Source organism: Micromonospora reichwaldensis, assembly GCF_031845925.1.
Taxonomy (GTDB): Bacteria; Actinomycetota; Actinomycetes; order Mycobacteriales; family Micromonosporaceae; genus Micromonospora; species Micromonospora reichwaldensis.
The window spans coordinates 1-46,287 of record NZ_JAVRFL010000048.1 but is presented as its reverse complement, the minus strand read 5'-3'; the positions used below and the strand labels follow the sequence as shown (position 1 = coordinate 46,287).

The window sequence follows — 46,287 nt, the reverse complement described above, 5'->3', positions numbered from 1 at the left end:
GAGTTGTGGTGGTGGGCGAATGCCGCGAAAGGTCACGGTTCGGTCGCCACAACTGCATGATCGGCCCACGGGTGGGGCGGGCGCGGGAGGGGAAGGAGGGTCAGCGGGGGGTGCGGAGGGCGGCGGCGCGGCGGGCGCGCTCGACGGCGGCCGGGAGGGCGGCGATGAGGGCGTCGACGTCGGCGGGGGTGCTGGTGTGGCCGAGGGTGAAGCGCAGCGAGGAGCGGGCGCGGTCGTCGTCGGCGCCCATGGCGAGCAGCACGTGTGAGGGCTGGGCCACCCCGGCGGAGCAGGCGGAACCGGTCGAACAGGCGATGCCCTGGGCGTCCAGCAGGAGCAGCAGGGCGTCGCCCTCGCAACCGGGGAAGGAGAAGTGCGCGTTGCCCGGCAGCCGGCCGGTCGGGTCGCCGTTGAAGACGACCTCGGGCACCGCGTGCCGGACCCGCTCGACCAGGTCGTCGCGGAGCGCGGCGACCCGGGCCGCGTACTCCTGCTGGCCCTTGACCGCCGCCTCCACGGCGACCGCGAAGGCGACGATGCCGGCCGTGTCGAGGGTGCCGGAGCGCACGTCGCGCTCCTGGCCGCCGCCGTGCAGCAGCGGGGTGGCCGACACGTCGCGGGCGAGCAGCAGGGCGCCCACCCCGGTCGGCCCGCCGAGCTTGTGCCCGGTCACGGTCAGCGCGGCGACCCCGCCGACGGAGAAGTCGACCGGCACCTGCCCGACCGCCTGGATCGCGTCGGTGTGGAAGGGCACCCCGTGCTCGGCAGCGACCGCGGCCAGCTCGGCGACCGGCTGCACGGTGCCGACCTCGTTGTTGGCCCACATCGCGGTCACCACGGCGACCCGGTCGCCGTGGGCGGCCAGCTCGGCACGCAGCTCGTCGGGGCTGAACCGGCCGGCGGCGTCGACGGAGAGCCAGCCCACGCCGGCACCCTCGTGGTCGGCCAGCCAGTCCACCACGTCGAGCACCGCGTGGTGCTCGACGGCGCTGCAGACCACCCGGTCCCGCCGGGGGTCGGCGGACCGGCGGGCCCAGAAGATGCCCTTCACGGCGAGGTTGTCGCTCTCGGTCCCGCCGCCGGTGAAGACGACCTCGGAGGGCCGGGCGCCCAGCGCGGCGGCCACCCGCTCCCGCGACTCCTCCACCCGCCGCCGGGCACGGCGGCCCGCCGCGTGCAGTGAGGACGCGTTGCCGACCTCGCGGGCGGTGGCGACGTACGCCTCCAGTGCCTCGTCGAGCATCGGAGTGGTCGCCGCGTGATCCAGGTAAGCCATCACGGTTCAGCCTACGACCGGCGCCGGACCCGGTGGTGGCCGGAGTACGCCGTGCGGGGCCGGGGCGGAAGGCGTGCGCTCCCGCCCCGGCGCCGCGCCCGCAACCGGAGCGGGGATCCGGTCAGGCCGGCACGGCGGTGACCACGATGTTGTCGCGGTACCGGCGTGCCTCGGCGTCGAACGGCCCGCCGCAGGTGATCAGGGTCAGCCGGGGCTTGCCGTCCCGGGCGAAGTAGCGGTCCAGGGGGATCTTCGTCTTCCGGTACTCCTCGCGGGCGACGACCCGGTACTCCCTGCGGACGCCGTCGCCGCCGGTGGCGGTGAGGGTGTCGCCGCGGTCCAGCTCCCGGAGCCGGAAGAAGGCCCCCTCGCCCTGGGTGGCGCTGTCCACGTGCCCGGCGACGACCACCGATCCCGCCCGCGCCTCCAGCCCCGGGCCGTGGCGGTACCAGCCGATCCGGTCCACGCTGGGCGGCACCTCGAACTCGCCGGTCGCGCCGTTGATGCCCACGGCGTCGACCGTGGCGGTGACGCCGATGGCCGGGACGACCAGCCGTACGGGCGGGACGGTCCGCGTACCGCCGGGCAGCTCGCCCCGGGTGACCGGCACCGACGGGCCGGCGGCCGGCGGGCTCGGGGCGGCGCCGGCCAGGTCGGCGGCCTCGGTCGCGCCGACGTTCCCGGCCGGCCGGGAGCCGCAGGCGACCACGGTCGCGACGGTGAGCGCGGCGACGCCGGCGGCCACGGCCGCCAGCGCCCCGCGGTGGCGCACCGTCACCTGCGACCGGTCCGGGCGGTGGCCACCCGCGCCCCGCCGCCGACCAGGAGCAGCACGCCGGCGCCGGTCAGCACGTACCACCAGGTGTCCACGCCGGTGCCGGCCCGACCGCCGTCGCCGCTGGGCACCCCGGCCGGGGCCGAGTGCAGACCGGTGATGGTCTGCGCCACGACGCCCAGGTTCTTCGCCTCGGCCGAACCGATGGCGTACACGATCGTCGCGGTGCCCTCCTTGAGGTCGAGGTCCGCCGGCCCGATCGCCACGGTGTCGGTGCCGGCGAGCACCACGTCCGCCTTGACGGTGCCCGCGTCGACGTCGCCCTTGGCCTCGTTCGGGTTGGTGAGTCCCTCGAAGACCGGGGTGCCGCCGGCGCGCACGTCCACCGCCGGGGCGGCGGCGGTGTGCCGGACGATCAGCCGGGCCTTGCCGGCGGCGACCTTGCCGGTGTCGTTGACGAACGGCGTGATCTTCGGCTTGCCGGCGGCGTCGAGGTGGGCGGCGAGGCTGATGTTCGCCGCGCCCGGCACCGCGGCGTCGTCGACGCTGAGGATGGCCCGGGCGATCGGCTCGCCGGGCTTGGTGAGCGCGATGTCGTACGCGCCCTCCTCGAGGTTCAGCGGGCCGGCCACGTCGCCGGGCTTGAAGTTGTCCAGCGTCTTCTCGCCGTTGACGTAGACGTCGACCGGGGTGTCCGGGATGCCGTGCACGACGGAGACCTTCGACGAGGCGGCGTACGCGGGGGTGGCGGTGAGGGCGCCGGCTCCGGCGAACGTCAGCGCGGCGACCGCCCCGCCCGCGGCGACCCGACGGAAGTACGAGAGCTGCATGTCTGCCTCCTGGTGGTTGGTACTGGTTCGTCAGGCCTGGTGTGCAAAACGAGTTACGCCCGGTCCACGGCCGCCGGATGCGGCCGGCGGCAACTTCTTTTCGTCCGTCACAGCCGCATCCGTTCGCCGCCCGCGGAGCGAAGAGCTGCTGAGACCAGACCGACCGGAGAGGTGGGGCGATGGCTGTGGGAGCTACAGTCGGGCATGCCCCCTGGAAGGCGAGCCGCCCTGTGACAGCGGCACGGCAGGAGCCGGACCCACCCGTGGACGACCTGGCCGCCCGCTTCCGTGCGGGCGACGAGCTGGCGCTGCGGGAGGCGTACGACCGGTACGGCCGGGCGGTCCTGCACCTGGCCACCAGCACGTTGGCCAACCGCAGCGACGCGGAGGACGTGACCCAGACCACCTTCGTCGCCGCCTGGCTGGGACGGGACACCTTCGACCCGGCCAAGGGCTCGCTGGTCGGCTGGCTGCTCGGCATCGGCCGCCGCAAGGTGATCGACCGGCTGCGGGCCTCCGCGCGGGAGACCCGGGTGGTCGAGACGGTCCGGCAGTTGCCGGAGTCGGCGCCGACCGGCCCGGATCCGGACACGGTGGTCGACCGGCTGGTGGTCGCCGACGAGCTGGCCCGGCTGCCCGACGATCAGCGGCGGATGCTGGAGTTGGCGTTCTTCGACGACCTGACCCACCAGCAGATCGCGACGGTGACCGGGGTGCCGCTCGGCACGGTCAAGAGTCACATCCGGCGCGGCATGGCGAGCTTGAAACGCAGATGGGAGGTGGACGGTGCCGCACCTGGACCACGACCGGCTGGTCTTCCTGGCGCTCGGTGAGACCGAGGCGGACGCCGGAGAGAACACCCACCTCGACACCTGCGCGCACTGCCGGGCCGAGATGGAGACCCTCCAGCACGTGGCCGGCCTCGGCGCCGACGCCCAGGGCCTGCACGACCTGCCCGATCCGCCGGAGCACGTCTGGCAGGGCATCGTCACGGAGATCCGCGCGGCGCAGACCCTCCCGGCGCTGCCCGGGCCGCGCGCCGAGCGGTCGCCCGACGAGCGCCCCTCGGGCGAACGGCCGTCCGAGCGGTCGGGCGGGGTGCTCCTCGCGCCGAGGCGTGGGCGCTGGTCGCGCTGGGCCGTGACCGCCGCGACGGCGGTGGCCGCCGCCGCGATCGGGGTCGTCGGCACCGTCGCCGTGCTCGACGCGACCGGGTCGACGCCGGAGCCCGCCCCGCGGCGGGTGGTGCTGGCCAGCGCGCCGCTGAAGGCGTACGGGGAGACGCCGCCGGACGCCAACGGCGAGGCCCGGGTCTTCGACGACGGCCGGCTGCACCTGCACGTGGCGAATCTCCCGGACGTCCCGGGGTACTACGAGGTGTGGCTGATCGACCCGCGGACCATGAAGATGTTCTCGGTCGGCGTGCTCGGCGACGCGACGGACGAGTTGCTGCCGTTGCCGCCGAACGTGGACCTTGAGGCATACTCGGTTGTCGACGTCTCCGCCGAGACGTACGACAACAACACCGCCCACTCTGGCAAGAGCCTGGTGAGGGGCACCCTGACGGGCTGATCGGCGGGCCGGCTCAGCTCCCCGGCCCGCCGATCAGCTCCCATCGCCGCCCCGGCGGCCGGCGCCGCGATGCTGTCCGCCAAGCGACCGGCGGCCCCAGCGAGCCGGCCGGCGGCTCAGCCGAGCCGGCGGCCGAAGCGGCCGAAGCGCTTGTCGAGCGCGGCGATGGCGGAGACCACGACGGCGATGCCCAGGATCCGCAGCCACGCCTGCCCGTCGATGGGCGCCGTGCGGAACAGGTCGTTCATCACCGGCAGGTAGGTCAGGGCGAGCTGGCCGAGGGCCTGCACCAGCACCCCGACGATCAGCCAGCGGTTGCTGAACAGGCCCAGGCGCCAGGGCGAGCGGGTCAGGGAGCGGCAGCTGAACAGGTAGAACGCCATCACGGTGACGAAGAGGTTCACCGCGGCGGTGCGCGCCTGCGCCAGGTCGGCCCCGCCGGAACGCTCCCACTCGAACAGCCACCAGGCGCCCACCACCAGCAGCGCGGAGACCAGCAGCACCCGGACCACCAGCGCGACGGTCAGCAGGGGCTGACCCGGGTCGCGGGGCGGGCGGTCCATGATCCCGGGCTCCCTCGGCTCGAAGGCGAGCGTCAGGCCGAGGAACACCGCCGTGGTCATGTTGATCCAGAGGATCTGGCTCGGCAGGATCGGCAGCGCCGAGCCGAGCACGATCGCGACGAGGATGACCAGCCCCTCCGCCGCGTTGGTGGGCAGCGTCCAGGTGATGAACTTGGTCAGGTTGGCGAAGACGCCGCGCCCCTCCGCGACGGCCGTCTCGATGGTGGCGAAGTCGTCGTCGGTCAGCACGACGTCGGCGGCCTCCTTGGCCACCTCCGTGCCGCTGCGGCCCATGGCCACCCCGATGTTGGCCTGCCGCAACGCGGGGGCGTCGTTGACCCCGTCACCGGTCATCGCGACCACCTGGCCGTCGGCCTGCAACGCCTCCACCAGCCGCAGCTTCTGCTCGGGCGAGACGCGGGCGAACACCGACGCCTGCCGTACCGCCGCGGGCAGTTCCCCGGCGGGCAGCGCCGACAGGTCGGCGCCGGTCAGCACGTCGCCCGGGCCGGGCTCGGTACGCAGCAGCCCGAGCCGGCGCGCGATGGCGCTGGCGGTGGCCAGGTGGTCCCCGGTGATCATCTTCACGTCGATCCCCGCGCGGTGGCAGGACCGGACGGCCGCCGCGGCGGCGGCCCGGGGCGGGTCGAGCATCGCGTGCAGCCCGGTGAAGACCAGGGTGCCGGCCAGTTCCTCCTCCGCGAGCCCGTCCGCCGGGCCGACCGGCCGCATCGCGGTGGCGAGCACCCGCAGCCCCTCGGTGGCCAGTTCGTGGGCGGCGGCCAGCACGGCCGGGGCGTCGAGCGGTCCCGTCGAGCCGTCGGGACGCGCCGCCGAGCCGGACCACTCGACCACCCGCTCCACGGCCCCCTTGACCAGCACGATCCGCCCGCCGTCGGGACGCTCGTGCAGGGTCGCCATGAACTGCCGCTCCGAGGTGAACGGGACGGCGGCCACCCGGGGCAGCTCCGCGGCGACCTCGTGCGCGTGCAGCCCCACCTTGGCGCCCGCCACGAGCATCGCCCCCTCGGTGGGGTCGCCCAGCACGACCCACCGCCCGTCCTGCTCGTCCAGCCGGGCGTCGTTGCAGCCCACGCCGGCCAGCAGCGACCAGCGCAGCGCGCCCTCCCCGGTCGGGGCCGGGCCGCCCCCGGGGTCCCGGATCTCGCCGGTCGGGGCGTAGCCGGTCCCGCCGACCTCGTAGCGGCCCTGCGGCGTCCAGAGCACCTGGACCGTCATCTGGTTCTCGGTGAGGGTGCCGGTCTTGTCGGTGCAGATCACCGTGGTGCTGCCCAGCGTCTCCACCGCCGGCAGCCGCCGGATCACCGCCCGGCGGCGGGCCATCCGGGACACGCCGATCGCCAGGGTGATCGTCACGGCGGCGGGCAGCCCCTCCGGGATCGCGCCGACGGCCAGCGCCACAGCGGCGGTGAACGTCTCGCCGGCGTCCTGCCCCCGTACCACGCCGATGCCGAAGGTCACTGCGGCGAGGAGCAGGATCGCCACGGTGAGCAGGCGGCTGAACCGGGCGAGCTTGACCGTCAGCGGCGTGTCCAGCACCTCCGCGCCGCCGACCAGGCGGTGGATCCGCCCCAGTTCCGTCTCCGCCCCGGTGGCGACCGCGACGCCGACGGCCGTGCCGCCGGTGAGCAGGGTGCCGGAGTAGAGCAGGTTGCGGCGGTCGGCCACCGGCGTCTCGGCCGGTACGACCAGCTCGTCCTTGCGTACGGGCAGCGACTCGCCGGTCAGCGCCGACTCGTCGGCCCGCAGTTCGGCGGCGCGGACCAGCCGCAGATCGGCGGGCACCTTCTCCCCCGCCTCCATCAGCACCAGGTCCCCGGGGACCACGTCGTCCGACGGCACGTGGCGCTGCCGGCCGCCGCGCAGCACCCGGGCCTGCGTACGCACCATCGCCCGCAGCGCGTCGAGGGCCGCCTCCGCACGGGACTCCTGGAGGAAGCCGACGACGGCGTTGACGAGCACCACCCCGAAGATCACCGCCGAGTCGACGTACTCGGCGAGCAGCAGGGTGACCACGCCGGCGGCGACCAGCACGTAGATCAGCGGGTTGTGGAACTGCCGCAGCAGCCGGCGCAGGGCTCCGCCCCCGGTGGCGCTGGGCAGCACGTTGGGCCCGTACCGCTGGAGCCGGGCCGCCGCCTCCTCGTCGGTCAGCCCGTGCTCGGTGTCGGTCCCGAGCAGCAGTACGACCTCGTGCACGGCGAGCGCGTGGTGGTCACCCTCGGACGTCCTGGCCGGCATCGGCACACTCCTGTTCCGCACGGGGACGGCCGCACCGGGCACCCGGGGAGAGCGTCTCCATCGTCGCAGGCCGGCGCGGGGCCCGTGGGTCGTTCCGGGCGCGACCGGAGAAAACGGCGAGGGCCGGGAACCGTGTCGCGGTTCCCGGCCCTCGCGCGGACGGACGTCAGCTCACTTACGCTTGCGGATCTCCTCCGCGGCCTGCGGGACGATCTTGAACAGGTCGCCCACCACACCGAAGTCGGCCAACTCGAAGATCGGCGCCTCGCCGTCCTTGTTCACCGCGACGATCGTCTTCGAGGTCTGCATGCCGGCCCGGTGCTGGATCGCACCCGAGATACCAAGCGCGACGTAGAGCTGCGGAGACACCGTCTTACCGGTCTGACCCACCTGGAACTGGTGCGGGTAGTAACCGGAGTCGACCGCCGCCCGGGACGCGCCCACAGCACCACCGAGCAGGTCGGCCAGCTCCTCGACCAGCTTGAAGTTGTCGGCGTTGCCGACGCCACGACCACCCGAGACCACGATGCCGGCCTCGGTGAGCTCCGGACGCGAGCCCTTCTGCTCGGCGACCCGGTCGACGACCCTGGCCAGCTTGTCGGTGTCCGTGACCGCGACGGTCAGCTGCTCCACGGCCGGGCTGGCCGCCGCCGGGGTCGGGTTGACCGAGTTCGGCCGGACGGTCACCAACGGCAGGCCCCGGGTGACCTTGGACTTGACGATCGTGGAACCGGCGAACGCCACCTGGGTGGCGGTGCCGTCGGCGGCCAGGCCGACCACGTCGGTCAGGATGCCGTTGTCCAGCTTCACGGCCAGCCGGGCGGCGATCTCCTTGCCCTCCTGCGACGACGCCAGCAGCACGGCGGCCGGCTGCACCCGCGACACCAGTTCGGCCACGACGGTCGCCTTCGGGGCCACCAGGTAGCCGTCGATCTCCTCGCTCTCGGCCGCGTAGATCTTCTCCGCGCCGTACTCGCCCAGCCTGGCGCTCAGCGCCTCGGCGGCGCCGGGACCACCGAGCACGACCGCGCTCGGGGTGCCCAGCTCGCGGGCGAGGGTGAGCATCTCCAGGGTGACCTTCTTGACGCCGAACTCCCGGGTGGCTTCGACGACGACGAGAACCTCAGACATGTCCAGACCCCTCACACGAACTTCTCGGTGGCGAGGAACTCGACCAGCTTGACGCCGCCGTCGCCCTCGTCGGTGATCTTCGCGCCGCCGGAACGCGGCGGGCGCTTGGTGTGCTCCAGCACGGCGCTGGTCGCGCCCTCGAAGCCCACCTCGGCCGCAGCCACCCCAAGGTCACCCAGGGACAGCGTCTGCACCGGCTTCTTCTTGGCGGCCATGATGCCCTTGAACGACGGGTAGCGCGGCTCGTTGATGGTGTCCCAGACGGAGACCACGGCGGGCGTGGTGGCGGTGACCACCTCGTAGCCCTCCTCCGTCTGCCGCTCCACCGTCAGGGTCGCACCGTCGACGGTGAGCTTGCGGGCGCCGGTCAGCGCCGCGATGCCCAGCCGCTCGGCGAGCATGTGCGGCATCACCTGCACCCGACCGTCGGTCGACTCGCTGCCGCACAGCACCAGGTCGGCGTTCAGCTGGCCGAGCGCGGCGGCGAGGACCTTCGACGTGGCGACGGCGCAGGAGCCGTGCAGGGCGTCGTCCAGCACGTGCACGGCCTTGTCCGGGCCCATGGAGAGCGCCTTACGGATCGACTCGGTCGCCCGGTCCGGACCCATCGTCAGAACCGTCACCTCACCCCCGTGCGCCTCCTTGATCTTCAACGCCTCCTCGATGGCGTACTCGTCCATCTCGTTGATGACGTTGTTCGCCGAACCGCGGTCGACGGTGTTGTCGTCAGCACGCAGGCTGCGGTCCGCGCCCGAATCAGGCACCTGCTTGACGAGTACGACGATGTTCATCGCGCTTCGACGACCCTCCTGTTGGTGTTGCGATCGCTCGCCCGGTCTGGGGCGCAGCCTCGCGCGTCCGTTGACGCCGGTCAACCGCGCGGTGCTGTGCAGTTGCCCACGGCGCAATGTTACCTGCCAGTAGCATCCGCCTCCGGCGACCTCAGGGTGACACAGCTCACGAACGACCCTGCGGGCGGGTAATCTGACGAATCGGGAGGTGTCACGAAATGTCAGAAAACGCCAGCGAAGGTCGTCCCGACGTTCCGCGGCACCGCTGCCGCCGGACGCGGCCCGAGGCGTACCGGTGCGCCTGCGGTCGGCTCCGCGACCGCTGCGTCCGGGCCGCCGTCCGGGCGCTCTGGTCGTCGACCCGGCTCACGCCGGCTGATCGAGCGCGTCCCGGATCCGCTCGATGACCGCCGCCTCGGCCGGGGCCACCCCCCGGTGCGCGGCGGCCACCCGCTCGGCGGCGGACAGCACGACCTCGCGGTAGCCCGCCACGTCCCCCGGCGCCTTGTCCCGCAGGATCCGCACGGAACTGCCCAGCGCCGGCAGCACCACCGCCTCGATCTCCAGCGCCGAGTCCCGGGGCAGCTTCGGCAGCGGACCACTGGTCAGCGCCTCCTTCACCAGCCCGCTGCTGTCGGCCATCGCACCGGAGGCGGCGAAGCTCTCCCGGAACAGGGCGAGCATCCCCGGGTCCGCGTTGGCCACCAGGAACACCGCCCCGAACGCGCCCGTCTTGAGGGTCAGCCGTTCCTCGGCCGTCAACCGCTTCTCCATGATCACGGAGTGTAGACGTACGGGGTGGTGGTCGTGACCGGGACGAGACCGAGCCGCTCCAGGATCGGCCGGCTGTCGTCGGACGCGTCCACCTGCAGCAACGTCCGGCCGCGCTGGGCCGCCAGCCGGGCCCGATGGCCGACCAGCGCGCGGTAGATGCCTTGGCAGCGCCACGGCGCCAGCGTCGAGCCGCCCCACAGCGTGGCGAACCCCGTCCCCGGCACGTACCGCACCCAGCCCGCGCTCACCACCTCGTCGCCCGCCTCGGCCACCACCACGGTGATCGACTGCGGGTCGGCGGCGATCTCCTTCTCCAGGCCGGTCGCCAGGTGACTGCGGTCGGAGTTCCAGACCGCCTCCTCCATCGCCACGATCCGGTCCAGGTCCGCCCGGGCGGTCACCTCGCGCAGGCGTACGCCCTCGGGGACGACCGGGAGCGCGGCGGCGAGCGGCGCGACCGGCCCGATCACCACGGTCTCCCGCTCCTCCGGCACGAATCCCGCCGCGCGCAGCCGGTCCGGCAGGTCCGCCGGCTCGTCGTGGCCGTGCAGCTTCCACTCGACCGACTCGCCGCGCGCCCGGAAGAACTCCACCTGCCGGGCGATCAGCTCGTCCAGCGCCGCGCCGCCGAGCCCGCCGAGGTCGCGGTAGGTGAGGAAGCCGCCATGGTCGAGGCCGAGGATACGAATCAGCGGGCCGTCCCGTTCCACCGCCGCCCCGGCCGGCAGCGGGTCGGGCACCAGCGCCCGCAACTGGTCGTCGTAGGTCTTCCGCAGCGTCGTCACGTCAAGATCCGTCACCGCACCAGGCTACGACCGGACGGAAACGGATAATAGCCACGTGTGGCAGGCGATCAGACGATGGTTCGACCCGCGCGAACTGCGCGCGGTCGGCAGCACCCCCGACTACCGGTTCTCGCTGGCCAACGAGCGGACCTTCCTGGCCTGGCTGCGCACCGGGCTGGCGCTGGTCGCGGGTGGACTGGCCGCCGCGCAGTTCCTGCCGCCGCTGCCGCTGGCGTACCTGCGCGAGGCGATCGCCGTCGCACTGCTGCTGCTCGGCGGCACGGTCGCCGTACGGGCGGTCGACCACTGGGCGCGTACGGAGCGGGCCATCCGGCTCGGCGAGGAGCTGCCCGCCTCACGATTCCCGGCGGTGCTCGCCCTCGCCGTCGGCCTCGGCGCGCTGCTGCTGGTCGCGGCGGTGCTGGCCCGGGCGGTCGGCGGCCCGTGAACCACCGGACGGAGCCGCCACGGCGGGACCGGCCGGCGCGCGACCCCGGGCTGCAACCCGAGCGGACCCGGCTGGCCTGGCGGCGTACGGCGCTGGCGCTCACCGTGATCATGGTGCTGACCGTGCGGCTCGCGCTCACCGGCCCGGCCGCCGGCGGGACGCTCGGCGCGCTGGTCGCCGGGGCCGCCGTGCTGGGCTGGGGTGCGGCGCTGGCGGTCTGCTGGCGGCGGGCCACCGGCACCGGTCCGCTCCCCGGCTACGGGCGGTCGCTGCCCCTGGTCGCCCTCGCCACGGCCGGCTTCGCGCTGCTCGGCACCCTCCTGGCGGCGAGCGGCCTGGGTTGACGGGCCCCGGTGCGCCATGATTGACGCATGGCCCGGCTCTACGTCCTCCTCTTCGTCGCGCAGATCGTCCTCGCCGTCTGCGCGCTGATCAGCTGCCTCTCCGCCGAGGAGGGCGAGATCAAAGCCCTGCCCCGGATCGCCTGGGTGCTGATCATCCTGTTCTTCCCGCTGCTCGGCTCCCTCGCCTGGTTCGCCGCCGGGCGTGAGCGCGTCCCCGGGCGGCCCGCCGGCGGAACGCCGAAGGGCCGGCTCCTGCCGCCCCGGGAGCGGCCCCGCCCGGTCGCCCCCGACGACGACCCCGAGTTCCTCCGTTCGCTCGGCGAGCGTTCCCGGCGCGAGGACGGCGAGCTGTTCCGCCGCTGGGAGGAGGACCTGCGCCGCCGTGAGGACGAGATGCGCCGGCGCGACGGCGAGCCGCCGCGCGAGGAGGACCGGCCCGAGGGGTCCACGCCCGCGTCCTGAGCCCGCCGCCGTCGCCGACCTCCCGGCGACGGCAGCGGGCCCGGCTCAGGCCAGGTTCGACGAGCGGGGGTACGCGTCGGCCGGGTCGGTGAGCACGTTGACCAGGTACGGCACGCCGGCGTCGAACGCCCGCCGCAGCGCCGGGCCGAGGTCGCCCGCCTTCGCCACCGTCTCGCCGGCCCCGCCGAGGGCGCTCACGACGTGGTCGTAGCGCAGCTCCGGCTGGAGGTCGGCGGCGACGTCGTAGCCGTACATGGCGCGCATGGGGTGCTTCTCCAGGCCCCAGATGCCGTTGTTGCCGACCACGATCACCACGGGCAGCTTCTGCCGGGCGAGGGACTCCACGTCCATCAGCGAGAAGCCGGCCGCGCCGTCGCCCATGAGGACGCAGATCTGCCGGTCGGGGTGGCTGACCCGGGCGCCCATCGCGTAGCCCATGCCAGTGCCCAGGCAGCCGTACGGGCCGGGGTCGAGCCAGGTGCCGGGCTGCGCGGGCTCCAGGTAGCGGCCGGCGTACGAGACGAAGTCGCCGCCGTCGCCGATGGTGATGGCGTCGCGGGCCAGCACCTTGCGCAGCTCGCCGTAGACCCGGGCGGGCCGGATCGGGTCCGTCTCGGCGGCCATCTCCTCGGCGTCGCGGGCCTTCGCGGCGTCCTCGGCGGTCCGCAGCTCGGCGATCCAGTCGGCGTGGTCGGCCCGGTCGCCCGGGTGGTCGGCCAGGGCGGTGAGGATCAGCCGGAGGTCGCCGGCGGGGGCGGCGGCCGGCTGCACGTGCGCGGCCCGCTGGCTGGGCGCGTCGACGATGTGCACCACCTGGGCGTCGCCGAAGTCGCCGAAGCTGAGCCGGAAGTCGAGCGGGGTACCGATCACCACGACCACGTCGGCGCCCCGCAGCGCCACGCGACGGGCCTTGGCGAAGGCGAGCGGGTGCTCCGGCGGCAGCGCGCCCCGGCCCATCCCGTTGGTGAAGACCGGCACCTGGAGCGACTCGGCGGCGGCCCGCAGGGCGTCGACCGCGTCCCCGGCGTAGACGTCGGAGCCGGCGATGATCACCGGGCGGCTCGCGGCGGCGACCAGGCCGGCCGCCTTCGCCACCTCGTCGGTGTCGGGCTCGACCGGCGCGATGCCCGGCAGCGCCGGCAGCTCGGCGTCGGAGACCGAGAAGACCGCCTCGAGGGGGAAGTCGAGGAAGACCGGGCCCCGGTGCGGGGTGAGCGCCGCGGTCAGCGCCGCGGTCACCGCGCGCGGGATGTCGTCGGGGCTGAACACCGTCTCGGCGTGCTTGGTGACGGGGGCGACCAGCGGCAGGTGGTCCATCTCCTGGAGGCTGCCCGAGCCCCAGCGGAACTGCGGGGCCCGGCCGCCCAGCACCAGCACCGGTGAGGCGTTGAAGTACGCGCTCGTCAGCCCGGAGATGCCGTTGGTGACGCCGGGGCCGGCGGTGAGCACGGCGAGGCCGGGCCGGCGCTGGAGCTTCGCCACCGCCTCGGCGGCGAAGACCGCCGACTGCTCGTGCCGTACGTCGTAGAGGGGGAAGCCGGTCTTGTGCGCGGCGTCGTAGAGCGGAAAGACGTGCCCGCCGGAGAGGGTGAACATCTCCCGCACCCCGTACGCACGCAGCGCCGCGAGTGCGAGCTCCCCGCCGTGACCTTCGATCCGCTCCGTCATCGCCGCTCTCCCCTTCGTCCGCATGGCCGGAGTCACACGCTACTCACCGGTAGGCGGAATGTGAACAGTTCTCGACTCGATGCCTGGGCCGGCGGGCCACCCCGCCGGCCCGGGCCGGTCAGCGACCGGTGAAGTCCGGCTTGCGCTTCGCCACGAACGCCGCCATGCCCTCGCGCCGGTCGTCGGTGGCGAACAGCGCCGCGAAGAGCTGGCTCTCCCAGGCCAGGCCGGAGTTCAGGTCCATGTCCAGACCGGCGTCGACGGCGAGCTTGGCGGCGCGCAGGGCCTGCACCGGACCGGTGAGGTACGGGCGGACCAGCTCGACCGCGGTGTCGTAGACCTCGGCCGCCGGAGCGACCCGGTCGGCCAGGCCGATCCGCAGGGCCTCCTGGGCGTCGACCATCCGGCCGGACATGATCAGGTCCTTGGCACGGGCGGGGCCGACCAGACGGGCCAGCCGCTGGGTGCCACCCGCGCCGGGGATGATGCCGAGCTTGATCTCCGGCTGGCCGAGCTTGGCGTCCTCGGCCACCACCCGCCAGTCGCACGCCAGCGCCAGCTCGCAGCCGCCGCCGAGGGCATAGCCGGTGATCGCGGCGACGACCGGCTTGGGGATTCGGGAGATCGCGCCGAGCGCGCTGGACAGGTCGGCCGCCCGGTCCGCCATGTCCACGTAGGACATGTCGGCCATCTCCTTGATGTCCGCGCCGGCCGCGAAGACCTTCTCCCCGCCGTACACGATGACGGCGCGGACGCCCGGGTCGGTGGTCGCCGCCGCGGCGGCGGCACGCAACTCCTCCTGCACCTGGGTGTTCAGGGCGTTCATCGGCGGCCGCTCCAGCCGGATGGTGCCGATGCCGTCCCTGGTCTCCAACCGCACGAACTCGCCCACGCTGGCCCTCACTTCCTCGTCGAAGTCGCGTGCCAACCTTACGGCCCGGATCGTTGGGGTAAGTAGTGTGGTCTCAGGCCCGCCACCGGGAGTACCGCCATGATCACGTACTACGACGACAGATCCGTGCAGGTCACCTCGACCGCCGTCCGGGTGGACGGCCGGACCTTCCGGCTGGCCGACATCAGCATGGTCTGGCACCAGCGCGGCACCCGGTCCTGGCGGGTGCTCGTCGGGCGCGGCGCGATCGGCGCGGCGCTCGCCGGCCCCCTGGTCGCCGCCGCCCTCGGCATCGCGTTCGCACTCTGGCTGGACCGCTCCCTCACCGTCACCATCGCCATCGTCGGTGCCTCGGTGCTGATCGGGCTCGCGGTCGGCCCGGTCGCCGACTTCCTCTTCGAGCACCTCGACCGCTCGTACGCCCGGGGCAGCCGGCAGCTGGAGATCTGGGCCCGCTGGCGCGGCCAGCCGGTGCGCCTGCTGTGCACCGGCGACGCGCTGCGCTTCGGCCAGATCTACCGGGCGGTGCAGCGGGCCGTCGAGGCGGGCCAGCCCGTGTCGCCCCGCCGCCGCTAGAACCTGATCGGCCCGTCCGGCAGCATGCCCAGGCCGCGCAGCAGTCCGAACAGGTCCTGCTCGCCCCAGAACTGCACGATCCGGCCACCGGCCAGCCGGTACATCTTGCAGGCGCTCTGCACCGCCGTCGCGCCGGTCGCGTCCCGCCGGTAGGTCTGCGCCAGCGACACCACCACGCGGTCGCCGGCCGCGAAGATCTCGACGATCTCCTGATCGAGCACGGTCAGCCCCGGCGAGGTGACGGCCCCCTCGACGTGGTGCCGCCCCCGGACCGGCGTGCCGGAACCGTAGATCAGCACGTCCTCGTCGACCACCGCGCGCAACTCCGCCAGGTCCTTGGTGACGAAGGTCCGCAGGTAGCGGCGGACCACCTCGACGTTGCGCTCCTGCTCCGTCATGACCGGTCACGGTACCGCCCAGGACCGCTCAGGACCGCCCTGGCCGACGCGCTGGCAAGGCGGGCCTCAAGGCCCCTCGTCGGGCGCGGTGGCCTGCCGCCCGCGCTGTCGAGCTGCCCCGCCCGACGGGGCAGGCGCGCCGGTCGGCCCCTGGCTCGCACGCCCCGAGCGGTCCCATGAACGGGGCAGCTCGACAGTGCGGGCGGCGCGAGCGACGCGACCTGCGCGGCAGCGGTTAGGCTTAGTGATGACCATCTATTACCGGGACGACGCGGTGCAGGTGACGTCGGAGTCGATCCGGGCCGGGGGCCACGCCGTGGCGATCGCCGACGTGACGTACGTCTGGCACGCGCAGGGGCCGAAGACGCTGGCGGTACGGGGGCGGGTGCTGGGGCGCGGCGTCCTGGTCCTGCTCCTCTCGCTGCCTCCCCTGGTCGCGGTGGTCTGCGTGCTCTCGCTGGCCTGGTCGGCGCAGGACCGGGGCGAGTGGCAGCTGGCGCTGATCGTCCTCGCCGCGTGCGTGGTCGGCGCGCTGGCTCTGGCCCCCTTCCTGGAGATCCCGCTCGGCTGGCTCGACCGCTCCTACGAGCGGGGCAGCAAGGTGCACGAGCTCTGGGTCCAGCACCACGGCCGGGAGGTGCTGCTGCTGCGCACCCCGGACGCCCTGCGGTTCGGGCAGATCTACCGGGCGGTGCAGCGCGCGGTCGAGCAGTACACCGACTCCTGACCCCGCTCCCGCCGCCCTGTCCGGCGGCGCGGGCGCGGGCGACGCACACTTGGTGCCATGGTGATTCCCCTCCCCCGGCCCGCCGCGGTCGTCGGTCTGACCCGTTCCGCCCTCGACCAGGCCCTCGGCTCGGCGGCCTCGTTCGCCGCCGTGCCGGCCCGCGCGTTCGCCGTGCTGGACTCGGTGGAGGCCCTGCTGAAGCGGGTCGACGGCGTGGTGGACCGCATCGACGGCGTGGTGGACCGGATCGAGCTGACCCTCGACCGCACCGACCGGGTGCTCACCGACGCCGAGGGCGCGGTACGGGAGGTGGCCGTCATCAGCGCCGCCGCGACCACCGCGATCGAGACGGCCACCGGGGTGGCCGCCGCCGCGGCCGTCGTGGTCGGCGAGGCGGAGAAGGTGTCCCGCACGGCCGGTGCGGTGGTCGCCGAGGCCGACGCGGTGGCCGTACGGGCCGCCGGCACCGTGCGCACCGCGGCGGAGGCGGCGGCCACCGCCGCCGAGCTGCTGACGGCGTACGAGCCGGCGCTGCGCCGGGGTGCCCCGATGGCGAACCGCTTCGTCGAGCAGCTCAGCCACGAGGAGGTGAACGCCGCGATCCGGCTCGTCGACGAGCTGCCGAAGCTCAAGCAGCACCTGACCGCGGACATCCTGCCGATCCTGGCCACCCTGGACCGGGTCGGCCCGGACCTGCACGACCTGCTCGACGTCACCCGGGACCTGAAGCTCGCCGTCGCCGGCATCCCCGGGCTGGGCATGCTCCGCCGCCGGGGCGAGAAGCTCACCGACGACGCCGAGGCGTGACCGCCGCGCACCGTCGCGATCGTCCTGTCGGACGGACTCCCCCGGGCGACGGGTCGACCGGATCAGGCGGGGACGTACAGCTCGTCGATCTCGGCCCGGGTGGGCAGCGCGACGGAGGCGCCGAGCCGGCGGGCGCAGGCCGCCCCGGCCGCCGCCGCCCAGCGCACCGCGTCGACCACGTCCCGGCCCTCGCCCCAGGCCACGGCGAGCGCGGCGGTGAAGGCGTCCCCGGCGGCCGTGGAGTCGACCACGTCGACCTTGACCGCCGGCACGTGCACGGCGGTGCCGTCCCGGTCCCCGTACCAGGCGCCCTCCGCGCCGAGGGTGAGCACCGCCCGGGGCGCCAGGTCGAGCAGGGCCGACGGCTCGTCCCGGCCGCGCCCGGTGAGCGCCTGCGCCTCGGTCTCGTTGACCACCAGCAGGTCGGTCGCCGCCAGCAGCTCCGGCGGCACCGGCACGGCCGGGGCGGCGTTGAGCACCACCCGGGTGCCGGCCGCCCGGGCGACGACGGCCGCCTCGGTCACCGTCGCGACCGGGATCTCCAGCTGCGCGAGCAGCACGTCCGCCCCGCGTACGGCAGTCAGCTCGGGCTCGGTCAGGCCGCTCATCGAGGCGTTGGCCCCCGGGCTGACCAGGATCGCGTTCTCGCCCTCGGCGTTGACCATCACCAGCGCCACGCCCGACGTGCCGTACGTCGTGCGGAGCTGCCCGGTGTCGACCCCGGCGGCGGTGATCCGCGCCCGCAGGGTGACGCCGAACGAGTCGGAGCCGATCGCCCCGAGGAACGCGCAGGAGGCGCCGGCCCGGGCGGCGGCGACGGCCTGGTTGGCGCCCTTGCCGCCGGGCACCATGACGAAGTCGGTGCCGAGCAGGGTCTCCCCCGGCCGGGGCAGGGCAGGGGCGGTGCCCACCAGGTCCATGTTGGCGCTGCCCACCACGACGACCCGCGTCTGCCGCATCGCCACCTCCTCGCCGCCGGATTGCGCTGCGGCGAAGTCTAGGACCCGGCCTGCGGCTGTGGTCCGGGCCGGGGCGTCGGTCAGGCGGCGCGGGCGGTGAACCGGTCGCCGGAGCGTTCGACCACCAGCGGCAGCCCGAAGGTCTTGGAGAGGTTGTCCCCGGTCAGCGTGTCGTCGAGGAGCCCCTGCGCCACCACGCCGCCCTCGCGCAGCAGCAGCGCGTGGGTGAAGCCGGGCGGGATCTCCTCCACGTGGTGGGTCACCAGCACCAGCGCCGGGGCGTCCGGGTCGTACGCCAGCTCGGCCAGCCGGGCGACCAGGTCCTCGCGCCCGCCCAGGTCGAGCCCGGCGGCGGGCTCGTCGAGCAGCAGCAGCTCCGGGTCCGTCATCAGCGCGCGGGCGATCTGCACCCGCTTGCGTTCCCCCTCGGAGAGGGTGCCGTAGGCGCGTTCGGCGAGGCCGCCGATGCCGAGCTGGCCCAGCAGGGCGCGGGCCCGGGCCTCGTCGCTGCTGTCGTAGCTCTCCCGCCAACGACCGACGACCGACCAGGCGGCCGTGACGACGACGTCGCTGACCCGCTCTTCGGCGGGCACCCGCTCGGCGAGGGCGGCGGTGGAGAGCCCGATGCGGGTCCGTAGCTCGTTGACGTCGGTGCGGCCGATCCGCTCGCCGAGCACGTGAGCGGTGCCGGTGGTCGGGTGCAGCCGCCCGGCGGCGAGGTTGAGCAGGGTCGTCTTTCCCGCGCCGTTCGGCCCGAGCACCACCCAGCGCTCGTCCAGCTCGACCCGCCAGTCGACGTCGTGCAGCAGTGCCGTGCCAGCCCGGCGTACGCCGACGCCGTCGAGGCTGACCACCAGATCCTCGTCCCCAGTCACCCGACCATCCAACCACGCAACGCGGGGCGCCCCCCACGGGCGGCGCCCCGGCCATAGGGTGGGGCGCCGTGTCGTTGGTCACCACAACCGGAGGACGGTCCATGCCCGGTCGGAGCAGGGAGCCGCGCGGATGAGCGCGGTCATCGAGATCGAAGGGCTGCGCAAGACCTTCCACAGCGTGCGGCAGGGCCGCCGGGTGGCGGTCGACGGCTTCGACCTGCTGGTGGAGGCCGGCCAGATCCACGGTTTCCTCGGCCCCAACGGGTCGGGCAAGACCACCACGCTGCGCGCCCTGCTCGGGCTGGTGCGGGCCGACGCGGGTCGGATGACGGTGCTGGGCGTCCCCTCGCCGGCCGGGCTGCCCCTGGTCGCCGGGCGGGTCGGCGCGATCGTGGAGAGCCCGCAGTTCTTCGGCAACTTCACCGGCCACCGCACCCTGCGCCTGCTCGCCCGGGCCGGCGGTGTGCCGGTCGCCCGGGTCGACGAGGCGCTGGAGCGGGTGGGCCTGCGGGACCGGGGCGACGAGCGGGTCAAGGGCTACTCGCTGGGCATGAAGCAGCGGCTGGCGGTGGCCTCCGCCCTGCTCAAGGACCCGGAGCTGCTGATCCTGGACGAGCCGGCGAACGGGCTGGACCCGGCCGGCATCCGGGAGATGCGGGACCTGATGCGCTCGCTGGCGGAGGCGGGCGTGACCGTGCTGGTCTCCAGCCACATCCTGGCCGAGATCCAGCTGATCTGCGACCACGTGACGATCATCTCGCGGGGGCGGCGGGTGGCGGCCGGGCGCGTCGACGAGGTGCTGGCCGGCTTCGACCGGCACGAGCTGCTGGTGCGGGTGGACGATCCGCAGCGGGCCGTGGAACTGCTGACGGCGGCCGGGCTCGCGGCGACCGGGCACGACGACCACCTGGTGGTGGGCGACGTGGACGACGCCACCGAGGTCAGCCGCACCCTGGGCGAGGCGGGCCTCTGGGTGCGCGAGCTGACCCCGCTGCGGCCCGACCTGGAGAGCGCCTTCCTCGAACTGACCGGCACGGCGACGCACCCGGCGCTGCCCCGGCAGGTGGACGACTCGGTGCTGCCCGACGGCGGGCCCTCCGAACCGGTGATCGACCTCGACGAGCGGGGAGTGGACGCGTGAACCTGGTCCGTGCCGAGCTGGAGCGTCTCGGCGCCCGGCGCTTCGTGCAGCTCATGCTCGTCCTGCTGGTGCTCGCGTTCGGCGTCACGGCGGCGACCACCCTGGCGAGTTCCCACCGGCCCACCGCCCAGGAGGTCTTCGACGCCCAGCAGGCCGCCGCCGCGGCGCGCAGCGATCTGGAGCGCACCCACCAGCTCTGCCTGGACCGGCAGCGCGGCGTCGTGCAGGCGGACGACGTGCAGGAGTACGTCCCCGACAACTGCAGCGAGGTCGACCCGGCCCTGATGGAGCGGGCGCCCGTGGCGTCCGACTACCTCGCCGGGGTGTTCACCTTCGCCGAGGAGGCCAAGCCGCTGCTCTACTTCCTCATCGCCTTCCTCGCGCTCTTCGGCTTCCTGGTCGGCGCCTCCTACATCGGCGCCGACCTGAACTCCGGTGGCGTGGTCAACCTGCTGCTCTGGCGTCCCCGGCGGATGACCGTGCTCGGCACCAAGCTGGGCACGCTGCTCGGCGGGACGGCGCTGCTGTCCGTGCTGGCCTCGGCGGCGTACCTCGGGACGTTCTGGCTGATCGCGCAGGTCGCCGGGCGGCCGGGGCGCCTCGACGGGGAGTTCTGGGGCTCGCTGGGCGCGAACTGGGGGCGCGGCATGCTGCTGGTGCTGCTGCTCACCGTGGTCGGGTTCGCCGTCGCCACCCTGGGCCGGCACACCTCGGCGGCGCTCGGCGCGATCGCCGGCTACCTGGTGGTGTGGGAGCTGGGCGCCCGGCTGGTGATGGAGATCCTGGAGGTCGTCAAGGTGGACCGGTACATGCTCTCCAGCTACGCCGCCGCCCTGCTCAACGGCCGGGTCGAGTTCTGGGACTACCGGGCGTGCGACAACGGGGTCTCCAACTCCTGCGACGGCCTCTACGTGGTGACCTGGCAGCCGGCGCTGGTGTTGCTGCTCGGGCTGGCCGGCGCGTTGGTCGCCGCCGCCTTCGTGGCGTTCCGCCGCCGCGACCTGATGTGACGCCCGGCCGCCGTCGGCGGGCGCGGGCGCGGCAGGACCTTGCAGTGTCCGGGCCCGCGATGAAATATTCCTTCACATGACGCCGGGCCGCCGCCGACCCCGCCGACCCTGGTCGGCGAGGTCCGGCGCGCGGTCCGCGCCGGCGGGCGGCCGGCCCCGGTCAGCCGACGGTCGAGCCGAAGACCTCGTCGCGGACGGCGTCCAGCGCGGTACGCAGCGCACCCCGCAGGATCGGCTCCTCGGTCAGCCCCGTCGGCACGACCCGGGGGCGGACCAGCGTGATCGCCGCGACCTCGTGCTGCACGCGCTCGGCCAGCGCCGCCCCGCCGGCCTGGCCGACCTCGCCGGCGAGCACCACCAGCGGCGGGTCCAGCACCACGCAGGTGCTCGCCACGCCCAACGCCAACCGGCGGGCCACCTCGTCGAGCATGGGACCACCCGCCGTGCCGTCGGCCACCGCCGCCCGTACCGCGACCGCGCCGCTGTCATCCGGGTAGCCGTGCGCGCGGGCCAGGTCGCGGACCGCGTCCGCGCCGATCAGCTGCTGGAACGCCGGCTTCGCCCGGCGGGACACGTCGCGCGGGATGGGCGCGCCGGGCACCGGCAGGTAGCCGATCTCGCCGGCGGCGCCGCTGCTGCCGTGGTGCAGCCGGCCGCCCAGCACGATCGCCAGGCCGACGCCGGCGCCGACCCAGACCAGCACGAAGTCCGTCAGCCCCTGGGCCGCGCCCGACTGCGCCTCGGCGACGGCGGCCAGGTTCACGTCGTTCTCGAAGACCACCGGAGTGTGCAGGTCGTCCCGGAGCGCGGCGAGCAGACCGGTGTGCCAGCGGGGCAGGTTGAAGGCGAACGTGATGTCGCCCGTGCCCGGGTCGACGAGGCCGGGGGTGCCCAGCACGATCCGCCGTACGCTCGACAGCTGCGCCCCGGCGCTGCTCGCGGCCTGGACGACCGCGTTGTGCACGACCCCGACGGGGTCGTCGGTGTCGCGGACCGACTGCTCGACGCGGCCGATCACCGCCCCGGTGATGTCCGCGCAGGCGGCCACCACCCGGTCGGCGCCCACGTCCACCCCGACCACGTGCGCGCTGCCGGGCCGCACGGCGTAGAGCTGGGCGTTGGGCCCCCGCCCGCCGGCCTGCTCGCCGACGCGCGTGACCAGGCCCCGCTCCTCCAGCCGCTCGACGAGCTGGGACGCGGTGACCTTGGACAGCCCGGTCAGCTCGCCGAGCCGGGCCCGGGTCAGCGGCCCCCGCTCCAGCAGCAGCTCCAACGCCGCGCGGTCGTTCAGCGCCCGCAACAGGCGGGGGGTGCCGGGCAGCCGGGTCGCACTCATGCCACGTCCTCTAGTTTTGGTAAACCTTGCTAACTGTAAACCGACCTGCGAGCGGGTAGCCGACAGCGTATCGGCCGCCCGGGAGCGGGGTGGTCGGCCGACCCGGTACGTCACCGACCCCCGCCGGTACGACTTCCGTGCCGCGGGGACGAAAGGGGAAGATCACGTGGGGCTGGATCCAGGACTGCGCCGGCTCGCGCTCGGCACGCTGCTCGCCGCGTACCCGGGGCCGGTTCCCCCGGGCTGGGCGGTCGACCTGGTCGCCGAGGGGCTCGCGGGGCACACCCTGTTCGGCACCAACGTCCACGACCCGGGGCAGGTGGCGGCGAGCACCGCCGCCCTGCGGGCCGGCCGCCCGGACGTGCTGATCGCGATCGACGAGGAGGGCGGCGACGTCACCCGGCTCGCGCACGCCACCGGCAGCCCGTACCCGGGCAACGCGGCGCTCGGCGCGATCGACGAGGTGGCGCTGACCCGCCGCGTCTACGAGGCCATCGGCGCGGAGCTGGCCGCCCTCGGCGTCACCGTCAACCTCGCGCCGACCGTGGACGTGAACACCGCCGACGAGAACCCGGTGATCGGCACCCGCTCGTTCGGCGCCGACCCGGCCCGGGTCGCCGCGCACTCCGCCGCCGCCGTGACCGGCCTCCAGGCCGCCGGGGTCGCCGCCTGCGCCAAGCACTTCCCGGGCCACGGCGCGACGGTCGCCGACTCCCACCACGAGCTGCCCACCGTGGACGTGCCGCTCGACGTGCTGCGCCGGCGCGACCTGCCGCCGTTCGCCGCTGTCGTCGAGGCCGGCGCGCGGGCCGTGATGACCGCCCACATCCGGGTGCCGGCGCTGACCGGCGACGGCCCCGCCACGTTCAGCCGGGCGGTCCTGGTCGACCTGCTCCGCGGCGAGTACGGCTTCACCGGCACGGTCATCACCGACGCGCTGGAGATGAAGGGCGCCGCGGTGGCCGCCGGCGGGGTCGGTCCGGCCGCCGTCCGGGCCCTGGCCGCCGGCGCCGACCTGCTGTGCATCGGCGCCCAGGTCGACGCCGAGCTGGTCGAGCGGGTGGTCGCGGAGATCGTCGGCGCGCTCGGCGACGGCCGCCTGGACCGCTCGCGGGTGGAGGAGGCAGCCGGCCGCGCCGCCGCGCTCGCCGCCTGGACCCGGACCGCCGGCGCGACGCCGGCCGCCCCCGACGGACTCGGGTACGCCGCAGCGCGGCGCGCCGTGCGGGTGGAGGGCGAGCTGACCGCCCTGGACCGTCCGCTGGTCGTCCAGCTGCACGCCGCCTCGACCATCGCCGAGGGGCGGGTGCCGTGGGGCCTCGGCCCGCACCTGGACGGCACGGAGGAGCTGCGGGTGGTCGCCACCGAGACCGGGCCGGCCGCCCTGCGCCAGCTCGCCGGGGACCGGCCGATCGTGCTGGTCGGCCGCCACCTGCACCGGCTGCCGGGCGGCGCGGACCTGGTGACCGCGCTGGCCGCCGAGCACCCGGTGACCGTGGTCGAGATGGGCTGGCCCTCCCGGTGGCGTCCGGCCGGCGTACGGGCGTTCGTCACCACGTACGGCGCGAGCCACGCCTGCGGCCGCGCGGCCGCCGAGGTGCTCGGCCTGGCCGGCTGACGCCGACGGGCACGCGCCGTCAGGTGGCGGTTCGCTCCCGGCCGGGCCCGGCCGGCTTCGACGGGGCCCGGCCGGGGTATGCGACAGCATGACCGCCACCGACCCATGGCACCGGGCCCTGGCCGACCTGGTGTCCCGGTCCCACCGGCTGCCCCCGGACGAGCTCGCGGCCACGGTCGACGCCGCGCTCCGGCCGCTGGGCGTGACGGCGACGGTGTACCTGGTCGACGCCGAGCAGCACGGCCTGCGCCCGCTGCCAGGCACGGGGCGGGCGGCGCCGGAGCTGCTGCCGATCGACACCAGCCTCGCGGGGCGCGCCTTCACCCAGGTCGAGGTGCACGCGGGGCAGGGGCCACCGCCCCGGCTGTGGGTGCCGATCGTCAACGGCACCGACCGGCTGGGGCTGCTGGAGGTGTTCCCGCCGGCCGACGCCGACCTCGCCGACGAGGCGCTGCGGGACGGCTGCCGGCTCGTCTCCGGGCTCGTCGGTCACCTGGTCACCAGCAAGAGGGACTACGGGGACGCCCTGCACCGGGCGCGGCGCAGCCGCCCGATGGGGGTCTCCGCCGAGCTGCTCTGGAGCCTGCTCCCGCCGCTGACCTTCGCCACCTCGGAGGCGGTGGTCAGCGCCCTGCTCGAGCCCTGCTACGAGGTCGGCGGGGACGCCTTCGACTACGCGGTGCACGGCGGGACCCTGACGCTGGCGATCCTCGACGGGGTCGGGCACGGCCTGCCGGCGGTGCTCACCACCTCGGTGGCGCTGGCGGCGCTGCGGGCGGCCCGGCGCGCCGGATCGGACCTGCCCGGCCTGGTCCGGGCGGTGGACGCCGCGATCGCCGGCCAGTGGCACGACGCACGGTTCGTCACCGCGGTGCTCGCCGAGTTCGACACCGGCTCCGGACTGCTGCGGTACGTCAACGCGGGGCACCCGCCGCCGGTGCTGCTGCGCCGGGGACGGGCCGTGCAGGAGCTGACCGGTGGCCGCCGGCTCCCGCTCGGCCTGCCCGACGGCCGCGTCGAGGTGGCGCGGACCCGGTTGGAGCCCGGTGACCGGCTGCTGCTGCACACCGACGGGATGACCGAGGCGCGCGACCCGGCGGGCGAGATGTTCGGGCTGTCCCGCCTCGCGGACCTCGCCGAACGGCACATCGGTTCCGGGCTGCCGGCCGCGGAGACGCTGCGCCGCCTCAGTCACGCGGTGCGGGAACACCAGGCCGGGGCACAGCAGGACGACGCGACCCTGCTGCTGGTCGAGTGGTCCGCCGCCGCGGCGGCGAACTCGGAGCCCTGAGTCAGTCCAGCCCGCGCCATCCCCGCGCGACGGGTTCGTCGGCGTCGGAGTCGGCGAGCCCGAGCAGGGTGCCGACCCCGGTGATCCGAAGGACCCGCGCCACGCCCGGCTGCGGGCCGGCCACCCGCATCGTCACGTCGCGCTCGCGGCCCACGGAGACTCCGTGCACCAGGACGCGTACGCCGCTGGAGTCCAGGAACCGCAGGTCGGCCAGGTCGACGACGACCTCCCGGACGCCGGGTCGGCGCAGCGCCTCGGTGAGCGTCGCCTCGAACTCGCCGGCGGTGGCCATGTCGATCTCACCGGCCGGACGCAGGACCACCTGGCCCGGCTCCGCGTTCCGCTCACCCCGGTCCATGGCCGCCTCACGGTCGAAGGTCGCGCCGGCTCCGGCGCGACTCGACCTTACCCACCCCCGCCCGACCGGACCACGCCGACGGTCGCGAGGGAGGACTTGAACGTGTTCAAGAAGTCGCCTACGCTGAGGCGACAACATTTGAACACGTTCAAGAGGGGCGTCGGCGATGGACACGAAGGTCTGGATGTACCTGGTCTACCTGGCGATCAGCATCGGGCTGACCGTCTGGGTGGCCCGGGCGCTGTCGCGCAACGGGCTGGTCTTCCTGGAGGAGGTCTTCGCCGACGAACGGCTGGCGAAGGCCGTCAACAGCCTGCTCGTCGTCGGCTTCTACCTGCTCAACCTCGGCTACGTCACGGTGGCCATGAAGCACCCCGACCCGGTCGGGTCCACCGCCCAGGCCATGGAGGAGCTGTCCCTCAAGATCGGCCTGGTGCTGCTGGTGCTCGGCGCGCTGCACTTCTTCAACGTCTTCGCGCTCGGCCGGTACCGCCGTGGCCGGCTGCGCCAGTTCGCCACCCATCCGCCGCTCGCCCCGGTCGGCCGGCTGCCGATGCCGCCCGCACCCCGCGGCCCGCACCCCGCCGGCGCTCACCCGGCCGGTCCGCACCTCGCCGGTCCGCACCCGGCCGGTCCGCACCCCGCCGGTCCGCACCCCGCTGGCGCCCACCCCGCCGCCCCGCGCCCTGCCGGTGCTCAGCCCGCCGGCCCGCACCCCGCCGGACCGGGGACGGAGACCGGGGCGGCCGGCAGCCCGCCCGTCCGATGACCGTCGGGTCGGGCGGATTCCCGGACGCCACCGCGCACGGGGGCGGTGGCGTCCGGGGGTTCACCGTCCTCTACGACGCGCACTGCCCACTGTGCCGGTCCGCCCGGCGCTGGCTGGCGTCCCGCGCCCAGCTCGTACCCCTGGAGTTCGTGCCGGCCGGCTCGGCGGAGGCCCGGCGGCGCTTCCCCGGCCTGGACCACGACGCCACGCTGCGCGACCTGACCGTGGTCGCGGACACCGGCGAGGTGTACGCGGGGGACGGCGCCTGGTTCGCCTGCCTCTGGGCCCTGGCCGACCACCGGGGCGCCGCCGAGCGGCTGGCCCGACCGCACCTGCTCCCCCTGGCCCGGCGGGTGGTCGCCGCCGCCGCCTCGGTCCGCGAACGCGTTCGCGACCCGTGGGCGGAACCGGGCGACGACCTGGCGGGATACGGTGACCCCGATGACCGAGCAGACTGCGCCGACGACCGCTGCGGGTGAGCCGGCGACCTCGCGCGGCGAGCAGACCCGGCAGCTCATCCTGGACACCGCGATGCGGCTGTTCCGCGAGCGCGGCTACGCCCGGACCACCATGCGCGCCATCGCCCAGGAGGCCGGGGTGGCGGTGGGCAACGCCTACTACTACTTCGGCTCCAAGGAACACCTGATCCAGGAGTTCTACGCCCGTTCCCAGGTGGAGCACCGGGCGGCGGCCGGGCCGGTGCTCGCCCGGGAACCCGACCTCGCCGCCCGGCTGGCCGGGGTGATGCACGCCGGGATCGACGTGCTCACCCCGTCGCACTCCTTCGCCGCCAGCTTCTTCAAGACGGCGGCGGAGCCGACCTCCCCGCTGAGCCCCTTCTCGGCGGAGTCGTCCGGCCCGCGCGAGGCGGCGATCGGTCTCTTCGCCGAGGCGCTGGAGGGCTCCACCGCCCGGGTCGACCCGGAGTTGCGCCCGCACCTGCCGGAGCTGCTCTGGTTGGGGTACATGGGGGTGGTGCTCTACTGGGTCTACGACCGCTCGCCCGGCCAGACCCGCACCCGGCAGCTGATCGACGGTGCGGTGCCGTTGGCCGACCGGCTGGTGGGGCTGTCCCGGTTGCGCGTGCTGCGCCCGGTGACCCGGCAGGTGCTCGACCTCATTCGTACGCTGCGTCACTGACCGCTCACGGTGCCACCCTCCGAGTAGCCGCAGGTCAAGTCCGCTATTCGACACCCGGATCGCACCTACGGCATCTTGCCTTCACCCTCACAGTTACGTAGCGTGATCGGTGCGCACGTCACCTGCGGGACCCTGGGGGAGACTGCGGACCGTGGATCCGGCCCGGGATCCACGGCCCGCGCCCCGCCGCGAGGGGCGCGCGGTCAGGGGCGGTCGGGCGCGGTCAGGGCGGGTAGACGCCGAACGAGCGCCAGCCCCGCTCGGGGAAGCCGGCGGCGGTCGCCACCCGCGCGGAGGCGGTGTTGGCGGGGTCGTGCAGGTAGGTCGGGACGGCCCCCTCGTCGAGCACCCGGCGCGCCGCCTGGGCGACCAGCCGCCGGGCCAGCCCCCGCCCCCGGGCCGCCGGCACGGTGCCGACGGCGAGTTCGTGGCCGTACGCGTCGTGCCGCTTGATCCCGACCCCGGCCAGGTAACGCCCCCGGGCGTCGCGCACCACCAGCACCGGCCGGTCGAACAGGCGCAGCCAGGACGGCAGCCCGGCGGCGCCCGGGGGTGTCCACTCCCCCACGTCCGACAGCGGGGCCGGCGCCACGCTCCACCGGAACACGTCGGCGTGCACCGCCCAGCCGGGTCGTCCGACCGCGGCGGGCAGCGCCGGAAGCGGCGGCCCGCCCGGCAGCCGGGCCAGCTCGCGCACCGCCGCCACCCGGTCGGGAGCCACGGAGAGCACGGTGCTCGCGCCGGCGGTCACCGCGACGGCGGGCCGGAGCCGGCCGTCCCAGGCCGGTCGGGCCCGTCGGTGCGAGCCGACCACGTGCAGCCCGGGCCCCGCCGGCCACTGGCCGAGCCAGCTCGCCAGGTGCAGGTGCAGCCGCCGGTCGAGCACCGCCGCCCACCTCCCCGCAGCCGTCGGTGGTCATTCGGCGTGCGGGCCGCCGACGCCCGGCCCGCCTCGCCGACGATCACCGTACGCGGGCACGGCGGCACCACGTCACGGAACCCGTCACGGGGCGGGCCCGCCCGGCGTCGCGTGACCCGGCGGACCCGGCGCCGTGGCACGCGGGCCGGCGTCGAGGGTTGGGCGGCGCGGCGGGCGGGTAGACGTACAGGTACGTCGATGACCGCGGGTTCGTGGGACGGCGGCCGATCACGGGAACCAGACGCATCGACCGTCCGTCATATTCATTTTCATACATGGACAACTTTGTTTGGGACGGTATGGTCATGCCGAATCAGCCGAACGACCGGTACCACCAGGCCCCCGAGCGACTCTGGCGGGCCACCGAGGCCACCGGGCGGTTCCCGGCCCAGTCGGCGTACCGGGGTCACCGCGCCGGGGCGGAGGCGCTGCCGTGGAGCGAGGTGGACAAGCAGCCCGCCGGCGCCGCCTCGCCCGGCGGCCTGAACACCCGCTGACCGTCCCGCGCGGCGGGGCGGCTCCGCGACACACCCGGACGGTCCACCGGCGGCTTTCGCACACCTGTCGGGTAATTTCTTCTGGTCCGGCATCCCGGCCTACGACAGGAGAAGCTCCGCGCATGGGCAAGAAGACGATCCACGTCTCCGACTTCAGCGGCACGGTCATCCAGCCCGACGACGAGGTGGTCCGCGTCGTCGTCCTGGAGCACCCTGACCTGGTCGCGGGGCCCGTGCGGCTGGACGCCACCCCGGTCGAGGTGGAGGGCATCGACGACGCCGCGCTGGACGTCGCGGTGGTCGAGATCCACGACCGGCACGGCGACGGCGAGCCGCGCCGGGTGGTGCTCACCGCGAGCGAGTTCGACGCGATGGCGACCGACGTGCCGATGGCGCAGCTGCTGAAGACGGCCGAACGGGTCCGCCCGCCGAAGGCCCGCAAGGGCGCGGAACGGATCGACTACGGCACGATCGAGCACGCCGGCCGGCCGCACCGGGGCCGGGTCACCGAGGAGGAGGCCCAGTTGGTGCGCGAGCGGCTCGACGAGGTCAACAAGCGGCTCGCCGACGCCGGGATCCGTCAGGTCGACCCGACGGATCCCGAGCACGCCGCCCGCTACGGCTTCCCCGACGCGCCCTGAGGCGGGTCACTCCCGCAGCTGAACGGCCCGCAGCGCCGCCGCCACCCACTCCTCGGTCGCGGCCTTGGTCACGCCGAGCCCGCTGAGGGCGCCGGCACCGTTCTCGTGCTCCAGGAGCGCGAGCAGGATGTGCTCGGTGCCGATGTAGTTGTGCCCCAGCCGCAGGGCCTCCCGGAAGGTCAGCTCCAGCGCCTTCTTGCCCTGGGCGTCGTACGGGATCAGGTCGGGCACCTCGCCGGACGAGGGCGGCAGCGCGGCCGTCGCGGCCTCGCGCACCCGCTCCAGCGACACTCCCTGGGCGACGATCGCCTTCGCGGCCAGCGCCTCCGGCTCGCAGAGCAGCCCCAGCACCAGGTGCTCGGGGCGGGTCTCGGCGTGCCCGGTGGCGCGGGCCTCGTTCTGCGCGGCCATCACCACGTTGCGGGCCCGGGGGGTGAACCGGGCGAAGCCCTGCTGGGGGTCCAGCGGCGTCTCGTCGGCCTTCGGCACGAAGCGCTTCTGTGCCGCCTGCTTGCTGACGCCCATGCTGCGGCCGATGTCGGTCCAGGACGCGCCCGAGCGGCGGGCCTGGTCGACGAAGTGGCCGATCAGGTGGTCGGCGACGTCGCCGAGGTGGTCGGCTGCGATGACCGCGTCGGTGAGCTGGTCGAGCGCATCGGTGTGCGCCTTCTTGATCGCCTGGATCAGGTCGTCCAGGCGTACCGGGTTGTTCATCTGCACTGGCTCCGTCATGCGTCAACCATAGGTTGACGGCGTTCGGCCGTCAACCCGAAGTTGACGATGATCGTCCGTGGCGCGCTCCGGACCCGCGACCCCCGCGGATGACGGTGCGTGACGGGCCGTAGGAAAGTTTCACCATTGCCCCCGACGATATAGAAGATTTACGATCCGGTCTCCATCGTCCAACCGCCACCTGCGGGACGAACATCGGAGGCAACATGTGTGACGCACCGGAGACAGCCGGCCTGAGCCACCTACCGGCCCGACGCCGCACCCTCCTCACGGCGCTCGGCGTCGGCGTGGGGATCGGGGTCGTCGGCCTGCCCAGCCCCGCGATGGCCGCCGTCGCCGGCTGGAGCAACCCGACGCGCGGCACGCTGACCTCCGGATACAAGACCCCCAGCCGGCCGACGCACACCGGCTGGGACGTGGCCAACAGCCAGGGCACCCCGGTCTACGCCACGGCCGCCGGGACCGTCCGGGACATCAAGACCAACTCCTACCCGGGTGACACGGCGAGCGGCCCGCTGGCCGGTCGTACCGGCAACAGCGTCCACATCAACCACGCCGACGGCTACTTCTCCTACTACGGCCACCTGCACCGGGTGCTGGTCAGCGACGGCCAGCAGATCAGCTGCGGCCAGTTGGTCGGCCTGATGGGCACCACCGGCAACTCGACCGGCCCGCACCTGCACTTCGAGATCCACAACCCCCGGCTGACCTCGCTCGACCCCCGGGTCTTCCTGGCCAACCGCGGCATCACCCTCGGCTCCACGGCCCCGGTGGGCAGCACCGGCTACCCGAGCGTCAGCCAGGGCGCCTCGGGGTGGGTGCCCCGGGTGATCCAGTACCTGGTGCGGGCGCGCGGCGTCTCCGTCGTGGTGGACGGGGTCTACGGGCCGGGCTGCGCCGCCTCGGTCAGGTCGTTCCAGAGCGGCCGGGGCCTCTACGCCGACGGCATGGTCGGCCCGATCACCTGGACCGCGCTCGTGCTGCCCCTGCGGGAGGGCAACTCCGGCGACCTGGTGCGCGGCCTGCAGACCGCGCTCAACGCCCGGGGGGCGAGCCTCCTCGTCGACGGCGGCTTCGGTGCCGTCACCACCAACGCGGTACGCAGCTTCCAGAGCCGCAACGGCCTCGTCGTCGACGGCCTCGTCGGCCCGGTGACCTGGAGCGTGCTCATCTGAGCGGCCCCGTCAGAGCCAGCCGTTGTCCCGGGCGGTGCGGAACGCCTCCGCCCGGTTGGCCACCCCGAGCTTGTTGACCGCCGCGGAGAGGTGGTTGCGGACCGTGCCCGCCGACAGGTGGGTACGCCGGGCCACCTCCGCCACCGGCGTGTCGTACTCGGCCAGCCGCAGCACGTCCAGCTCGCGCGGCGTGAGCGGGCACTCGGGCGCGGTGAGCGCGTCGGCGGCCAGCGCCGGGTCGACGTACCGGCCGCCGGCGTGCACGCGGCGGATGACGTCGGCGAGCGTCCCGCCCGGCGCGCCCTTGGGCAGGAACCCCTTGGCCCCGGCAGCCAGCGCGCGTTGCAGGTGCGGCGGCCGGCCGTGCCCGGTCAGGATCACCACCTTGCAGGCGGGCAGGACGCGCGCCAGCTCGGCCGTCACCTCCAGCCCGTCCAGGGCCGGCATCTGGAGGTCCACGACGGCGACGTCCGGCCGGTGGGCGAGCGCGGCGGTCACGGCGGCCCGCCCGTCCGGCGCCTCGGTCACCACCTCCAGGTCGGACTCCAGACCGAGCAGGGCGGCCAGCGCCGCCCGGATCAGGTCCTCGTCGTCGGCGAGCAGCACCCTGATCACGGGCGGGTCCGTACCGTCACGTCGAGGCGGAACACCCCGTCGTCGATCCGGTGGCGCAGGGTCCCCCCGGCCTCGGCCAGCCGTTCGGCCAGCCCGCGCAGCCCGAAGCTGTGCCGGTCCGGCGACGCCCCCTCGGCGCCGTCGTTCGTCATGGTCATCCGTACCTCGTCCTCGTCCTGGCTGATCTCGATGGTGCACCAGGTGGCCCGGCTGTGCCGCAACACGTTGGTGCTGGCCTCCCGCAGCACCGCGACCAACTGCCGGGCGATCTCCGACGGTACGTCGTCCGGCGGCAGCGCGACCGCGCAGCGGATGCCGGAGGAACGCAGCACCTGCTCCACCGCGGCGATCTGGTCCCCGAGGTCCACCGCACGGTACCCGTGCACCACCTCGCGCAACTCGACCAGCGCCGACGCGGCCAGCCGCTGCACCTCGGCGGCCTCCCGGCTGGCGCGCCCGGCGTCGGTGGCCGCCAGCCGGGACGCCAGCTCGGCCTTGAGCGCGATGACCGAGAGGCTGTGCCCGAGCAGGTCGTGCACGTCGCGGGCGAAGCGCAGCCGCTCCTCGGTGGCGGCGAGCCGCCCCTGGGCGGCCCGCCCCCGCTGCGCCTGGACGAGCAGCCCCCACAGCCAGAGCTGGAGGGCGTTCCACGCGGCCATGGAGAGGCCGGCGACCAGCACGATGGTGACCTGGCCGCGGACCGGGGCCCCGTTCCAGGCCGCCACCCCGGCGGCCGTCGCCACGGACAGCAGCACCGCCGGGCCGGCGGCCCACCACTGCCGCAGCAGGGACACCGAGCCGATGACCGACGCCCCCAGGAATCCCCAGGTCGCCCACTCCGGCCCGCCCACGGGCCCGACCAGCGGTACGGAGAGCACAGCGGCGCAGACGAACCCGGCGAGCAGGCGGCGCCGCGTCGCCTCGGCCAGCCACGGGGTGATCGCCCCGTACAGCGCTCCGCTCTGCGCGGCGACGAACAGGACGACGCCCACCGCCCCGGCCGCCGCCCAGCGGGGATCCTCCTCCCGCGACAGTCCGACGGCGGCCAGCAGCAACGTGCCCAGCACGCCGCTGCCGACGGTGCTCAACGTGACGGCACGGGCGCGGCGCAGGCCGACGTCACGCTCGACCTGCGCCCGCTCCATGCTCACGCTCCCGATGCCAGGTGGCGCGACGACCTCGATCATCCGTGCCGGGGCTCCCATCGGAAGTACCGGGTGGCCGTGAACAGCGACACCGCCAGCCAGACCAGCAGCACCCCGAAGGAGGGCAGCGTCTCGACCAGCGTCCCGACGAAGCTCAGGGCCTGGCCCTCGTCGGTGCGGGCGAGCCAGCCGACGCGCATGATCTCGGTGAACGGCCCCATGGGCAGGAACCAGAGGATCCGTTCCAGCGACTCCGGCAACGCGCCGAGCGGCAGCAGCGCACCCGGCGTGGCCAGGAAGATCACCAGGCTCGGCAGGGTGGTCAGCATGGCCGCCTCGGAGCTGCGGGTGATCGCGGAGAGCGCCGCCGAGAAGGCCGCCAAGATCGCGGACCCGATCAGCAGCGCCAGCGCCATGACCAGCGGGTTCTTCGGCATCGGCAGGCCCAGCACCAGGAGGGCGTAACCGGCCAGCACGACGAACTGGGCGAGGAAGATCGCCACCGTGCTGCTGGCCGTGCCGAGCAGGATGGTGCGGTCCGAGGCGAGCCCCGCCCGCAGCCGCTTGAGCACCAGCTCCTGGCGGCGCGACGCGTACACGGTGGTCAGGTGGTGGTGCACCAGGAAGACCATGATCAGGGTGGTGATGCTGACGACCCGGCGGACACCCGGCACCGTCTCGCCTTTGTATTCGCTGACCAGCAGGATGGCGATCATCAGCGGGGTCACCACGGACATGGCCGTGGCCGTCCAGTTGCGACGCAGCGCCACCAGTTCCATCTTGAGCATCGCGGCCATCTGCCAGAACGGCCGGGTCGCCCGGTCGCGCGGGGTGGCGGTGGTGGTGGAGCTCGGCGTCGTCATCGTCCCGCTCATCGGGCGGCCTCCGGTTCCGCGTGCTGGTCGGTCAGGTCGTGGTCGGCGGCGATGTCCAGGAAGACATCCTCCAGGGTGGCCGGTCGGGCCGACAGGGACGCCAGCCGGATGTCGGCCGCGTTGGCCCATTCGAGCAGCCGGGTGAGGTCGCTCTGGAGCTGGCGGGACTCGTACGTGACCCGGTCGCCGTCGACCATGCGGGCGGCGTGCGGCAGGTCGGGCAGGGCGTCCGTCGCCGGCAGCCGGAAGCTGATCCGGGCGGGCAGGGTGCGCACGACGTCCTCCGGGGCGCCCGTGGCGACGATGCTCCCGCCCCGCATGATGGCCACCCGGTCGGCGAGGACCTCCGCCTCCTCCAGGTAGTGCGTGGTGAGCAGGACGGTGGTCCCACCCTTCTGGAGCTCGCGGACGACGTCCCAGGTGCGGCGCCGGGAGGCCGGGTCCATGCCGGTGGTCGGCTCGTCGAGGAAGAGCACCTCCGGGCGGCCGAGCACGGCCAGCGCCAGCTCCAGCCGCCGGCCCTCGCCGCCGGAGAGCTGCTCGACCGCCACGTTCATCCGGTCGCCGAGGTCGACCAGGTCCAGCACCTCCGCGGTGGTCTGCGGCCGGACGGTCAGGGACCGCCAGATCTCCACCGTCTCGCGGACGGTGAGCGCGCCCGTGAACCCGCCGTGCTGGAGCATCACCCCCGTCCGGGGACGCACCGAGTTCCGGTCCCGCACCGGGTCCAGCCCGAGCACCCGGACCCGGCCGGAGGTGGCCGGTTGCAGTCCCTCCAGGACCTCGATGGTGGTGGTCTTGCCGGCACCGTTGGTGCCCAGCAGGGCGAACAGCTCGCCCCGGCGGATCCGCAGGGAGATCCCCCGCACCGCCTCGAACTCCCCGTAGCTGCGCCGCAGCCCGTCCACTTCGATCACGACGTCATCCATGCTTCACAGGCTGCCGTCGACCGGCGACAGAACCAACCCCCGCCGCGTCACGTTCCGACCGTGTCGTACGCATGCCTCACCCGTGCGTCCGCCACGTGCGCGACGCCCGCCCCGGGCAGGCGCTCACCCGGTGGTGGCGACGAACGGCGGTACGTCCACCGGGAGGTCCGGCAGCACCCCCGCGAGAGCCTGGACCTTCGACCACGTCATGGTCACCTGGTCGAGGTCCCCCTCCCCCAGCGGTACGCCCAGCTCGCCGAACGCCTGGGCCAGGCGCTCCCGCTGGACGGGGTCGACACCGTCGGTGGGCGCCTCCGGGGCGCAGACCCCCGCGAGGTCCGTCACGACGTCCAGCTTCGGCTCGCGCTCGTGCCAGCCCGTACGCCGCTGGTAGACATCGGCGACGGCGGCCAGCTCGAAGTCGCGGCCGGGGGCGGCGGCCAGTTGCAGCGACAGCGGCAACCCGTCGCCGTCGGCCCCCATCGGCAGCGCCAGCGCGGGGAAGCCGACCGCGCTCCAGATGCTGGGCAGGAAGGAGATCGTCTGGAGGCTGGCCTGGTCGTCGTAGCGGGGGGCGGCGGACGGCCAGGCGGGCGTGGCGATGACGTCGACGTCCCGCAACCGCGCCCGCAGGGCCTCGGCACCCCACCCACGCACCCGCTGGGCCCGCAGGTACGTCTCCGCCGGGAGCACGCCACCGAGCGCGACGTTCCACCGGAACGGCCGGCCGTAGTCGTTCCAGCGCGCCCGGAACTGCGCCCCGTGCACCTCGAACGCCTCCACCAGCATCGTCACGAGCTGCGCGGCGAAGAGCGGGAACGCCTCGTCGAGGGGCACGTCGACGACCTCCGCCCCGGCGGCCCGCAGCTCGTCGAGCGCGGCGTCGAAGGCGGCGGCGGTGTCGTCGGTCAGCGCGGCGGCGTACCGCACGAGGTCGCCCGGGACGCCGACGCGGACGCCCGCGAGGTCGGCGAGCGCCGGCCGGGACAGCTCCGCGGGCCGGTCCGCCATCACGGCGAGCAGCCGCGCGCACTCGCGGGCCGTACGGGCCAGCGGACCCGCCGTCTCGACCGACCGCGCCAGCGGGCGGACGCCCGCCGCCGGCAGGAGACCCTGCGTCGGCTTCAGCCCGGTCACGCCGCACAGCGCGGCCGGGATCCGGATGCTGCCGTTGCTGTCGGTGCCGACACCCGCGTCGAAGAACCCGGCGGGGATGCCGTTGGCGCTGCCGCAGCTCGACCCGCCGGTCCACCGGTGGAGGTCCCACGGGTTGCGCGGCACCGGGAAGGACGCGTCCGGGTCCGGCCGGGACAGCGCGTGCTCCGCCATCGTGGTCTTGCCCACGATCACCGCGCCCGCCGCGCGCAGCCGTGCCACCACGGTCGCGTCGCGGTCGGCCCACCAGCTCGCGTCGTGCACGACGCTCTGGCAGGTGCTCGGCGCGCCGGCGACGGCGACGACGTCCTTGACGCCGATCAGCGTGCCGCGCAGCGGCCCGTCGGTGCCGGGGTCGTCGGCGGAGAAGCGGTGCAGGAAGGTGCCGAGCATCGGCCCGAGCCGGTCGGCCCGCTCGGCTGCGGCGGCGAGACGGTCCATGTCAGCCCACCACCGGGTGACCGGGCCGGCCGGTCGCGACGGTTCGCGGGGCGGCGGAAACGACAGCGCGATTACCGGCCAATTCCCGTTCGGTACCCGTCGCGGTTTCCCGAAAGAAGTCGGTGTGTGGAAAGGCGAACAACTCGGCCGTGACGTCGTCACGACCCATGACATCCGTTACCGCGTCGACGGTCGACGAATGACCGTCACCGTTCCGCTTCTGACGTGTCACGAACACCTCCCCGCACGGGCCACGGAATGCGCAGCCCAGGACCACGACAGGTCCGACGATGGCGGGTACGGCCATCGCGGGGTAACCCCTACGGTCACCCCTCACCACCCCGGAATAAGGCACCTCGGACGCCGATTCTCGCGGCGGCGGCCCCGGAATTCCTGGCTCCCCGCTCCCTAGCGCTGCTAAATACTATTCGCATACCCGCACCGATCTAAATGGGGAAATCAATGAGCAACGCAATCGCGAACCTCGTGGCGACACCCACGCTCGGTGCGGTGGACCCACAGGCGATCGACGTGGCGGACGTGCACAAGAGCTACGGCGACGTGCGTGCCGTCAACGGCATCGACCTGCGGATCGCGCCCGGCGAGGTGGTCGCGTTGCTCGGGCCCAACGGCGCGGGCAAGTCCACGCTCGTCGACATGATCCTGGGGCTCACCCGCCCCGACCGTGGCGAGATCCGCGTCTTCGGGCACACCCCCCGGGAGGCCATCACCCGGGGCGTCATCGGGGCGACCCTCCAGGACGGCGCGCTGCTCGACGACGTGTCGATCCGCGAGCTGCTCACGGTGGTGGCGTCGCTGCACACCGCCCCGTTGCCGATCGCCGAGGTGCTGCGCCGCACCGACCTGACCGACGTCGCCGACCGCCGCAGCCGGCTCTCCGGCGGTCAGCGCCAGCGGCTGCGGCTGGCCATGACCCTCGTGTCCGACCCGAAGCTGCTGGTGCTGGACGAGCCGACGGTGGCGATGGACGTCGAGTCCCGCCACGTGTTCTGGGCCGCCATGCGGGAGTTCACCGACTCCGGGCGCACCGTGGTGTTCGCCTCCCACTACATGGAGGAGGCCGAGGAGTTCGCCGACCGGGTGGTGCTCGTACAGGCCGGAAAGATCATCGCCGACGGCACGGTCACGGAGATCCGCTCCGTGGTGGCGGGCCGCTCGCTGTCGGCCACCGTCCCGGACGCGACGGTCGAGCAGCTGCGCCTGCTGCCCGGCGTGATGACCGCCGAGGCCCGGGGCCAGCGCGTCGAGATCGTCAGTTCCGACTCCGACGCCACCGCCCGCGAGTTGTTCGCGCGCTTTCCCCAGGCGTACGACGTCGAGATCGGCGCCCTCGGCCTGGAACAGGCGTTCCTGGCCCTCACCGCGACGAAGGGCGGGGCCGCCTGATGAGCGCCGGTTTCCTCAAGCTCGAAGTGAAACGGGTGATCCGGGCCCGCAAGTTCTGGATCGCTGCGTTCCTGTTCCCGACGCTGCTCTACCTGATGCAGGCCAACCTGTTCGACATGATGCAGGCCAACCTGACCGGCGGAGGCGCCGGCATCAACTTCAGTGAGCACCTGCTCGGCAGTCTCGCCGCCTTCGGGGCGCTCTTCGTCGCGCTGAACGTCGGCACGAGGGTGGCGATCGAGCGGTCCACCGGATGGCAGCGCCAACTGCGCATCACCCCCCTGTCGCCGACCTCCTACCTGGCGGCGAAGCTGGCCGCGGCGATGGTGGTGGCGCTGCCGGCGATCACGGCGGTGGCGCTCACCGGCGCGCTGTTGCAGGGCGTCCGGCTGCCGGTGGGCGGCTGGCTCCAACTGGTGCTCGGGGTGTGGCTCGGCACGCTGCCGTTCGCGCTGCTGGGCGTCTTCATCGGCCAGGTCGCCACGGCCGAGAGCGTGCAGGTGCTCACCTCCGTCTCGCACATGCTGCTCGGCGTGCTCGGCGGCGCGCTGGTCCCGTCGGTCGCGTTCCCCGACTGGATGCAGACGGCGTCCGCGATCATGCCGAGCCACTGGCTGGCCGAAATCGGGCACAGCCCGTTCGAGGACACCGCCCGGCTCGGGCTCGCCGCCGTGGTGCTCGCGGGCTGGACCGTCGTGCTCGGCGGCGCCGTGATCCTGCGCTACCTGAAGGACAGCGCCCGCGTCTGAGCGCCCGCGACCGGGAGCGCACGGGCCGCACCCCCTGAACGACGAACGTACGCACCGCTACGACGAGGGATCCCATCGTGAAGAAGAACTCCTGGCAGATACTGCGCAAGGGCGGGCCGGGCGGCCTCACGCTCACCGTCGACTTCACCAGCACCGGCCGTACCCAGGCGTGCTTCCGCGACCTGGTGCCCCTGTTGAGCGCGCCCGGCGAGATCTGGGAGACCGTGGCACCCGCCTCCGGCGCCGAGGACACCATGTCCGGCGCCGACTACGTCGAGCGGTGGGCGAAGGGCGTACGCCGGCGGGAACGCACCGTCGACACCGTGATCGGCTACTGCGTGGGCGCGGTGTTCGCCGCCCCCCTCGCGTCCCGGCTGGCCGAGTCGCAGGACGAGGCGCCGAGGCTGGTCCTGCTGGACCCGGAGCTGCCGAACATCGTCGGGCTGTACCGGGACTTCCACGCCGCCGCGGACGCGCTGCGGACCATCCTCACCCCCGAGGAGATCGCCGCGTTCCACGCCGACGGCCAGGCGGTGCAGGAGAAGCACGGCCTCGAGGACCTCACCCTCATCGGTCCCGCGCTCGCCGGGATCTTCTCCGACGCGATCGACGTGGCGGGCCGCCGGCTAGGCCTGGACGACGACGTCCGGGCCGAACTGGGCGGCAGCTTCGCCTCGTTCGTCGGCTACCTGCGGGCGGCGACGGAGATCGACCCCGCCCCGCAGTGGGCGACGGCGACGGCGATCACCTCCGCGCACTCGACCCAGCGCGGGCAGGGCTTCGGGCGCACCATCCCGCTCGCCGTCGACCACGACCAGATGCTGCGTCACCCCGACGTCGCCGCGACGGTCTCCGGCCTGATGACCGGTGCGGACGCCGGTCAGCGGATCGCGGGGTAGCGCGGTGGCACCGGGCCCGGCGGGCGGCGAGCCCGCGCTCTTCACCGACCTGTTCGCGGAACAGGTGCGGCGCACCCCGGACGCCATCGCCGTCATGTGGGGCGAGCACCGCAGGACGTACGCCGAGCTAAACGCCGAGGCGAACCGCCTCGCGCACCGGCTGGTGTCGCTCGGCGCGGGCCCGGAGCGGCTCGTGGCGATCGGGATCCGCTCGGCGCACCTGGTGGTCGCCGCCCTCGCCACCCTCAAGGCCGGGGCGGCCTACCTGCCGCTGGACCTCAGCCACCCGCCGCAGCGGCTGGAGCACATGCTCACCGACGCGCGGCCCATGCTGCTGCTGACCACCGGCGACGACCAGCACGCGGTGCCGGCGGCCGACCTGCCGCGGGTCCTGCTCGACGACCCGGACGCGTACGCCGGCCAGCCGGACACCGACGTCACCGACGCCGACCGGCTCGCCCCGCTGCGGCCCACCAACGTCGCGTACGTCATCTACACCTCCGGCTCCACCGGCAGCCCGAAGGGCGTGGTGATCGAGCACCGCCAGCTCGGCACGTACCTGCGCCACGTCGTGCGGTCCTACCCGGGCGTACGCGGCCGGGCGCTGCTGCACTCCTCGTTCGCGTTCGACCTGACGGTCACCGCGTTCTACGCGCCGCTGATGACGGGCGGCTGCGTGCACATCGGCGCCCTGGAGGAGATGGGCACGCCCGCCGCCGGACCGGCCGGGCAGCAGCGGCCCACCTTCGTGAAGGTGACGCCGTCGCACATCCCGCTGCTCACCGCACTGCCGGCCCAGGCGTCCCCGACCGGGGAGCTGATGGCCGGCGGCGAGCTGCTGCTCGGCGAGACCGTCGACGCGTGGCGCCGCCGGCACCCCGGCGCGCGGGTGGTCAACGAGTACGGCCCGACGGAGACGACCGTCGGGTGCAGCACCGTGGTCATCGAGCCCGACCAGCCGGTGCCGCCGGGGCCGCTGCCCATCGGCCAGCCCATGCCCGACGTGCGCTACCACGTGCTGGACGACGAGCTGCGCCCGGTGCGGCCCGGCGAGATCGGCGAGCTGCACATCGCGGGCGGCCAGCTCGCCCGGGGCTACCTGCACCGGCCGGGCCTGACCGCCGAGCGGTTCCTGCCCGACCCGTTCGGCCCGCCCGGCTCGCGCATGTACCGCTCCGGCGACCGGGTCCGGCCCACCGAGGACGGCGAGTACGAGTTCTGCGGGCGGGTCGACAACCAGGCCAAGATCCGCGGCTACCGCATCGAGCTGGGCGAGATCGAGGCGGCACTGCTGCGCCGTCCCGAGGTGCGGCACGCGGCGGCGGTGATCCGTACGGACACGCCGGAGGTCAAGCAGCTCGTCGCGTACGTCGCGCCCGGGGAGGGCGCGAGGATCGACGCGCAGCAGCTGCGCAAGGACCTCGCCGAGACGCTGCCGGACTACATGGTGCCGAGCGCCGTGGTGAGCCTCCCGGCGCTGCCGCTGACCGTGAACCGCAAGCTCGACACGGCGGCCCTGCCGGCACCGGAAGTCGCGGCGACCCCGGGCGGACGGGCACCGGCCGACGAGTTGCAGGCGCTGCTGTGCGAGCTCTTCGCCACCTACACGGCCGTCTCCTCGATCGGCGTCGACGACGACTTCTTCGTCCGGGGCGGCACCAGCCTCGGCGCCGCCCAACTGGTCAACGAGGCACGCCGGCGCGGGCTCACCCTGTCGCTGCGCGACGTGCTGGAAAACCGGACCGTGGCGCGGCTCGCCGAGGTCTGCGCCGACACCGACCGAGGGGACGAGTGAGCATGAGCATCGCGGCCAGCAGGAAGGAAGCAGCCATGTGGCTGCTCGAGCGGCTGGTGCCGGACACCGGGGTCAACAACGTGGCGGTCGCCTTCGAGGTGGCCGGCCGGATCGACCGCGGGCTGTTCACGGCGGCGCTGCGGGCGGTGCTGGCCCGGCACGAGGTGCTGCGCACCGTGTTCCGCTCCGACGACGCGACGCTGACCCGGGAGGTGCTGGCCGCCGACCGGCTCGACGTGCCCGTGGTGGACATCCCGGCCGGCGACGACGGGATGGACGCCGACCTGACCGCGTTCGCCGCCGAGCCCTTCGAGATCGACGGCCGCCCCCTGCTGCGGGCGGGGATCCGCGCGGGAGCGGACGCCGACGTGTGCTGCGTCGTCGTGCACCACCTGAACTTCGACGCCATGTCGACCACGATCCTGCTCCGCGAGCTGCTCGCCGGCTACGAGGCGCTGGCGGCGGGCGGCCGGCCCGACGACGCCCCGCTGGCCGCGCTCGCGGAGCGCGCGCCGAACGAGCGCAGCGTCGCTTACTGGCGCAAGAACCTCGACGGGCTGCGGGCCGCCGAGGCGGGCCTGTGGTGCGCCCTGCCGCCCGTCGGGGCGCCGTCCCTGCGCGCCCGCACCGTCCACCACGAGCTCTCCGCGCCGGCCCGCGCCGTGGTGCGCCGCTTCCAGCGCGAACTGCGCGCCTCCGAGGCCGTCGTGCTGCTCGCGGCGTACTCGGTGCTGCTCGCCCAGCACGGCGCGGGCTCCGACGTGGTCATCGGCACCCCGGTGAACGTGCGCGACCAGCGCAGCATGAACGCCATCGGCTACCACGCGAACCTGGTGCCGCTGCGGGTGCGGGTCGACCCGGACGCCGACTTCCGCGCCGTCGTCAAGCAGACGCGCAGCACCTTCCTGGAGGCGATCAGCCACGCCGACGTACCGCTGGAGCACGTCTCCCCCGCCGTGCTCGGCGACGCGCCGTCGTCGTGGCGCAGCTCGTTCTTCCGGCACCTGTTCAACTACGTGCCCGGCACCGTCGACGCCTCCGCCACGCTGACCGGGATGCCGGTGCGCCACGTCATGGTGGAGAACGGCTACAGCCGCTTCGACCTGGAGTTCTTCATCATGCCGGGCGAGGACGCGACCACCGTCCGCGCGGCGTTCTGCGTCGACGCCTTCGACGCCGCCGACGTCGGGCTGCTGCTGCAACGGTACGACGCGCTGCTCGTGCGGCTGGGCGACGACCTGGACCGGCCGGTGGCGCAGCTGTCCCGCCGGGGCGCGGACGACCTCGCCCTGCCGGCGTCACCGCCGGAGGCGGCCACCACGGCGTCCGTGCTGGACGCCGTGCACGCGACGGTCGCCGCGAGCCCGGACCTCGTCGCGGTGCGGGACGGCGCAGGCGACGTGTCGTACGGCCGGCTGTGGTCGGCGGCGCTCGCCACCCGCGACCTGGTCGCGGACTCGGACGGGGACACGGTCGCCGTGCTGGCGCCGCGCGGCGCGGAGCTGGCCGCCGCGTGGCTCGGCGTGTGGCTGGCGGGCAGACGCTGCGTCCTGCTCGATCCGACCCAGCCGATCCCCGACCTCGCCGCGCGGCTGGCCGACTCGGGTGCCGCGCCGGTGCTGGCGGCCGAGGGCCTCCCCGTGCCCGGCGCGGTACGCATCCCCGCCGTCCCCGCCGCCGCCGACGCGGTCCGCACCGACGCGCCGTCCGGTGTCGACCTCGACGCGGTGGCCTACCTGGAGTACGACCTCGACGCGCCCGCCCCGCTCGCGGTGACCGTCACCCACCGGGCGCTGGCCTGCGCCGTCGCGCGGCTCGCCGAGCGGGTCGCCGCCACCGGGCCGGCCGTCACCGCCTGGCTGGGCAGCGCCGCCACCGACGCGGCGCTGACGGAGCTGCTGGTCGCGCTGACCACCGGCGGCCGGGTCGTCGTCGCCCCCGACCAGGCCCGCGCCGACGGCCACGCGCTCGGCGAGCTGGTCCAGCGGCAGGAGGTGACCGTGGTGCAGGCGCCGCCGGCGGTGTGGCGCCAGGTGGTCGAGCACGCGGGTGCCCGGCTCGCGGGCCGCGCCGTCCTGGTGGCCCACGAACCGCTCCCCCGCCCGCTCGCCGCGCAGCTGCGCGCCACCGGCGGCACGCCGTACCACGGCTACACCACGCCCGGCGTCGCCGGGTACGCCGCGCTCGACGGCGGACGGGACGGCACGGGTGTCCTCCCGGCGACCCGCGTGTTCGTCACCGAGCCCGGCACCGATCACGAGCTGGGCATCGGCGTACGCGGGGAGCTGTGCGTCGCGGGCGACACGCTGGCCGCCGGCTACCACGGCCGGCCGGAGCTGACCGCCGCCCGGTTCGGTGAGCACCCCACGCACGGGCGGTTCCACCGCACCGGGGATCTCGCGCGACTGCTGCCGGACGGCCGGATCGACGTCGTCGGCCCCCTGTCGGCCCACGTACGCGTCGCCGGCCAGCGGATCCACCTCCGCGACATCGAGTCCGTCCTCGCCGCCCACCCGGACGTGGAGGCGGTCGCCGCCGTCGGGTCCACCGGCGACGCGCAGGACGGCACGGTCGTCGCCTTCGTCGAGTCCCGCAAGCCCGACGTGGCGGAGCGGCTGCGCGAGCACGCCCGTGCCGCCCTGCCGCTCACGCCCGACCTGGTCGTGCTGAACCAGTTGCCGGTCACCGTGGCGGGCACCGTGGACCGCGCGGCCCTCGTCGCGCTCGCGGCGGCGCGGGCGGCGGCCGAGGTCGACCCGCCGGACGAGACGACCGCCGCCCTGGTCGGGATCTGGACCGAGATGCTCGACCGGCCGGGCCTGCACGCGGACTCGAACTTCTTCGCCAGCGGTGGCCACTCGCTGCTGGGCGCCCAGCTCGTGCAGCGGGTGCGGACCGAACTGTCGATGCCGGTCCAGCTCGCCGACCTGTTCGCCAACCCGACGCCACGGCAGCTCGCGGAGCACCTGCAGGACGCGTTCTGGGACGACGACGAGGACGACGACTGACCGATCGCTCCATCCCCACACCGTCTCGGACCCTCAGCAGAGGAGGCTCGGCGTGACCGTCGACGTCCAGCCCACACGCAGTACAGACCGTTCGATCGTCCTGACCCGCGAGGAGAACATCGAGGTCGACACGATCGCCCGCTACCTGGCGGGCCGACCGCCGCGCCTGGTGGACTCGGCCGCCTGGCTCGAAACGGCCCGCGAACTCTCCAGCAACCTGCCCGTACGCCTGCGCCAGATGGTGCGGCGCTTCGCCTGGGATCCCGGGCCCGACGCCGTGCTGCTGGTGCGGAACCTGCCCGTGGACGCCGACGAGCTGCCGTGCACGCCCACGGTGGCCGGCTCGGCGCAGCGCGAGTCCACCGTGCCCGCCGCCGCGCAGGTGCTGCTCGGGCTGCAACTCGGGGAGCTCATCGCCTTCAAGGAGGAGAAGAGCGGCGCGCTGGTGCAGGACGTCGTGCCGGTGCCGGGCATGGAGAAGTTCCAGGGCAACGCGGGCTCGGTGACGCTGTCCATGCACGTGGAGAACGCCTTCCACGTCTACCGTCCGGACTACGTCGGGCTGCACTGCCTGCGCAACGACCACGACAACGTGGCCGGGTTGCAGGTGACGTCGATCCGCAACGCGCTGCCCCTGCTGTCCGAGCAGGTCCGCAAGGTGCTGCACGAGCCACGGTTCGTCACCGAACCGCCGGCGTCGTTCGGCGACCTGCGCAGCGCGCCGGAACCGCACGGCATCCTCAGCGGCAGCCCCGAGGACCCGGACGTCCAGGTCGACTTCGAGAGTTCGTTCCCCCTCGACCCGGAGGCCACGCAGGCGCTGTCGATGCTCGGCGACGCGCTGCGCACCGTCCGCCGGACGTTCATCCTGGAACCCGGCGACCTCGCGTTCGTCGACAACCGGCTGGCCCTGCACGGCCGGACCGAGTTCACGCCCCGCTACGACGGCTACGACCGGTGGCTCCAGCGGATCTTCGTGCACCGCGACTTCCGACGCTCCCGGGCCCTGCGCCCGCACGACGGGAACGTGCTCGACAGCGGCAACTGACGGCCCGACCGGAAGGTCGACGAGCTGGCCCGTACGCACGGGACCAGCTCGTCGACGACGGACCGTGGGACGCGGTGGTGACCGGCGCCGGAACGCGGCAGCCGCACCACCGCGTCCCTGTGCGTAGCCCCACCAGCGCGTCCGTGGCGCGCCCGGCGGACGCCGCCCGCCGGCGACGGACACCCGCCCGCGCAGGCCCCGGCGTGTCCCGGACGGCCCGGATTCCCCGACCGCGGTGTCAAGCCCCGCGGTCGGGCGTGGCACCATTCGCACCTGACCGATCGGTGCGTGCCCCCACGAGGCCGCCATTCGCCTCCCGGCGCGAAGGTCGACCATTCCGCGCCCCCGGATCGTCCCCGAGCACTTCAACCGGCCGGCGACTCCCGTCAATGCGTCGGGCGGAATCGTCGCGCGTGCCGGGGCGCGACCCTGCCGTGGCACGCCGGTTCTTTCCGCGCCCGGATCTGGGGAACGGTGGCGCCGGGCGGGCGGGAGACGACGGGGAGAGAACGCGTCCCGGTCCACGTCGTTACCGATCCGCACCGGTGCGCGGGCGCCGTTCCCGCACCGTGTGTGCGCCGTTCATCAGACCCGGATGACGGACTCATGCCCCACCACCACCCGACAATGCCTGACCAGCAACTCCACACTGCCAACCCAATGACACCCACCATGCACC

The 46,287-nt window shown here is 74.3% G+C and carries 47 protein-coding genes; 24 read left to right on the top strand and 23 right to left on the bottom strand.

Features of this window, described 5'->3' with window-relative positions:
• Positions 1-100: 100 nt before the first annotated feature.
• The 3 genes from RM555_RS28220 to RM555_RS28210 all read right to left on the bottom strand — a co-directional run bounded on the left by RM555_RS28220 (position 101) and on the right by RM555_RS28210 (position 2,881).
• On the bottom strand, positions 101-1,276 hold the full coding sequence (locus RM555_RS28220) for a cysteine desulfurase family protein (protein ID WP_311414568.1): 1,176 nt from the start codon (positions 1,274-1,276) through the stop codon (positions 101-103).
• A 121-nt stretch (positions 1,277-1,397) separates the two neighbouring features.
• Entirely contained in the window at positions 1,398-2,054 is a 657-nt protein-coding gene (locus RM555_RS28215; protein ID WP_311414567.1) for a class F sortase, read from the bottom strand.
• Positions 2,051-2,881 carry a DUF4397 domain-containing protein gene (locus RM555_RS28210; protein WP_311414566.1) on the bottom strand — a complete coding sequence of 277 codons (831 nt, stop codon included), beginning with the start codon at positions 2,879-2,881 and terminating at the stop codon, positions 2,051-2,053. Before RM555_RS28210 ends, RM555_RS28215 begins: the two co-directional genes overlap by 4 nt.
• A 230-nt stretch (positions 2,882-3,111) precedes the next feature.
• On the opposite strand from RM555_RS28210, the gene RM555_RS28205 reads away from it, so the two are divergent.
• A complete protein-coding gene (locus RM555_RS28205) occupies positions 3,112-3,714 on the top strand; it encodes an RNA polymerase sigma factor (RefSeq protein WP_311414565.1) in 603 nt (200 codons plus the stop codon).
• Complete coding sequence (locus RM555_RS28200; protein WP_311414564.1) at positions 3,668-4,453, top strand: anti-sigma factor; 786 nt, start codon at positions 3,668-3,670, stop codon at positions 4,451-4,453. The genes RM555_RS28205 and RM555_RS28200 overlap by 47 nt, the downstream gene beginning before the upstream one ends.
• 116 nt (positions 4,454-4,569) lie before the next feature.
• On the opposite strand, the gene RM555_RS28195 is transcribed toward RM555_RS28200, so the two are convergent.
• The 5 genes from RM555_RS28195 to RM555_RS28175 all read right to left on the bottom strand — a co-directional run bounded on the left by RM555_RS28195 (position 4,570) and on the right by RM555_RS28175 (position 10,774).
• Positions 4,570-7,278: an HAD-IC family P-type ATPase gene (locus tag RM555_RS28195; protein WP_311414563.1), complete on the bottom strand. Its 2,709-nt coding sequence runs from the start codon at positions 7,276-7,278 to the stop codon at positions 4,570-4,572.
• Between the two features lie 171 nt (positions 7,279-7,449).
• Positions 7,450-8,409 carry an electron transfer flavoprotein subunit alpha/FixB family protein gene (locus RM555_RS28190; protein ID WP_311414562.1) on the bottom strand — a complete coding sequence of 320 codons (960 nt, stop codon included), beginning with the start codon at positions 8,407-8,409 and terminating at the stop codon, positions 7,450-7,452.
• An 11-nt stretch (positions 8,410-8,420) separates the two neighbouring features.
• Positions 8,421-9,200, bottom strand: a complete 780-nt coding sequence (locus RM555_RS28185; protein WP_311414561.1) for an electron transfer flavoprotein subunit beta/FixA family protein — start codon at positions 9,198-9,200, stop codon at positions 8,421-8,423.
• A 366-nt stretch (positions 9,201-9,566) separates the two neighbouring features.
• Positions 9,567-9,974 (bottom strand): hypothetical protein, encoded by a 408-nt coding sequence (locus RM555_RS28180; protein WP_396888854.1) that lies wholly within the window; start codon positions 9,972-9,974, stop codon positions 9,567-9,569.
• Positions 9,975-9,976: 2 nt separating this feature from the next.
• On the bottom strand, positions 9,977-10,774 hold the full coding sequence (locus RM555_RS28175; protein ID WP_311414559.1) for a GNAT family N-acetyltransferase: 798 nt from the start codon (positions 10,772-10,774) through the stop codon (positions 9,977-9,979).
• Positions 10,775-10,814: 40 nt separating this feature from the next.
• On the opposite strand from RM555_RS28175, the gene RM555_RS28170 reads away from it, so the two are divergent.
• The 3 genes from RM555_RS28170 to RM555_RS28160 are packed head-to-tail and all read left to right on the top strand — an operon-like array spanning position 10,815 to position 12,013.
• Positions 10,815-11,207 (top strand): YidH family protein, encoded by a 393-nt coding sequence (locus RM555_RS28170; protein ID WP_311414558.1) that lies wholly within the window; start codon positions 10,815-10,817, stop codon positions 11,205-11,207.
• On the top strand, positions 11,204-11,551 hold the full coding sequence (locus tag RM555_RS28165; RefSeq protein ID WP_311414557.1) for a DUF202 domain-containing protein: 348 nt from the start codon (positions 11,204-11,206) through the stop codon (positions 11,549-11,551). The genes RM555_RS28170 and RM555_RS28165 overlap by 4 nt, the downstream gene beginning before the upstream one ends.
• A gap of 27 nt (positions 11,552-11,578) precedes the next feature.
• Entirely contained in the window at positions 11,579-12,013 is a 435-nt protein-coding gene (locus tag RM555_RS28160; RefSeq protein WP_311414556.1) for a PLD nuclease N-terminal domain-containing protein, read from the top strand.
• Between the two features lie 45 nt (positions 12,014-12,058).
• Here the strand turns inward: RM555_RS28160 and RM555_RS28155 are convergent, their stop codons facing one another.
• Both RM555_RS28155 and RM555_RS28150 read right to left on the bottom strand, forming a co-directional pair.
• Positions 12,059-13,681 (bottom strand): acetolactate synthase, encoded by a 1,623-nt coding sequence (locus RM555_RS28155; protein WP_311414555.1) that lies wholly within the window; start codon positions 13,679-13,681, stop codon positions 12,059-12,061.
• A gap of 118 nt (positions 13,682-13,799) precedes the next feature.
• Positions 13,800-14,573, bottom strand: coding sequence for an enoyl-CoA hydratase-related protein (locus RM555_RS28150; RefSeq protein WP_311414554.1), 774 nt, complete (start codon positions 14,571-14,573; stop codon positions 13,800-13,802).
• Between the two features lie 99 nt (positions 14,574-14,672).
• Between RM555_RS28150 and RM555_RS28145 the strand changes: the two genes are divergently transcribed.
• Positions 14,673-15,149, top strand: a complete 477-nt coding sequence (locus tag RM555_RS28145; protein ID WP_311414553.1) for a DUF6232 family protein — start codon at positions 14,673-14,675, stop codon at positions 15,147-15,149.
• On the opposite strand, the gene RM555_RS28140 is transcribed toward RM555_RS28145, so the two are convergent.
• On the bottom strand, positions 15,146-15,547 hold the full coding sequence (locus tag RM555_RS28140) for a nuclear transport factor 2 family protein (protein ID WP_311414552.1): 402 nt from the start codon (positions 15,545-15,547) through the stop codon (positions 15,146-15,148). The genes RM555_RS28145 and RM555_RS28140 overlap by 4 nt on opposite strands.
• Before the next feature lie 247 nt (positions 15,548-15,794).
• Here RM555_RS28140 and RM555_RS28135 point away from each other — a divergent pair, with 247 nt between their 5' ends.
• Positions 15,795-16,274 carry a DUF6232 family protein gene (locus tag RM555_RS28135; protein WP_311414551.1) on the top strand — a complete coding sequence of 160 codons (480 nt, stop codon included), beginning with the start codon at positions 15,795-15,797 and terminating at the stop codon, positions 16,272-16,274.
• A gap of 57 nt (positions 16,275-16,331) precedes the next feature.
• On the top strand, positions 16,332-17,081 hold the full coding sequence (locus tag RM555_RS28130; RefSeq protein WP_311414550.1) for a hypothetical protein: 750 nt from the start codon (positions 16,332-16,334) through the stop codon (positions 17,079-17,081).
• Between the two features lie 62 nt (positions 17,082-17,143).
• On the opposite strand, the gene RM555_RS28125 is transcribed toward RM555_RS28130, so the two are convergent.
• Both RM555_RS28125 and RM555_RS28120 read right to left on the bottom strand, forming a co-directional pair.
• The gene (locus RM555_RS28125; RefSeq protein ID WP_311414549.1) at positions 17,144-18,040 is read right to left on the bottom strand and encodes a ribokinase; all 897 of its coding nucleotides are present in this window, start codon (positions 18,038-18,040) and stop codon (positions 17,144-17,146) included.
• 80 nt (positions 18,041-18,120) lie between these two features.
• Positions 18,121-18,915: an ABC transporter ATP-binding protein gene (locus tag RM555_RS28120; protein ID WP_311414548.1), complete on the bottom strand. Its 795-nt coding sequence runs from the start codon at positions 18,913-18,915 to the stop codon at positions 18,121-18,123.
• A gap of 130 nt (positions 18,916-19,045) precedes the next feature.
• On the opposite strand from RM555_RS28120, the gene RM555_RS28115 reads away from it, so the two are divergent.
• Together RM555_RS28115 and RM555_RS28110 are read left to right on the top strand one after the other, a co-directional pair.
• Positions 19,046-20,056 carry an ABC transporter ATP-binding protein gene (locus tag RM555_RS28115; protein ID WP_311414547.1) on the top strand — a complete coding sequence of 337 codons (1,011 nt, stop codon included), beginning with the start codon at positions 19,046-19,048 and terminating at the stop codon, positions 20,054-20,056.
• Complete coding sequence (locus tag RM555_RS28110; RefSeq protein WP_311414546.1) at positions 20,053-21,066, top strand: ABC transporter permease subunit; 1,014 nt, start codon at positions 20,053-20,055, stop codon at positions 21,064-21,066. The genes RM555_RS28115 and RM555_RS28110 overlap by 4 nt, the downstream gene beginning before the upstream one ends.
• 160 nt (positions 21,067-21,226) lie before the next feature.
• On the opposite strand, the gene RM555_RS28105 is transcribed toward RM555_RS28110, so the two are convergent.
• Positions 21,227-22,402, bottom strand: coding sequence for an ROK family transcriptional regulator (locus RM555_RS28105; RefSeq protein WP_151455628.1), 1,176 nt, complete (start codon positions 22,400-22,402; stop codon positions 21,227-21,229).
• A 166-nt stretch (positions 22,403-22,568) separates the two neighbouring features.
• Here RM555_RS28105 and RM555_RS28100 point away from each other — a divergent pair, with 166 nt between their 5' ends.
• On the top strand, positions 22,569-24,020 hold the full coding sequence (locus RM555_RS28100; RefSeq protein WP_311414545.1) for a glycoside hydrolase family 3 protein: 1,452 nt from the start codon (positions 22,569-22,571) through the stop codon (positions 24,018-24,020).
• Between the two features lie 88 nt (positions 24,021-24,108).
• On the top strand, positions 24,109-25,311 hold the full coding sequence (locus RM555_RS28095; RefSeq protein WP_311414544.1) for a PP2C family protein-serine/threonine phosphatase: 1,203 nt from the start codon (positions 24,109-24,111) through the stop codon (positions 25,309-25,311).
• A 1-nt stretch (position 25,312) separates the two neighbouring features.
• Here RM555_RS28095 and RM555_RS28090 read toward each other — a convergent pair whose 3' ends face one another.
• On the bottom strand, positions 25,313-25,669 hold the full coding sequence (locus tag RM555_RS28090; RefSeq protein ID WP_311414543.1) for an STAS domain-containing protein: 357 nt from the start codon (positions 25,667-25,669) through the stop codon (positions 25,313-25,315).
• Between the two features lie 166 nt (positions 25,670-25,835).
• On the opposite strand from RM555_RS28090, the gene RM555_RS28085 reads away from it, so the two are divergent.
• From RM555_RS28085 to RM555_RS28075, 3 genes are read left to right on the top strand one after another with little or no spacing between them, the layout of a single operon-like run.
• Positions 25,836-26,438 (top strand): hypothetical protein, encoded by a 603-nt coding sequence (locus RM555_RS28085; protein ID WP_311414542.1) that lies wholly within the window; start codon positions 25,836-25,838, stop codon positions 26,436-26,438.
• Complete coding sequence (locus tag RM555_RS28080; protein ID WP_311414541.1) at positions 26,435-26,917, top strand: thiol-disulfide oxidoreductase DCC family protein; 483 nt, start codon at positions 26,435-26,437, stop codon at positions 26,915-26,917. The genes RM555_RS28085 and RM555_RS28080 overlap by 4 nt, the downstream gene beginning before the upstream one ends.
• Complete coding sequence (locus RM555_RS28075) at positions 26,880-27,578, top strand: TetR/AcrR family transcriptional regulator (protein WP_311414540.1); 699 nt, start codon at positions 26,880-26,882, stop codon at positions 27,576-27,578. Before RM555_RS28080 ends, RM555_RS28075 begins: the two co-directional genes overlap by 38 nt.
• 223 nt (positions 27,579-27,801) lie before the next feature.
• On the opposite strand, the gene RM555_RS28070 is transcribed toward RM555_RS28075, so the two are convergent.
• Positions 27,802-28,464, bottom strand: coding sequence for a GNAT family N-acetyltransferase (locus RM555_RS28070; RefSeq protein WP_311414539.1), 663 nt, complete (start codon positions 28,462-28,464; stop codon positions 27,802-27,804).
• A gap of 338 nt (positions 28,465-28,802) precedes the next feature.
• Between RM555_RS28070 and RM555_RS28065 the strand changes: the two genes are divergently transcribed.
• Together RM555_RS28065 and RM555_RS28060 are read left to right on the top strand one after the other, a co-directional pair.
• Positions 28,803-28,994, top strand: coding sequence for a DNA repair protein (locus RM555_RS28065; RefSeq protein ID WP_311414538.1), 192 nt, complete (start codon positions 28,803-28,805; stop codon positions 28,992-28,994).
• Between the two features lie 122 nt (positions 28,995-29,116).
• Positions 29,117-29,635 (top strand): hypothetical protein, encoded by a 519-nt coding sequence (locus RM555_RS28060; protein ID WP_311414537.1) that lies wholly within the window; start codon positions 29,117-29,119, stop codon positions 29,633-29,635.
• Between the two features lie 6 nt (positions 29,636-29,641).
• Here RM555_RS28060 and RM555_RS28055 read toward each other — a convergent pair whose 3' ends face one another.
• On the bottom strand, positions 29,642-30,367 hold the full coding sequence (locus tag RM555_RS28055; protein ID WP_311414536.1) for a Clp protease N-terminal domain-containing protein: 726 nt from the start codon (positions 30,365-30,367) through the stop codon (positions 29,642-29,644).
• A gap of 206 nt (positions 30,368-30,573) precedes the next feature.
• Between RM555_RS28055 and RM555_RS28050 the strand changes: the two genes are divergently transcribed.
• A complete protein-coding gene (locus RM555_RS28050; RefSeq protein ID WP_311414535.1) occupies positions 30,574-31,542 on the top strand; it encodes a peptidoglycan DD-metalloendopeptidase family protein in 969 nt (322 codons plus the stop codon).
• A gap of 9 nt (positions 31,543-31,551) precedes the next feature.
• Here the strand turns inward: RM555_RS28050 and RM555_RS28045 are convergent, their stop codons facing one another.
• The 6 genes from RM555_RS28045 to RM555_RS28020 form a co-directional block, all read right to left on the bottom strand.
• Positions 31,552-32,157: a response regulator transcription factor gene (locus RM555_RS28045; RefSeq protein ID WP_311414534.1), complete on the bottom strand. Its 606-nt coding sequence runs from the start codon at positions 32,155-32,157 to the stop codon at positions 31,552-31,554.
• Positions 32,154-33,302 (bottom strand): sensor histidine kinase, encoded by a 1,149-nt coding sequence (locus RM555_RS28040; RefSeq protein WP_311414569.1) that lies wholly within the window; start codon positions 33,300-33,302, stop codon positions 32,154-32,156. The genes RM555_RS28045 and RM555_RS28040 overlap by 4 nt, the downstream gene beginning before the upstream one ends.
• Positions 33,303-33,340: 38 nt before the next feature.
• Positions 33,341-34,165 carry an ABC transporter permease gene (locus tag RM555_RS28035; protein ID WP_311414533.1) on the bottom strand — a complete coding sequence of 275 codons (825 nt, stop codon included), beginning with the start codon at positions 34,163-34,165 and terminating at the stop codon, positions 33,341-33,343.
• Between the two features lie 8 nt (positions 34,166-34,173).
• On the bottom strand, positions 34,174-35,106 hold the full coding sequence (locus tag RM555_RS28030; RefSeq protein WP_311414532.1) for an ABC transporter ATP-binding protein: 933 nt from the start codon (positions 35,104-35,106) through the stop codon (positions 34,174-34,176).
• Positions 35,107-35,229: 123 nt separating this feature from the next.
• Positions 35,230-36,702, bottom strand: coding sequence for an amidase (locus RM555_RS28025; protein WP_311414531.1), 1,473 nt, complete (start codon positions 36,700-36,702; stop codon positions 35,230-35,232).
• Between the two features lies 1 nt (position 36,703).
• Positions 36,704-36,934 carry a hypothetical protein gene (locus RM555_RS28020; protein ID WP_311414530.1) on the bottom strand — a complete coding sequence of 77 codons (231 nt, stop codon included), beginning with the start codon at positions 36,932-36,934 and terminating at the stop codon, positions 36,704-36,706.
• Between the two features lie 230 nt (positions 36,935-37,164).
• On the opposite strand from RM555_RS28020, the gene RM555_RS28015 reads away from it, so the two are divergent.
• From RM555_RS28015 to RM555_RS27990, 6 genes are all read left to right on the top strand, one after another.
• Positions 37,165-38,109: an ABC transporter ATP-binding protein gene (locus RM555_RS28015; protein WP_311414529.1), complete on the top strand. Its 945-nt coding sequence runs from the start codon at positions 37,165-37,167 to the stop codon at positions 38,107-38,109.
• Complete coding sequence (locus tag RM555_RS28010) at positions 38,109-38,858, top strand: ABC transporter permease (protein WP_311414528.1); 750 nt, start codon at positions 38,109-38,111, stop codon at positions 38,856-38,858. Before RM555_RS28015 ends, RM555_RS28010 begins: the two co-directional genes overlap by 1 nt.
• A 77-nt stretch (positions 38,859-38,935) precedes the next feature.
• Complete coding sequence (locus tag RM555_RS28005) at positions 38,936-39,757, top strand: hypothetical protein (protein ID WP_151455670.1); 822 nt, start codon at positions 38,936-38,938, stop codon at positions 39,755-39,757.
• A gap of 4 nt (positions 39,758-39,761) precedes the next feature.
• A complete protein-coding gene (locus RM555_RS28000; protein WP_311414527.1) occupies positions 39,762-41,552 on the top strand; it encodes a non-ribosomal peptide synthetase in 1,791 nt (596 codons plus the stop codon).
• A 2-nt stretch (positions 41,553-41,554) separates the two neighbouring features.
• Complete coding sequence (locus RM555_RS27995) at positions 41,555-44,560, top strand: condensation domain-containing protein (RefSeq protein ID WP_311414526.1); 3,006 nt, start codon at positions 41,555-41,557, stop codon at positions 44,558-44,560.
• 52 nt (positions 44,561-44,612) lie between these two features.
• A complete protein-coding gene (locus RM555_RS27990) occupies positions 44,613-45,608 on the top strand; it encodes a TauD/TfdA family dioxygenase (protein ID WP_311414525.1) in 996 nt (331 codons plus the stop codon).
• Positions 45,609-46,287: the final 679 nt, after the last annotated feature.

Excerpts from the sequence above, each read along its gene's own strand:
- RM555_RS28220 (WP_311414568.1), bottom strand. The coding sequence starts at position 1,276 with ATGGCTTACCTGGATCACGCGGCGACCACTCCGATGCTCGACGAGGCA.
- RM555_RS28210 (WP_311414566.1), bottom strand. The coding sequence starts at position 2,881 with ATGCAGCTCTCGTACTTCCGTCGGGTCGCCGCGGGCGGGGCGGTCGCC.
- RM555_RS28195 (WP_311414563.1), bottom strand. The coding sequence starts at position 7,278 with ATGCCGGCCAGGACGTCCGAGGGTGACCACCACGCGCTCGCCGTGCAC.
- RM555_RS28190 (WP_311414562.1), bottom strand. The coding sequence starts at position 8,409 with ATGTCTGAGGTTCTCGTCGTCGTCGAAGCCACCCGGGAGTTCGGCGTC.
- RM555_RS28185 (WP_311414561.1), bottom strand. The coding sequence starts at position 9,200 with ATGAACATCGTCGTACTCGTCAAGCAGGTGCCTGATTCGGGCGCGGAC.
- RM555_RS28180 (WP_396888854.1), bottom strand. The coding sequence starts at position 9,974 with ATGGAGAAGCGGTTGACGGCCGAGGAACGGCTGACCCTCAAGACGGGC.
- RM555_RS28160 (WP_311414556.1), top strand. The coding sequence starts at position 11,579 with ATGGCCCGGCTCTACGTCCTCCTCTTCGTCGCGCAGATCGTCCTCGCC.
- RM555_RS28155 (WP_311414555.1), bottom strand. The coding sequence starts at position 13,681 with ATGACGGAGCGGATCGAAGGTCACGGCGGGGAGCTCGCACTCGCGGCG.
- RM555_RS28145 (WP_311414553.1), top strand. The coding sequence starts at position 14,673 with ATGATCACGTACTACGACGACAGATCCGTGCAGGTCACCTCGACCGCC.
- RM555_RS28140 (WP_311414552.1), bottom strand. The coding sequence starts at position 15,547 with ATGACGGAGCAGGAGCGCAACGTCGAGGTGGTCCGCCGCTACCTGCGG.
- RM555_RS28135 (WP_311414551.1), top strand. The coding sequence starts at position 15,795 with ATGACCATCTATTACCGGGACGACGCGGTGCAGGTGACGTCGGAGTCG.
- RM555_RS28130 (WP_311414550.1), top strand. The coding sequence starts at position 16,332 with ATGGTGATTCCCCTCCCCCGGCCCGCCGCGGTCGTCGGTCTGACCCGT.
- RM555_RS28125 (WP_311414549.1), bottom strand. The coding sequence starts at position 18,040 with ATGCGGCAGACGCGGGTCGTCGTGGTGGGCAGCGCCAACATGGACCTG.
- RM555_RS28115 (WP_311414547.1), top strand. The coding sequence starts at position 19,046 with ATGAGCGCGGTCATCGAGATCGAAGGGCTGCGCAAGACCTTCCACAGC.
- RM555_RS28105 (WP_151455628.1), bottom strand. The coding sequence starts at position 22,402 with ATGAGTGCGACCCGGCTGCCCGGCACCCCCCGCCTGTTGCGGGCGCTG.
- RM555_RS28095 (WP_311414544.1), top strand. The coding sequence starts at position 24,109 with ATGACCGCCACCGACCCATGGCACCGGGCCCTGGCCGACCTGGTGTCC.
- RM555_RS28090 (WP_311414543.1), bottom strand. The coding sequence starts at position 25,669 with ATGGACCGGGGTGAGCGGAACGCGGAGCCGGGCCAGGTGGTCCTGCGT.
- RM555_RS28085 (WP_311414542.1), top strand. The coding sequence starts at position 25,836 with ATGGACACGAAGGTCTGGATGTACCTGGTCTACCTGGCGATCAGCATC.
- RM555_RS28080 (WP_311414541.1), top strand. The coding sequence starts at position 26,435 with ATGACCGTCGGGTCGGGCGGATTCCCGGACGCCACCGCGCACGGGGGC.
- RM555_RS28075 (WP_311414540.1), top strand. The coding sequence starts at position 26,880 with ATGACCGAGCAGACTGCGCCGACGACCGCTGCGGGTGAGCCGGCGACC.
- RM555_RS28065 (WP_311414538.1), top strand. The coding sequence starts at position 28,803 with ATGCCGAATCAGCCGAACGACCGGTACCACCAGGCCCCCGAGCGACTC.
- RM555_RS28060 (WP_311414537.1), top strand. The coding sequence starts at position 29,117 with ATGGGCAAGAAGACGATCCACGTCTCCGACTTCAGCGGCACGGTCATC.
- RM555_RS28055 (WP_311414536.1), bottom strand. The coding sequence starts at position 30,367 with ATGACGGAGCCAGTGCAGATGAACAACCCGGTACGCCTGGACGACCTG.
- RM555_RS28050 (WP_311414535.1), top strand. The coding sequence starts at position 30,574 with ATGTGTGACGCACCGGAGACAGCCGGCCTGAGCCACCTACCGGCCCGA.
- RM555_RS28040 (WP_311414569.1), bottom strand. The coding sequence starts at position 33,302 with ATGGAGCGGGCGCAGGTCGAGCGTGACGTCGGCCTGCGCCGCGCCCGT.
- RM555_RS28035 (WP_311414533.1), bottom strand. The coding sequence starts at position 34,165 with ATGACGACGCCGAGCTCCACCACCACCGCCACCCCGCGCGACCGGGCG.
- RM555_RS28030 (WP_311414532.1), bottom strand. The coding sequence starts at position 35,106 with ATGGATGACGTCGTGATCGAAGTGGACGGGCTGCGGCGCAGCTACGGG.
- RM555_RS28025 (WP_311414531.1), bottom strand. The coding sequence starts at position 36,702 with ATGGACCGTCTCGCCGCCGCAGCCGAGCGGGCCGACCGGCTCGGGCCG.
- RM555_RS28015 (WP_311414529.1), top strand. The coding sequence starts at position 37,165 with ATGAGCAACGCAATCGCGAACCTCGTGGCGACACCCACGCTCGGTGCG.
- RM555_RS28010 (WP_311414528.1), top strand. The coding sequence starts at position 38,109 with ATGAGCGCCGGTTTCCTCAAGCTCGAAGTGAAACGGGTGATCCGGGCC.
- RM555_RS27995 (WP_311414526.1), top strand. The coding sequence starts at position 41,555 with ATGAGCATCGCGGCCAGCAGGAAGGAAGCAGCCATGTGGCTGCTCGAG.